Below are 57,671 nucleotides of genomic sequence, written 5' to 3'. Positions count from 1 at the left end.
CGAGGTGATCCCACAGGACGCAGAGCGGTCGGCCCTTGCCGATCCGCGCATCCACCCCCTGGTCGCCCATAGCCGGCCGCTGCACCTCAACGCCCCGCAGGCGCTGGACGCGCATCTTTCCCTCTGGAACGAGCGCATCGCCCTCATGCTGAAAGCGGGCGTCTCCGGCTTCCGATGCCTTGGCCTCGACCGGCTGCCGGCTGACGTCTGGTCGCGCCTCATTGCGACGGCCCGAACGGAAAACCCGGAGGCGCTTTTCCTCGCCTGGACGCCCGGCACCGGTTTCGACATACGCCGTCAGCTGGCGGATCTGGATCCGGAGAGCGGATTCGATGGCTGTTTTTCGTCGCTTGCCTGGTGGGATCTCGAAGAGCGCTGGTTCCTCGAAGAATACGATATCCAGCGGCGCTTTGCCTACCAGATCACCTTTCCGGAAGCCCCGTTTGCAAAGCGCCTCGCGCATGGCATGGACAGCGCCGAGATCCGCAGCCGGCGCGCACGCCAGGCTCTGCAACTGGCGGGTGCGCTCGGCCAGGGGCTGATGATGCCGATGGGTTTCGAGTATGGCGCAACGGCGCCACTCGATCCGACCTATGGCACGGGTAGCGGACTTCGCGCTTTGGCCGAAGGCGGTCTGTACGATCTTTCGCCCGACATCCGGGCCGTCAACGCGCAGAAGAGCACGGCCCGTGGATCGACCGGCAGCCGGCCGCTGCGGCTCATCACGGCCTCGCAGACGCCGGCGATCGGTCTCATTATGCCGGACGCGGAAGATCTGCGCAGCGCCCGGGACCTGCGTCTCGTGGTGGTCAATCGCGACCTTCGACGCGCAGCCCCTGCTCCGCTCAATGCAGTGCGCGAAGCGGCGTCCGGCTTCCTGCCTATTAGGGATGCAGACAGCCAGTCGCCGGTCATGCTCACCGGCCCCTTGCGACTGCAGCCCGGCGAGTTGCGCCTGTTCCAGGGCACGGCGTCTCCGGCCATTGTGAATGCCGTCGCGGTGCCGGACGTGGCCGAGGCCGCCGCCTCGCCCCGCCTTGCCATCGAAAAGGTCAGCCCCAGCGTCGATGACGGCCGGTTCCCGGTCAAGCGCGTGGTGGGCTCGACCGTCGAGGTGGAAGCCGACGTGTTCGGCGACGGGCATGATCCGATTTCGGCAAGCCTGTTTTATCGCGCAGCCGACGAAGCGGACTGGACGGAAGTGCCGATGCGCATGGTCGTCAACGATCGCTGGCGGGCGGAATTTCCGCTGCGACGGCTCGGGCGCTACGAATTTGCCGTGGAGGCCTGGCGCAACCCGTTTGCCATCTTCCGTTACGAGCTTTCCAAGAAGCACGAGGCGCGCCTCGATCTGACGCTCGAAACCATCGAGGGCATCAATCTTGTCGAAGGGGCGAAGGCCAGCGCTTCGGGCGATGTGGCAACGCGGCTGTCAGCGCTTCACGACCGGCTGCTGGCGCTGGGCGCTGCGGAGAAGGTCGAGGTGCTCCTGTCCGCCGACACCTTCCGGCTGATGGCCGAGGCAGACCAGCGACCGCATCGCGTCCGCTCCGCGGCAATGCCCCTCGATGCGGAGCGTCGCGAGGCAGCCTTTGCCAGCTGGTTCCAGATCTTTCCGCGCTCGCAGAGCGGCGATGCGAACCGTCACGGAACCTTCGATGACGTGATTGCCCGCCTGCCCGCCATTCGCGACATGGGCTTTGACGTCCTCTATTTCCCGCCGATCCACCCGATCGGTTCTACAAACCGCAAGGGCCGCAACAACAGCCTGACCGCCGGGCCGAACGATCCCGGCAGCCCCTATGGCATCGGTTCGCCGGATGGCGGTCATGATGCCATCCATCCGCAGCTTGGCACATTCGAGGATTTTCGCAGGCTGGTTACCGCTGCCGCAGAGCATGGGCTGGAAATCGCCCTTGATCTTGCCATCCAGGCCTCGCCCGATCATCCCTGGCTGAAGGACCATGCCGGCTGGTTTGACTGGCGTCCGGATGGCACCGTTCGCTACGCCGAAAATCCGCCGAAGAAATACGAGGACATCGTCAACGTCGATTTCTACGCCAAGGATGCCGTGCCGTCACTCTGGACCGAGCTTCGCGACGTCGTGCAGCTCTGGGTCGACAATGGCGTCAAACTGTTTCGGGTCGATAACCCGCACACCAAGCCGTTTCCGTTCTGGGAGTGGCTGATCGCGGATATCCGCGGGCGCCATCCCGACGTGGTCTTCCTGTCGGAAGCCTTTACCCGCCCGAAGGTGATGTATCGCCTCGCCAAGGTCGGCTTCTCGCAGTCCTATACCTACTTCACCTGGCGCAACACCAAGGCGGAGATCGAAACCTATATGCGGGAGCTGACGACGGAAGAGCCGCGCGAATTCTTCCGCCCGCACTTCTTCGTCAACACGCACGACATCAACCCGGACTTTCTGCAGAACGCTCCGCGCCCGGCTTATCTCATCCGCGCGGCACTTGCGGCCACGCTGTCCGGCCTTTGGGGGGTCTACAACGGCTTTGAGCTGTGCGAAGGCAGGCCGGACGCCAAGCGCAAGGAATATGCGGATTCGGAGAAATACGAGATCCGTGTGTGGGATCATGACCGGCCGGGGCATATCAAGAACGAGATTGCCATGCTGAACCGCATCCGGCGCGATAATCCCGCGCTGCACTCGCATCTCGGCCTGCGTCAGCTCATCGCCTTCAACGACAATGTGATGTTTTACGAGAAGGCGAGCCCCGGCCGCGAAAACGTGCTCCTGATCGGCGTCAGCCTCGATCCGCACCAGCCGCAGGAGGCAGATGTAGAGATACCTCTCTGGTCATGGAACCTCCCGGACCATGGCGCACTTAACATGGAAGACCTGATCAGTGGTCAAAAATTCACGCTGACGGGGAAATGGCAGCGGTTGCGGCTCGAGCCCGGCCTGCCGTTTTCCGTCTGGCGCGTCCGTTAAGGGAGGATATTCATGGATATGATGCAGAACCAGCAGGCCGAGCAGGACCTGCTGTGGTACAAGGACTCCATCATCTACCAGCTGCACGTAAAATCCTTCTTCGATTCGAACGGAGACGGGATCGGCGATTTCGCGGGGCTGACCGAAAAGATCGACCATATCGCCTCCCTCGGGGCGACTGCCATCTGGCTTCTTCCCTTCTTCCCATCGCCCCGTCGCGATGACGGCTATGACATTGCCGATTACGGTGCGGTCAGTCCCGATTACGGCACGATGGATGATTTCCGTGCCTTCGTGGATGCCGCCCATGCGCGCGGCATCCGCGTCATCATCGAGCTTGTCATCAACCACACCTCCGATCAGCACCCCTGGTTCCAGCGGGCTCGCAATGCACCGGCCGGCTCGCCGGAGCGGGATTTTTATGTCTGGTCCGACACCGACCAAAAATTTCCGGAAACCCGCATCATCTTTCTCGATACGGAAAAATCCAACTGGACCTGGGATCCGGTGGCCGGCGCCTATTACTGGCACCGTTTCTATTCCCATCAGCCGGATCTGAATTTCGACAATCCGCAGGTGATGGACGAGCTCTTGAACGTCATGCGCTTCTGGCTGGAAACCGGCATCGACGGCTTCCGCCTCGACGCCATCCCCTACTTGATCGAGCGCGAGGGCACCAACAACGAGAACCTGCCGGAAACCCATGAAATCCTGAAGAAGATCCGCGCGGCTCTCGACGCCACCCATCCCGGCAAGGTGCTGCTGGCCGAAGCGAACCAGTGGCCTGAGGATACCTCGGAATATTTTGGCAACGGCGACGAATGCAACATGGCATTCCACTTCCCGCTGATGCCGCGCATGTACATGGCCATCGCCAAGGAAGACCGCTTTCCCATCACCGACATCATGCGCCAGACGCCGGAAATCCCGGAAAACTGCCAGTGGGCGATTTTCCTGCGCAACCATGACGAATTGACGCTGGAAATGGTGACGGACGAGGAGCGCGACTATCTCTGGAGCATCTATGCCTCGGACCGTCGTGCGCGCATCAACCTCGGCATCCGCCGGCGCCTGGCGCCGCTGATGGAACGCGACCGCCGCCGCGTCGAGCTGATGAACGGCCTGCTCCTCTCCATGCCCGGCACGCCGGTCCTCTATTACGGCGACGAAATCGGCATGGGCGACAATATCTATCTCGGCGACCGCGATGGGGTGCGAACCCCGATGCAGTGGTCGAATGACCGCAATGGCGGCTTTTCGCGCGCCGATCCTGCCCGGCTTGTGCTGCCGCCGGTGATGGACCCGCTCTATGGCTATGAGGCACTGAATGTCGAGGCACAGAGCGTCGACAACCATTCGCTTCTCAACTGGACACGCCGGATGCTCGCGCTGCGCGGCAAGCACCCGGCCTTCGGGCGCGGATCGCTGCGCTTCCTCACCCCCGGCAACCGCAAGATTCTCGCTTACCTGCGCGAATATCAGGGCGAGACGGTGCTCTGCGTGGCAAATCTCTCGCGCCTGCCGCAGGCGGTGGAACTTGATCTTTCCGAGTTCAAGGGACGCGTGCCGATCGAGCTTACCGGCATGTCGCCCTTCCCGCCGATTGGCGAACTGACCTATCTGCTGACGCTGCCGCCGTTTTCCTTCTACTGGTTCCAGCTGGTGGCAGAGGCCGATGGCCCTGCCTGGCGCACCGAGCCGCCGTCGCAACTGGCCGACCTCAACACGCTGGTGGTGCGGCGCGATCTGACCGAACTCATCGATCAGCCGAAGCTTGCAGAAACCCTGTCGCGCGACATCCTGCCGGCCTATCTCGACAAGCGCCGCTGGTTCGGCTCCAAGGGCGAAGCGATGAAGAAGGCAACGCTGGTTGCCGCAACGCCGATGGGGATCACGCACAACATTCTGCTCGGCGAGCTTGCCGTAGAGCTTGAAGACCATACCGAAACCTATCTCCTGCCGCTGACAGCGGCCTGGGACGATACGCAGCCACCGGCGCTTGCCCAGCAGCTGGCGCTGGCACGCATCCGGCAGGGACGCCGCGTCGGCTTCCTCACGGACGGTTTTGCGCTGGAAGCGATGGCGCGTGGGGTGATCCGTGGTCTCTGCGAACGTTCGGTCCTCTCCGGTCGCGGCGGCACGCTGGAATTTTTGGGCTCCGATCAGCTCGACTGCATGAGCATTGCCGATGACATGCCGGTGCGCTGGCTGTCGGCCGAGCAGTCCAACAGCTCGCTGATCATCGCCGACATGGCCATGGTCAAGCTCATCCGCCACATCTTCCCGGGCATCCATCCGGAAGTGGAAATGACGCGGTACCTGACGGAAGTCGGCTACCAGAACACGGCACCGCTTCTCGGCGAAGTGGTGCGCACGGCGCCGGAGGGCGAGCGCTACACGCTGATGATCGTGCAGGGTGCTGTCCGCAACCAGGGAGACGCCTGGAACTGGATGCTCTCCAACCTGCGCCGCGTTCTCGACGATGTCGGGCTATCCGACGCCGACCCGGACACCATCAGCGACCTGATGCGGCCATTGGGCAACTTTGCCGGCACGATCGGCACGCGGCTGGGCGAACTGCATGTGGCGCTTGCGGCAGAGACCGACAACGATGACTTCAGGCCGCTTCCGGCCCTGCCGGAAAACGTCGAACTGTGGCGCAAGGCAGCGGTGGACCAGATCGAAAAGACGCTGTCCATCCTGTCGGAGGCAAACAGTGATCTCGACACCGAGACGGCCGCCATGGTGGAACCGCTTCTGTCACGCCGGGAGGATCTGCTTTCCATTGCCGCGGATCTCGCCCGATCCGCAGAAGGCGCCCTGATGATCCGTAATCACGGTGACTTTCACCTCGGCCAGATCCTGGTGGCCGAAACCGATGCCTACATCATCGACTTCGAGGGCGAGCCGGCAAAGACGCTGGCCGAACGCCGGGCAAAAACCATTCCGCTGCGGGATGTGGCCGGTCTTCTGCGCTCGTTGAGCTATCTTGCCGCCACGGCGGAACTGGATACGGAAGCGGTGGCGGAAACGGAAAATCCGCAGCGCACCGCGATGATCCGCACCTTTGCCGAGCAGGCTGAGACGGCCTTCCTCGACGCCTATTTCGCCATCACCGATCAATCCGATGCATTGCGCGTCAATCCTGACGATCGCCAGCGCATGCTCGACCTCTACCTCCTGCAGAAAGCCGCCTACGAGATCGGCTACGAGGCCCGCAACCGGCCGAAGTGGCTGCCGATCCCGCTCTCAGGCTTTTCTGCCATTGTTCAAAGGCTCTCGGAGAAAATGACATGAACATCGAACGCTCCGAACTCATGAGCGGCATCTCCGATGAGGCGCTTGCCGCACTCGTGGATGGCCGTCACGGCGACCCGTTCTCCATCCTCGGGCCGCATCCCTCGCACGGCGTCACCATCATCCGCGCCTTCCTGCCCGGCGCCGAAGGTGTCGAGATCATCGAGGCTGGCAGCAGCGCGGTGATCGCAAAGATGCACCGGGTGCATGCGAGCGGCGTCTTTGCCGCCGCAGTCGAAAGCGGCGGACGCTACCGTTACCGGATCGCCTGGCCGGAAGCCGTGCAGGAAACCGAAGACCCCTATTCCTTCGGCCTGCTGCTCGGCGAGCTTGACCTGCACCTCATTGGCCAGGGCACCCATTACGACCTTGGCCGTACGCTCGGCGCGCGCGCCATGGAGGTGGAGGGCGTATCAGGCGTGCGTTTTGCCGTCTGGGCACCCAACGCACGGCGCGTCTCCGTCGTGGGTGATTTCAACGCCTGGGACGGACGCCGCCATCCGATGCGGCTTCGCGCGCAGGCCGGCATCTGGGAAATTTTCTTGCCCCGCCTCGGTCCCGGCGATCGCTACAAGTTCGAAATCGTCGATCGCAATGGCACGGTGCTGGCCCAGAAGGCCGATCCCGTCGCGCGCGCCAGCGAAGCAGCGCCCGCCACTGCCTCCATCGTTGCCTCCAGCACGCCCTTTCGCTGGACCGACGATGCCTGGATGCGCAAAGGGGCGGACATCCGCTCCGGCGAAACCGCGCTCTCGGTCTACGAGGTGCATCTCGGTTCGTGGCTGCGGATCGCCGAGGAAAACAACCGGTCGCTCGACTGGGTGGAACTCAGTCAGCGCCTTGTGCCCTATGCGGCAAAGCTCGGGTTTACCCATATCGAGCTGATGCCGATCATGGAGCATCCGTTTGGTGGCTCGTGGGGCTATCAACCACTCGGGCTGTTTGCGCCGACCGGCCGCTACGGCACGCCGGAAGATTTTGCCTATTTCATCGACCGCTGCCATGCCGCCGGCATCGGCGTCATTCTCGACTGGGTGCCGGCGCATTTTCCGACCGATGTCTGGGGTCTGGCGCGCTTCGACGGCACGGCCCTCTACGAGCATGAAGATCCGCGCGAAGGCTTCCACAAGGACTGGAACACGCTCATCTACAATCTCGGCCGCAACGAGGTGAAGGGTTTCCTCCTTGCGTCAGCGCTGGAGTGGCTCGAGCATTTCCACATCGATGCGCTGCGCGTCGATGCGGTCGCCTCCATGCTCTACCGCGACTATTCGCGCAATGCCGGCGAGTGGATCCCCAACAAGTATGGCGGGAGGGAAAATCTCGAATCGGTTGAATTCTTCAAGCACCTGAACAGCATCATCCACCAGCGCTGCCCTCATGCTTTTACGGTGGCAGAAGAATCGACCGCCTGGCCGGGGGTGACGCAGCCTGTGGAAGACGGCGGTCTTGGCTTCGACTTCAAGTGGAACATGGGCTGGATGAACGACACGCTCCACTATATGGAAGAGGAGCCGATCTACCGGAAATACCATCACGGCATGATGACCTTCGGCATGGTCTACGCCTATACCGAGCGCTTCATGCTGCCGCTCAGCCATGACGAAGTGGTGCACGGCAAGGGCTCGCTGCTTGGCAAGATGCCGGGCGACCATTGGCAGAAAATGGCGAACCTGCGCGCCTATTTCGGCTTCATGTGGGCGCATCCCGGCAAGAAGCTGCTGTTCATGGGAGCCGAACTTGCGCAAGCCACCGAATGGAACCACGACGCGTCGCTGATGTGGGACCTGCTCGACCGGCCGGATCATGCGGGCGTACAGCGGCTGATCGGCGATCTCAACCGGATCTATGCGGTCGAACCTGCCCTGCAATACGGCGATGTTCACCCGGAAGGATTTGAGTGGGTAATCGGTGACGACGCGGAAAATTCCGTCTTCGGCATGCTGCGCAAGTCTCAAGATGGCCGTGGGGCCGTGCTGTCGATCTCCAACATGACGCCGGTGCCGCGGGAAGGATATCGTGTGGGCGTGCCGCTGGCCGGACGGTGGCGCGAGATCCTGAACACCGACGCGGCCGTCTATGGCGGCTCCAACCTCGGCAATGTCGAAGTGTGGAGCGAAGAGCAGCCGGCCCATGGCCATGCACAGTCACTCATGCTCACGCTCCCGCCGCTTGCCACCATCTACCTGCGCTTCGAGCACTGAAACGCAGCTGACGCCCATGCTCAAAGGGAGGAGGCGGAAACGCCTCCTCCCTTTGAGCATGGGTCATGATCTCAGCTGTCCTTTTCCAGCCATTCGGCCATGAAAGACAGACTGCTCACGAAGACCGGCCGCCCGGTCTCATCCCGCACATTGAGAAAGATGGACATCTGCCGGCTGCCGCGCATTTCGTCCCGCGCCATGTCGGCCAGGATCCGTCCGGCTTCGCGCACCACATCCTCCCGCGAGGAGAGCTCCATCGGAACCGGCTCATGATCGAGACCGTCATTGTGGATGTCAAAGAGATAGCGGGTCATCGTCATCACCATGCCTTACCGGGACACAATCAGCCATCGCAAAGAATGTTCCCCCAAAAGGGCACAAACAGCGCCCGAGCCCGTTGAACATCTACCCGGACTGACCTGACTTCGGAGACAGACCTTGATAGAGCCCTTGCTGCTGAACCTTGAGCACAGAGATACGCTTGATGAGCGCGAGAAAGCGCGGCTGCGCGCGATTCTGACCCGCGAGCGGCGGGTTGCGACCCATGAGGATATCGTCAAGGAAGGCGAGCAGCCGACGACCAGCTGCCTGCTGCTGGATGGCTTTGCCGCACGCTACACCATCACCGGCGACGGCCAGAGGCAATTGACCTCGCTGCATGTGCCCGGCGAATTCGTCGACCTGCACGCCTTCCTGGTCAAGACCATGGATCACGGCCTCGTGGCTCTGTCCCCCTGCCGCATAGCCGTGGCCGAGCATTCGGCACTGCGCGAGCTTTCCGAAACCGAACCGCACCTGACGCGCCTCCTGTGGCTCGATACGCTGATCCAGAGTGCCATCAGCCGCCAATGGCTGGTGGCGATGGGACGACGGGCGCGGGCCGCGCATCTCGCTCATATCATCTGCGAGCTTTACCTGCGCCTGCGCATCGTCAACCGGGTGGAGGACAACAGCTTTCACTTTCCCCTGTCCCAGATGCAGATGGCCGACGTGATGGGCCTCTCGCTTGTCCATATGAACCGGGTAATCCAGGAACTGCGCAGCGAGCAGTGCATGACCTGGTCGAAGGAGCGCATCACTGTCACCGACTGGAACCGCCTGCAGCGGTTTGCCGGTTTCGACCCGGTCTATCTCAGCTTGCAGCGTCAACCGCGCTGATTCAGCATCTGACTGATTCGGCAAGCTTTTTAATGATGATGACGGTTAAAAAAATACTAAGCATTCGTCAGGTATCCACCTTGCCCGATGAGGGGAGCGAGACTAGTTACGCCTGCTGAAACAGGTGAAGACATGAATATTGAGTCTCTTCTCGAATGGCAGGAGCGCGGGTCCAAGGCCCGCATGCTGGGTGCGACCGCGCAGGAAAACCCGTTCCTGCGCCCGATGGTCCATGATGGGCTTGGCCGCGAAGATGTGCAGCTGATGTGCGATGCCTGGGCCTTCGGCTGGGCCATCGAGCATGCCATGCGCCGCATCGATACCGGATTTTACAGCGCCTTCCTGGAAGAGCGCTCCTTGGACCATAGCCGCGTCGCCTGAATGCGGTAAAGACACCCCGCCGGCAGCAACGGCCGGCGGTCACTCGCCGCTCTTTCAAGCGGACCAGAGTGGCAGAATTTCCCCTTGCGCAACGCCGGCAATCGTCCGCACTCGCCCCTTCTGCCCAGCCCTCCTAAAACATAAGTCCAGCTCTGGAAGCACGGTCAAGCGGGCCGGTGACGCCTGATCGTCGAAGCCCGATTCGGGGCTGCTGTATCACTGCACCGACAGCGGTTGCGACCGCAATCCGATCCTGACCCGTCGCAGGTCGGCGACACGCCCCTGACTGCCGCCTTGCCAGCCAGCCACGCTCCTCACCGCCAGTCGCCTCTCTGACCTTAGCCACGCACGAAAAGACCCCCGGCGGTGACGCCGGAGGTCTTTCTGCAAGCAAATGGCCTGTTGAGCTGGAAGACGCTTATTCAGCGTCGCCTTCGGCAGCCTTCTTCTTCGAAGCGGCCTTCTTCTTCGGAGCCGGAGCTTCTTCGCCCTCGGCAGCCTCGGCTTCAGCCTTGGCAGCCTTCTTCTTCGGAGCGGCCTTCTTGGCTTCGGTCTTTTCTTCGCCTTCGTTTTCGTCTTCGGCGAGAAGCTCTTCCTTCGTCACGGTCTTGTCCGTCACGTCGATTTCGGAGAGCAGCTTGTCGACGACCTTTTCTTCAAAGATCGGAGCGCGCAGCGATGCGGAAGCGCCGGGCGTGTTGCGGAAGAAATCGAGGATTTCCTTCTGCTGGCCGGGGAACTGCTGCAGCTGGGCATAGAGCGCGCGCTGCATTTCTTCCTCGGTCACTTCGACGCCGGCCTTTTCGCCGATTTCGGAGAGAACCAGACCGAGACGGACGCGGCGTTCAGCCAGCTTGCGATATTCGGCGCGGGCTTCTTCTTCCGTGGTGTCCTCATCGGCAAAGGTCTTGCCGGACTGGGCGAGATCGGTGTTGATCTGGCGCCAGATGTTGTCGAACTCGGCGTTGACGAGGCTTTCCGGCGTGTCGAACTTGTACATCTCGTCCAGCTGGTCGAGGATCTGACGCTTGACCTTCTGGCGGGTGACGTTGCCGTACTGGCCTTCGATCTGGCCGCGCACGATTTCCTTCAGCTTGTCGAGCGATTCGACGCCAAGCGTGGTGGCCAGTTCGTCGTTCAGTTCGAGGTTGGCCGGTGCTGCCACTTCCTTGACGGTGATGTCGAAGGTGGCTTCCTTGCCGGCAAGGTTTGCGGCCGGATATTCCGACGGGAAGGTGACGGTGATGACTTTGTCTTCGCCGGCCTTGACGCCGACCAGCTGGTCTTCAAAGCCCGGGATGAAGCGGTTGGAGCCGATGACGAGTTCGGCATCTTCGGCGGCGCCGCCATCGAAGGCCACGCCATCGACCTTGCCGAGATAGTTCATCGTCACGCGGTCGCCGGTTTCGGCAGCAGCATCCTTGGCTTCGAAGGTGCGCGCGCTTTCGGCGATCTTGAGGATCTGCTCGGTGACTTCTTCTTCCGGAACGTCAACCACTTCGCGCACGACCTTGATGCCGGCGGTCGGCTTCAGTTCGATGGCCGGGATGACTTCGTAGGAGAGCGTGAATTCGAAATCGACTTCGGCGTTCAGGATCTTGTCGGCTTCGGCTTCGTCCTCGGTCATCGCAACGGTCGGCTGGGTCGCCGACTTTTCGCCGCGCTCGGACAGGATGGCGCTCGGGCGGTCGCGGACGATCTCGTTGACGAGTTCGGCCATGATCGACTTGCCGTACATCTTCTTCAGATGGCCGACAGGAACCTTGCCGGGACGGAAACCATTGATGCGCACCTTGTCCTTGGCTTCCGCCAGGCGCTCGTTCATGCGCTGTTCCATGTCCTTGGCCGGGATAACGACCTTGATTTCGCGCTTCAGCCCTTCAGCGAGCGTTTCGATAACCTGCATTGTCATACCTTCATATCATGCGGCGGTGCTCAGACAGCCGTGGTTTCGGTGAGCACGACGCCGGAACCTGTCGCCGGTCGTGGCTTCGATGCAATCTCGTGCGCGCTGGGGCTCTGGGCCACCAGCTGGATCAGGCCTGCGGCAGAAGCTGCCGCGGAACTGGTGCGGGTAGAGAGACTTGAACTCCCACGCCTTGCGGCACCAGAACCTAAATCTGGCGTGTCTACCAATTTCACCATACCCGCGCCCCAAAACCGCGTGGAAATTCCTCGCGCAGAGGCCTTCCGGAGCGCGCGTCTCTATAACAACCGTTTTTTCCGCACGCAAAGGAAAAATGACAGTTGCCGCGGCAGCAGACAGGAAACTCTTTATGCTCCGGTTTAGGGGCGAAGCGCTCCGTTGTTTACCAGGCCCTAATATTTGCACAGTACATTCAAAAAGCGCGCGTCAAGGCATGCGCCAGACGAATGGCTCACCCACCTATATTGCAGTGCACAATGAAGCCTGCTCGGGTATAGTCATTTCATCAGCAGGGCTGGCCCTGCAGCGACATGGCTGTCGGCGGTCCATCCGCAAAACGCCTCGGGATGATCCCGGAACGAGATTCGGCGGTTCGCGCTCCTCCTCCCAGCGAACCTCGATAGACTGGCGACCCTCCTCCTCCCATTCGCCGGTCACTTTGCACGACGCCCACCGGTCCTCCCCCGGTGGGCGTTTTTGCTTCAGGGCCTCCTTCACCGCCACGATGAAACTGCCCGGTTCGGGAGTGCCGCTCATCTTTTCGCCACAGGCTTTAACGGATCTTCACCAGCAATGCAGCGGACGCATAGGTGGCATACGGCATCGGCGCTTTTGCTTATACGCAGTGCAGCATATAACCCCATTCAATCGATTTGAGAGGCGCCCGACCCAAGCGGGGCCTCGGCAGGAACCAAAGAAGGACATGACCATGAATATCGCTCGCTCGCTCACCAACTGGCGCAAGTATCGTCAGACCGTTTCGGAACTCGGCCGCATGTCGGACCGCGAACTGAACGACCTCGGCATCGGCCGCGCCGAAATCCGTCGCGTTGCCCGCACGGCTGTCGGCATCTAACGAATAGCATCCGCTGCAGCAGGCTTTCGTCCTGCTTCTCAAAACGCCTCCCGCCTCCGGGGGGCGTTTTTTTTATGCGCATTTTTCCTTCGTTGGGCCGCCGACTGTGGCGCTCATTTTTTACCCAAAGACGCAAATTTGTTCAGCACATTGCACAAACGCATGGCAGTCGCCTGGTTTTTGCACTGCACATTCTAATTATGCGGATGTATAAGACCGTCATCGCCGCTGACGAACCCGTCGACGGACCAACACATTCGAGGAAGATCCCCATGAACCCGATTCGTCTCGCCAAGAGCTGGATCAGCTACCGCCGTACCATGAACGAACTGGGCAACCTGTCCACCCAGGCGCTCAGCGACATCGGCCTGACCCGCTACGACATCCGTTCGATCGCATCGCGCTCTTTCCGTTAATCGGAAACAGCATGCTCCATTCCAGGCGGGCCGCATGAAGCGGCCGCGGAGCGAGCATAGGAAGATCGGCAGAATGATGGCCCCCAGCCAACGGCTTCGGGGGCTTTTTGCTGTCCTGCGGGCCGATGCGGGTAAGGCTACACCAGGAGCGCGGGCACGAAAAACCCGCCAGGACGGCGGGCGCTTGCACTCTTTCCTCTCAGAAGGAGCGTGCAAGGGCAGCAGACTGCCCTTGCCAAAATATCAGCCGTCCGACAGGGCGGTGCGCGACACAAGCGTCAGCGTGTGGTCCGGCTTCACACGGTACAGTTCGCTGTATCGCTCGCCGTTCTCCACAGACACCTGCTGCACGGTGCTTCCGATCGCACCAATGCTGAGGCGACCTTCGCTGGCGTGATGCAGGTCCTCTGCAAAGGCAAGCGTGCCGGCCCCCAAAAGGGCAATGGTGCAGGTAACGAGAATGCGCTTCATGGCTCAAATCCTTTTACGGCGCGTCCAGAACCGGAGTGCCGGACGCCTGTCCACGTCCATATTCGGTGACGCAGGAAGAACATGGGCGCGGATTGCAGAGGCTTCAACCGCCCGATCGGTTGCATCTCCGTCATCAATTCGTGAACGGCGAAGCCGGCAACGCGCGATGCACAAAAAGATCATGGGCGCCAAAGACTTGGCGTATGCTGGATCGTTCGATCAGGCCTGCGAGGGCGCTTTCACAAGGGCTTGATCGCCTCTTGAGCCCGGGCGAGGAACGGATCGGCCCGCGCATCCAGCATGGCGCAGGCGTATTCGCGCGCCAGCCTGTCGCAGAGGTCGGCCGTCGCCGGCACGTCATCAATGCCCGAAACACCCTGCCCGGCCGACCAGACCGTTTTCCAGGCCTTTGCTTCGCTGCCCAGGTCCATCGGTCCGTGGGAGACCAGATTGGCCGGATCAAGGCCGGCGGCCACGATGCTCTTCTTGAGGAAATTGGCGTTTACGCCGGAAATGGCATCGGTGTAGACGATATCACCCGCCCGCGCTTCAAGCGTCATGTGCTTCTGGGCCTCGCTCACCATGGATTCGCGGGTCACCAGGAAGCGGGTGCCGAGATAGGCAAGGTCTGCGCCCATCAGCCGGGCGGCGGCAATCTGCGCGCCGTTGCTGATTGCGCCCGACAGCACAAGCGTTCCGCCGAAGAAGGAGCGGATTTCAGGCAAAAGCGCAAAGGGGCTCAGCGTACCCGCATGGCCGCCGGCGCCGGCACAGACGGCAATAATGCCGTCGACGCCCGCTTCTGCCGCCTTTTCCGCATGACGGCGGCTGATCACATCATGAAACACCAGGCCGCCATAGGACTGTACTGCTTTCACGACCTCCGGCACCGCGCCGAGCGACGTGATGACGAGCGGCACACGGTGCGCGACCACCGCTGCCAGATCAGCCTCCAGTCGCGGGTTGGAACGATGGACGATGAGATTGACCCCAAAGGGTGCTGCATCCGGATGCGGTTGCAGCCGCGCTCGGATCTCGTCCAGCCAGTCGACAAAACCTTGCGTGCTGCGCTGATTGAGCGCCGGAAACGTGCCCAGAATGCCGCCTCGGCAGGTCTCCACAACCAGATCCGGCCCCGAGGCCAGAAACATCGGGGCAGCAATGGCCGGCAGGCGCAAGGTTTTAAGAGTTTTCGGCAATGGCATGATGTCCTCCCCAGGATGCCGTTTACGAAGAGCGCGCGGTGCAGCAGCAGCCGCCGATCTGGGACGCCGGATGGCTAGAGATTTCGCATGCTGTGACAGGCCTGCGTCTCCGACGTGCGCCACTTTTGGATATAAAACGCAGTTTACGTAAACGTCAAGCTGCGCGCGGCGGGCGACAATTGCCCAGGAAACTCCACCTCAGGCTACGCGCTTCGACCGGGTTTCAGGAAGGCCCCCTCAAGGGCCGGAAGCGTCTGGCGGTCGGGGCGACCTCTGCGCATGAAAAAGGCGCGGCCTTGCGGTCCGCGCCTTGTCTGTGGTGGTAGCCGTCTTCCCGAATCCTCAGGAGGACAGCGGCGGTGTCTCAATGATGTCCGCGTGCGGCTGCCACCATGTCGCGCAGCAGGTCTTCCCGGCGCACGCCCTGACGATAGAGTTCCATGGTGATGGCTGCGAGCCGGTTTGTCTCTTCCTGATCATCATCCGGGCAGAGTTCGCTGCGCAACCGTTCGAACACCTGCTGGCATCGCGCCAGATCCTCGGAGTTCAACGGGTCGTCGCTTGGCCTCTTCTCACTTCTGATCATGGGTACTCCTCATCATCGGCATGTTGCGAATCATCGCTGGCGCCCAGGGGCGGGCAGCCTTACGCCTCAACAACACGGCGATAGTCTGTCTGCTTGCGTGGAAAGATGAACAAGGGGCTGTCGTGCGAGCCGCTAGTTCCTGACGGTCGCACGGAGGCTAAACGCCGTGCTGCGGAAAAGGGCTCTACGGGATCGGCCCTCAAGCACAGGACAACAGCTGCCGCTTTCCCGTCGGTTTGAAACACTCTTGATGGCTGGCACGCGCATGACCCTACTCCCGTCGGCCCTCATAACGCCGGGGCCGGCTTCCGGTTCCCAACGTCGGTGCGAATATCTGAGCGCCGGTCACATCCGGTCAGAGATGGAAAACTCCCGATGCCACCTTCACAGCCTGCCCGCCAATGCGCGCGCGCGCAATTGAACTTTCCTTCACATCGATGTGCAGATGAATGAAGGAGGGGCGCCCCATCTCGACGCCCTGCTCGATCAGTACCGGATGGTGGCCGTCCGGAAGCGCATCGAAATGGTGGATTGCGCCCGAGAGCGCTGCCGCCGCAGCCCCGGTTGCCGGATCCTCGGAAATTCCCATATCGGGGGAAAACATGCGGGTGTGAAAGCGCGCCGCATGGTGCACGCCGCCGCGGCAATAGGCATAGACGGAGGCAAGCCGGCCCTCCACCAGCGGCGCCGCGCGCTCCCACAGCATGCCATCGAACTCGATGCCTTCGACGGCGGCAAGATTATGCAACGGCACCATCAGGAATGGCACGCCGGCGCTCCACACCGATGGCACATGGTTTTCAAAGCCGAGATCGCCGGGTTTCACTCCCAGCGCATCGGCAAGCCCCTGCCGGTCGAGACCCAGCTGGATGCGCTGCGGCATGCGCGGCAGATCGAATTCGGCAAAGCTTGCCTCGCCGGAGGCCAGCCGCACGGCGCAGCGCACCGGCCCGACATTTTCCTCCAGCACGCAGACGAGATCGAGGTCCGGGCGCTCATCCGCATGCGTCCGCTCCGCAATCGCAATGGCCGCTCCGACCGTCGGATGGCCGGCAAACGGCAATTCCCGCGTCGGCGTAAAAATACGCAGCTTTGCCGCATGGGCCGGATTGGCCGAGGTCTGGACGAACACGGTTTCCGACAGGTTGGTCTCGCGCGCCAGCGCCTGCATGGCCTCATCCGTCATCGCATCGGCGCCGAAGACAACCGCCAGAGGGTTTCCGGCAAGCCGGGTATCGGTGAAGACGTCATAGACGGCATAAGTGAGAGCCATGAAAACCTCCTGTCCTTCGCAAGCCGATGCGGCACACCGGGACGATGGACGACAAACTGCCCGAGACGGTAAGCACCATCAACCGTTGAATTTTACCGTCCAGAGAAAATCGGGAAAAACCTCAAACAGAGATTTAAGCACCGTCACAGCCGCCAGCCGCTACGCAGCACCACCCGCAGGGCGTCCCCCACCCTCACGGAACGGCGGCTGAAGGCGCGCAGCACCCGTCCGTCACTCAGCAGAAGCTGAAGCGCATGCCGCTCGCCTTCGAACACGCAGGCGCTGACCACCGCGTCCAGCCCCTCATCGGAGATCACCACATCCTGCGGACGCACCAGAATATCGGCCAGCGGGCTTCCGGGCTGCGGATGGAAACAGGCCTGCAGGGCCGGCCAGTCCAGCTGGCGCGGCATCGGCTCGCGCCACGGCAAGGAGAGGATCGCGCCCTGCCCGATCAGTCCGCCGACCAGCCGCCCCTGAGGGCGCGCATAGATTTCGTCGGGGGCAGCCATCTGGAGCAGCCTGCCTTCCGACATCACGGCAACCTCGGTTGCCAGCGCCATGGCTTCCGCCTGGTCATGCGTGACATAGATCATCGTGGCGCGCGAGCGGGCGTGAAACTCGCGAAACGTCTCTTCCATCTCCTGGCGCAGGTGCCGGTCGAGATTGGCAAGCGGCTCGTCCAGCAGCACCACATCCGGTTCTGTCACCAGGCAGCGGGCCAGCGCCACGCGCTGGCGCTGGCCGCCGGAAAGATCGGCCGGACGCCGGTCCGCATAGGTTTCCAGACGCACCGCGGCCAAGGCCTCGCGAATCTTGGCTGTGCGACGTTCGCCGGTGATACCCCGCACTTTGAGCGGATAGCCGACATTCTCCGCCACGCTCATATGCGGCCACAGCGCATAGGACTGAAACACCATCGCCATGTTGCGCCGCTCCGGCGGCACCATGGCGGAGGCATCGGCAAGCACCCGCTCGCCAAGCAGGATCGCGCCGTCCGTCGGCTGCTCGAAACCGGCAATCATGCGCAGCACCGTCGTCTTTCCGCAGCCGGAGGGGCCGAGCAGCGCCAGGAACCCGCCATCGCCAATGGTCAGCGACACATCGTCGACGGCCGGTCGCCCGGTTCCGAAATCCTTCGACAGACGGTTGAGGATCAGCTTCGCCATGGCACCACTCCCTTGGGCAGATTTTTGGCCAGCAGTTCCAGCAGCAGCATCATGACCACCACCAGGGCAACCACCAGGACCGAAAGGGCCGAGGCCAGATTGAAACTGCCGCTGTCATCGAGATTGTAGATGGCGACCCCCAGCGTCTGAGTGCCGGCAGACCAGAGGAGCGCCGAGACGGTGAGTTCGTTGCAGGCAATGAGGAACACGAGAATCACGGCAGCACCGGCAGCAGGCGCCACGAGCGGCACCAGAATATCGCGCAGACGGCGGTAGAAACCCGCTCCCGACAGGCGGGCGGCCTCTTCCAGCGACGGATCGAGCTGGCGAAAGGCGCTGGCAATGGGGCGCAGGCTGACGGCAAGAAAGCTGGAGAGATAGGCGAAGAACAGGATCCAGATCGTGCCATAGATCGACACGCCGAAAAACGGCAGCGGCGCGGCAAACAAGAGAATGCAGGCGACGGCAAGAACGATGCCCGGCAGCGCGTAGGGAATATCGGCAAGCGCAGCGACCAGCGCAGCAACCCGACGGCTGGAGCGGGCAACGAAATAGCCCATCAGCACCGTCACCAGAAGAAGACCGAGCGCTGTTGCAAGCGAGAGCACGATGGAGTTCTGGAAGGCGGTGCGGGTGATCGACTGGCGCAGCAGCACTTCCTCATAGGCATAGAAGGTCGCTGTCTTGAAGGTGAGCGGCACGCCATAGGCCGGGGCAAGCGAGCTTGCGAGCAAGGCGGCAAAGGGCAGGATGAGGATGACGACCAGCAAGAGGACAAGCAGAGCCTCGCAGGGCAGCCGCCAGCCTTTCAACGCAAAGACGGCCGTGCGGCCCGACAGACCGATGATCCGGTAATCCCGGCCCTTCAGCACGCGTTCCTCGACCAGCAGGCCGGCAACCGACAACAGCGCGATGAAGCCCGAGAGGATCGAAATGTCGCCAAAGGTGCTCGGCCCGAAACTCGCAAATTTTGCATAGATCAAGGTGGGCAGCGTATAGATCGAGGCTGGAATTCCAAGGATGGCGGGAATGCCGAAATTGCCGACGTTGGAGACAAACGCCATGGCGGCGCCGGCGGCAAAGCCCGGCAGCGCCAGCGGCAGGATGATGTCCCTCATCACCTGAAAGGCCGAGGCGCCGGCAAGCCGTGCGGCCTCCATGCCATCGCGCGGCAATGCCAGCAGCCCGGCCCGCAGCGCCAGATAGACCAGCGGCGCATTCTGGACGCCAAGCAGCAGGGCAATGCCGCCGATCGAATAGAGCGGCTGCGGCGTGCCGAGCGGCGGTGCAAGTCCCACCGCCTTCAACAGCGTGCTCGAGGGTCCGGTCAGCCCCACCCAGGAGAGCGCCGTCACCTGCGGCGGGATCATCATCGGCAGCATGAAGAGGAAGCCGAGGAGCGTGCGGCCGCGGATATCGAACAGCGTCAGAAGCAGCGCAAAACCGCCGCCGAGGAACACCGCGACCACCATGCCGAGGAAGGAGGTGGTGAGCGTATTCCAGACCGCCTGCCAGAGCGCCGGATCAGACAGCAGTCCATCGCCGCCGCCTCTTGCGAGCGACAGCGCGCCCGTCAAGGCAAGCCGGCCGAGCGGCAGAACGCTCAGCAGGCAAAGGGCGGCAAAGACGAAGACAAACAGCCAGTGGGGCTGGCCGTTTGCCTTGGTTCGTGAGGCACGCATTGCGATCCTGGAAATCAGCCGTTACCGCCGAAGATGCCGGAGAAGGTCTTCAGATCCGTATCGGTGTTCTTCAGCGCGTCGGAGGCTTTGAGCGGCATCACCTTGATCGTGCCGCGGGCCGGAAAGCCGGCCGGAAGCGCCATGCCGTTGCGGGCCGGGATATAGCCGAGCTTCAGAAAACCTTCCTGACCCTTTTCCGACAAGACGTAATCGACGAATTTCTTGGCCGCGTCGGCATGCTTGGTGGCGCTCATGATGGCGACCGGCTCGGTGACGGCAGAGACGCCTTCCGAGGGGAAGACGAACTCGACCGGTGCGCCCTTGGCCTTTTCGCGGATCGGCATGTAATCCACAACGACGCCATAGGCCTTTTCGCCGCTTGCAACCGATTTAAGCACCGCACCGTTGCCGCCGGCGGCAATGGCGCCGTTATCTTTGAGCGCGCGATAATAATCCCAGCCCAGTGCCGGATTTTCGACCAGGGTCTGGGCATGGATGAGGGCAGCGCCGGAGGTGAGCGGGCTGGGCATCGCGACAAGACCCTTGGCTTCCGGCTTTGCCAGGTCCTTCCAGCTTGCGGGCTTCATCGAGGCCTGCGTGTTGTACATGATGCCGGTAGTGATGAGCTTCGTCGAATAGTAGTAGCCATCGGCATCGTAGAGCGAGGCATCATAGGCCTTGGCTTCCGGCGATTGATAGGCCATCAGGCGCTTGTCCTGCTTCAGGCGCTCGAGCGTGACCGTATCGGCAATCAGAAGGACGTCGGCCACGGGATTGCCGGCCTCGATCTCCGACATCAGCTTTGCCATGATCTTGGTGGTCCCGTCGCGGACCCACTGCACATCGACGCCCGGATTGGCCGCCTTGAAACCATCGACGGTTGCCTGCGCATCCTCGTTCGGCTGGCTGGTATAGATGACAAGATCGGCAGCGTTGGCCGACACGGCAAGCGCGCCTAAGGCGACGAGGGCGGAAACGGCAGAGACAAACATCTTCATGGCAGCAATCCTTCTCTATGGCGATTGCTGCCGCTAGATCATGGATGTCTAACAGAGGTGTGACAAAGTCGAATTTCGCGCACTGGAATTATGCGGACGGCACGCGAGGATTTGCGCCGCAAGACCATTACAGGCGGGCGAGAAGCTCGGTCTTCTTGGCGGAAAATTCGGCGTCGGTCAGGATGCCTGCCTCGCGAAGGCTTGCGAGCTTTTCAATGAGACCGATGATCTCGGCGGCACCCTTGGGAGCGGTGGAGCCGGAGGGTGCAGGCGCCGGCGGCGCTTGCCCTGCGGCCTCGCCAGAGGGTGCAGGCGCAACGATAGCCGCGGGCTGCTGCTGGAGCGGCTGGACTTTCGGGGCAGCGGACGGCTGCACGTCCGAAAGCGGCGGCGCCCACGCCTCCTGTGGCTGCACAGGCTCCGCCGGTTCGTCGGCACGCCGCAGGCTCGATACCGAAAACGAGCCATACTGGCTGGAGAAGGTCAGCCCGCTATTGCTGCCCTGCTGCTGGCCGACGCCGGAAATGAAGTGATCGCCGGTATCATAGAGCGTCACGCCGCCCGCATCCTTGATGGCGAGCCGCCGTTGGGCTGGGAAAACCGCATAGGCGCTGTCGTTCTGGGCGCCGGCGCTGGACGGCGAACCGAGGTGCTGCGGCCACCAGACGCTGGCGCCGCCGGTCTCTGTCGGAAAAACGATGCGCCCCGCGGCGAGTGCCTGCGACAGGGCATTGCAGAGACTGTCGACGGTGTTCTTCAGGCCATAGTTGAACATGTCGCCGACCATGGTCATGCCACCCAGCATCCACTGGCCGCTGCCGCCGAGTTCACCGATGTTGAACTGCGCCATGGTGCCCTGCCCGCGCTGCACCGCCATCAGCATGGCAAGAACCGCATCCTCGCTGAGGCCGTACTGGCGGGCGAGATCCGCAATCACCCGGTGCGTTTCCTCTGTCAGGCCCTGCATGCGATCCTATCTCCCAAGAGTGCCCGCAGCCGATCCGGCGATGCGTCCACTTGTCATGACACAGCCACGCCCCGAAAGCGATGACAATCGGGAAATCGCTGCGCGCGCAGCAAAAAGCGCCGGCCCCTCCGCGGAGACGCCGGCGCTTTTTGAAGTCGTCCATGTGCAGTGGCTGCAGCCTAAATCAGGCGGCCTTTGCTTCGGCGTTGCGGATGAGGCGGCCGAGGCGCTGGATGCCCTCCTCGATCATCGTCTCGTTGGCGCAGGAGAAGGAAAGCCGCAGCGTGTTGGCGCCCGAGCGATCGGCAAAGAACGCCTGCCCCGGCACGAAAGCCACCTTTTCCGTCTCGATGGAGCGCGCCAGAAGCTCTGCGCCATCCAGCCCCGCCGGCAGCGTCACCCAGACGAACATGCCGCCTTCCGGCTTCGTCCAGCTGGTGCTGGCCGGCATGTAGCGCGACAGGGCCGATAGCATGGCATCGCGGCGGGCGCTGTAGGCCGCACCGATCTTGGCGACCTGGCTGTCGAAAATGCGCTCGGCGACATGGGCGATGGCGATCTGGTTGATCGTCGAGGAATGCAGGTCGGCCGCCTGCTTCATCAGCACCAGCTTGCGGATGACCGACATGTTGGCGACGACGAAACCGACGCGCAAGCCCGGCGCCAGCGTTTTAGAAAAGCTGCCGGAATAGATGGTGCGGGTGTTTTCGATGCCGCCCTTGGCCGCAATTTCGAGCGCCAGGATCGGCGGAACCGGATCGCCGTTATAGCGCAGCGACTGGTAGGCACCGTCTTCGATGACGGCGATATCCAACTCGTCGGCGAGTTCCAGCACCTTCTTGCGGCCGTCCAGATCCACTGTCTCGCCGGTCGGATTGGAGAAATCCGCCGACAGATACGCAAATTTCACCGCACCGCCATTGGCTGCTGCCGTTTCGCGGTAGGCCGCCGGCGTGCGATTGCCGCCGGGCGTCAGCTGGTCGTAGTTCGGCTCATAGGCGTTGAAGGCCTGCAGGGCACCGAGATAGGTCGGCCAAGTGACGAGCGCCGTATCCTTCGGCGACAGGAATAGTTTTCCGAGATAATCCAGCGCCTGCTGCGAACCCGACGTGATGAAGACGTTATCGACGGTGCAATCGATGCCGATCTTGGCCATCTCGCCAACCAGCCATTCGCGCAGCGGCTTGTAGCCTTCGCTGACCGAATACTGAAGAGCGGCGTTGACCTGCGGGCTCGAAAAGATCTCCGCATAGGCATCCTTGAACGCCACGTCCGGAAACAGCGCCGGGTCCGGAATGCCGCCGGCAAAGGAGATGATGTCGGGCCGCTCCAGAAGTTTCAGCAGTTCCCGGATTTCGGATGCGCGCATGCGCGAGGAGCGCGTGGCGAAGATATGATCCCAATCGAGCACGAATGTTTCCTCTTATTTCAATTCTTCTGGCTTCTGCATTACACAAGTTCCGATAGGTCAGCAATACTGACTTATCGATTTTTGGTACGGCAGAGGCATTTTCATCGCGAAGATTCCCGCGGTGAGATGTAGCGCGCCCTTGGTGAGGCGGCAAAGCAAAACTCCCCCGGACTGTTTAAATCCGGGGGAGCGAAATGAAGTGCAAAGTTTGGGTCCACCCATGCGCGCTCAGAAGCGCAGGTTGAAGCCTGCCTTCACGCCGTGGGCGCTGTTTCCGTCGCCGAACTCACCATCATAGTTGAGGGAGATGGTGCTGGCGGGCGTCGGGGCAAAGGACAGGCCGAGACCGACGACCGCGCTGTCACGGGCGGGCTTGGCGCCGGCGATGGTGAAGGAATCACCACCTGTCACAAAAGCCATCTGCGTATTGGCGGTGCTTTCGCCAATGGCATGACGCCAGCCGGCATGGGCATTGACGGCACCGGTCGTCGCGCCGACGGCCGGCAAGGCCCAGGCGACGCGGGCGCCAAGGGTGGAATACAGCGTGCTGTCCGAAAGGCCCGTGCCGGTCAGGGCTGCCGTGCCGCCCGCTTCGGTGAAGCTGTCGCTATCATAATGCACGAAGGTGAGGTTGCCGAAGGGCTGCCAGCGAAAATCCCCCTGCGACAAAACCGTGCTGACCTCACCGAATGCCTGGAAGGATTGGGAATCGTAATCGGCCGTCAGCCGGTCGTTGACGGTGCCAAGCGCAACGGTGCGGGTGGTATCAATGGTGCGCAGCGTGTAGGCGCCGCCGAAGCTGAAGCGCAGCGCGTCGACAGACGTCGCAGCCGAGAGACCGACGTAATAGCTGTCTGCCTCGGAATACCCCGTGCCGCTATCGGCGCTGACGCGGTCGCTGCCGATGGCTGCGGTGAGCCCAACATCCCAGCCTTCGACCAACGTGCCTTTGGCGCCGATGGCAAGACCGCGGCCCGTATCGGTGAGCGACGAACCAAGGTCTGCGCCATCGCGTTCGGCACGCCGGCCGAAACCGGTCATCCAGAAGGTGCCATCGCCTGCCACAGTCTTGTCAGCAGGCGCAGCCAGGGAACCGGCGCCATTCAGCTGCGACAGCATGAGCGTGCTGAACAGCAGGTCGGATTCCACATGCCCGCCGATCTGCGAGGCATGGATGGCACCACTCAATTGATCCAGCGATGCATCCGCGGACGAGCCGGTGCTCCACAAAAGATCGTCATAGAACGGGGAAGATGTGCCCAGACTGTCGATGGCGCTGCCCACCGAGCGTGCATTGATGCCGGTGGCGGAATTCGTGAAGCTGCCGCCCACCTGCTGATAGCCGAGCGTCACGCTCGACGGGTTATAGTTGACGTCAAGCTCGATGAACGACCAGGGATCGCGTAGCGCCGTGAAGGAACCGTTGACCGTCCCGCTGCCGGTCAGGGTGATCAACTCGTAGACCGTGGTCAGAGGATTGGCGACGCGCAGGTTGGCAACAGCAAGCGTCGTCCCGGCCGCAATGTTCACATCGCCGCTGACCACGATATTGTCGCTTACCCCGGTCGTCGTAAGGTCCGCCACATAGGTCGAGCCGGTAAGGAAGCTCAGGTCGCCGTACACATACATGGTGCCGGGCGAGTGGCCTGGCGCGACGGAGCCGCCATCACCGACCGTCAGGTCACCGACACTGCCGGCTCCGCTCAGCTCAACGCCACGTCCGACGAGAAAATCGGCATAGCGCAGATCACCATCGACCACCACATTCGCGCCCGTCAGCGACACAAGGCCGGAATAGAGGCTGGTGCCGTTGAGGGTCAGCACACCGGTTCCGGTGGCCGCGACGGTGTCAAACCCCTGATACTGGGCCGTATCTCCGAGAACTGATGCGTCCAGCGTGGTGGCATTGGCGAAATCCAGCTGCAGGGTGGCGTCGCCCGATGCCACCACATTGCCGGTGATGCTGGAGCCGTCCCTCAGGATCAACCGGCTGGTGTCGGCTGTCAGCGAAACGGCGTTGCCGCCGCTGGCGGTGATCGCACCGCTGTTGGTCAGCGTTACCGAATCGCCCGTGAGCGCAATGCCGGTTCCGGCTGTGGATGTGATTGTGCCGGAATTGTCGAGGGAGACACTGCCGGCAGCCGTGCTGGCATAGACGCCATTGGCGCCGGAAATGCTGCCGGCATTGGCGGCGGTGATATCGCCATTGATCGTCACCAGATGCAAGCCAGTGTTCGAGATGCCGACCATCTGGCCGGTGACCGTGTTGTCGATAGTGATGTCACCGAAGCCGTCGCCAGTCGTCTCCGTCCCTGACGTCACACGCACGCCATAGGCTTCCGCCTGGGCGAGGCCGGAATTGACGACACTGGCGTCACCATATTCGGATGCGACCCGGATGCCCGCCTTGTTGCCCGTGGAAACCGCAGAGGAAATGACGGAGCCGGAATTGGTGACAGATATCTCTCCGGTCGTGTCGGACCAGGCATAGATCCCCGATTGCGTCTGCGAGGTGAGAGAACCGGAATTGTTCGCTTCGATATCGCCATGATACTGGATCATGCGGATCGCTTCAGCATAGGCCGTGATATCACCGCTATTGGTGACCGAAACCAGCTCGCCGCCCGTCGAATCGTGGCCGCCATCGGCATAAATGCCCCATTCGCTGCTGGAAGAGAGGTCGCCGGAATTGACGATGTCTATACTGCCGGCATTGGTGGAAGCGCTGATGGCGCTCGTTCCGGTGGAGGTGATCTCTGCTCCGCTGTTGATCGTAATGTCACCGCCCAGTTCGGCTCTCACCCATAACCCGCCGAAACCGCCGGTATTGACGATGGTGACGGTCGGATCCAGCGTGATACTGATACTTTCTACAAGCACCTTCGGCGCGACGTTGATTGCACCATAGTCCGGGGTGTTGATGGTGGTATTGCTGACGGAGAGCGTCAGCGTGCCAAAGACATCTGGATCGGTGTCGAAGGGGAAGAAGTCGATCTTGTTGTCGCTCCCCGAAATCGTCAGCCCGTCGACACTCAGCGAGGCGTCTCCCTGTTGCGGCTGAACATAGACCCCGTCGTTACCGCACTTGATCGTGATGACGTCCCCAGTCACCGAACAGCCGGCGAAAGCCGGATCGGCGGTGCCCATCATCGAGCAGAGAACCGTCGTTGCGCCGACAATCCCGACAAAGGCCGCATGGCAGAGCAATCCGCTCCTGCGGCGCTGCAACCTGAAATTTTTCATCATGCCCCCCCGGATTCGCTGTCTTAGCAAGCCTCAGCTTACAAGGGGCCCGCTCTGCCGCAGCACCACAATGACGAAATACTTTGCGACGGACATAAAAAAGCCGGCGCCTGTCACTCAGACGCAACTAAAGCCAGGAGAAAAATCCGATTTTTTGGAGGATAATATGCCTATCCGCAAATCCGTATTTCTAGAAATACTAAACGACGCGTGCCGTATCGTGCATTACTTCAGGATTAAGTGAATAACAACACAATAAATACTGCACTGCAGCAGAAGCGTATGTCAGCCTCTGCCAGAGACGGCTGACACGCACATCGGCAAGACGGGGCCATGCGCGATCCTGGTTCAGCTTCCCGCGTGGAAGGCCCCGAAAACGCCGAGGGGCCGGACGCTTTTCGACGTCCGGCCCCTCATCAGTCAGGATATGCGGCCTGCGTCCTGCCCGAAGGCGGGCCGCGGCATCCAGTGCTTAGTTGACGGCCTTGTCGACCAGCTTGTTCTTGCCGATCCAGGGCATCATGGCGCGCAGCTTGGTGCCGACTTCCTCGATCTGGTGGCTGTCGTTGAGGCGGCGGATGCCCTTGAAGCGGGCGCCGCCGGCGCGGTATTCCTGCATCCAGTCAGAGGTGAACTTGCCGGTCTGGATGTCGGTGAGGACGCGCTTCATTTCGGCCTTGGTTTCTGCCGTGATGATGCGCGGACCGGTGACGTATTCGCCCCATTCCGCCGTGTTCGAGATCGAGTAGTTCATGTTGGCGATGCCGCCTTCATAGATCAGGTCGACGATGAGCTTGACTTCGTGCAGGCACTCGAAATAGGCCATTTCCGGTGCGTAGCCGCCTTCGACCAGCGTTTCGAAGCCGGCGCGGATGAGTTCGACGAGACCGCCGCACAGAACGACCTGCTCACCGAAGAGGTCGGTTTCGCACTCTTCCTTAAACGAGGTTTCGATGATGCCCGAACGGCCGCCGCCGACGCCGCAGGCGTAGGAGAGCGCCAGTTCCAGCGCATTGCCCGAACCGTTCTGGTGGACGGCCACGAGGCAGGGCACGCCGCCGCCCTTCTGGTATTCGCCGCGAACCGTGTGGCCCGGGCCCTTCGGTGCGATCATGACGACGTCGACCGACGCCTTCGGCTCGATGAGGCCGAAGTGAACGTTGAGGCCGTGGGCGAATGCGATGGCTGCGCCGTCGCGGATATTGCCGGCGATTTCGGCCTTGTAGATATCGGCCTGCAGCTCGTCCGGGGTTGCCATCATCAGCAGGTCTGCCCAGGCGGCCGCTTCGGCAACGGTCATGACCTTGAAGCCATCGGCTTCGGCCTTCTTGATGGTCGGCGAACCGGCCTTCAGCGCGATGACGACGTTGTTTGCGCCGGAATCCTTCAGGTTCAGCGCGTGGGCGCGACCCTGGCTGCCATAGCCGACGATGACGACGTTCTTGGACTTGATGAGGTTGAGATCAGCATCCCGATCGTAATAGACGCGCATTGTAGTGTCCTTCCCTATGCGGTGTTGTTTGTGCGGTTAAGTCATCATCCGAAAGCGTCGTTCAGGCGTTTTCGGTATCCGGTCCCACGCCATAGAGCTGCAGGAAGGCATCCACCGCCTTTGCCGCCTGGCGTGCATTGTCCTTGAGGCCCGGTTCGCCCAGAAGCATGCGCACATGCAGATCCGAGACGACGAGGCCGTAAAGCGTGTGATAGGCGCCGTCGGCATCGGCAAATCGCAGGAGCCCTGCCCGACGGCCGGCTTCCATGAGGCCGATGGCGCGCCGGTCAATCTGACGGCGGCCATGTTCGATGAGGAGGCGGCCGAGCTTGGATCCCTCGCGGCTTGCCTGGCCGATGGCCAGCCGGTTGAGCGCCAGCGACACATCCCCCGACAGAACCTCCAGAAGATCGCGCCCGAAGATTTCCAGGTGTTCGCGCAGCAGATCGGCCGTCAGGCGCCCGGCGCCCCGCTCGAAGGTGCGCACCTTGGCCGCCTGAAAGGCAATCATCGCCGCCAGCAATCCGTCGCGATCGCCGAACCACTTGTAGAGGCTTTCCTTGGAACAGTTAGCGGCGCGCGCCAGGCCCGAAGTGGTCAGTGCCTTTTCGCCGCCATCCACCAGAAGCTTCAGCGCCTGTTCCAGAACAGCGTTCTGGCGGGGCGAAAACTCCGGAATTTCTGGCAGTTCAGCAGACACGATCAAGCCCTCCTCAAGTACCGTACGGTACGGTTCGTGATCTACCCGCAGTTTTCTGTGCGGTCAAGAGGGCACGAGAGGCGGCAGCTTGAAATTTTAAAAGATCTGGAAAAGACGGATCAGCGCGCGAGATCGGACCCGTCGAAGGCCAGACGGGCAGCCTTGACCTGCTCGTGATTGTCCTGCGCCCACTGCAGCACCTTCGACAGCGGCGCAAACAGCGAATGGCCAAGCGGGGTCATGCTGTATTCCACGCTCGGCGGCTTGGTGGGGTAGACCGTGCGGGCAATATAGCCGTCGCGTTGCAGGTCCCGCAGGGTCTGCGTCAGCATGCGCTGCGAAATGTCGGGCACGAGCCGGCGCAGTTCCCCGAAGCGATAGGGACGGTCGGAGAGCGCATGCAACAGCAGCGTCGACCACTTGCCGGCAATCTGGCTGATGACATCACGCACCGGGCAGTTGTCGCTGTCCCAGCCGTCGACCTGCGCCATAACGGCAGAGAAACTGGTGACTTCAGCGCGCTGATTCATGGTGGTTCCTTCAAGGTAACGATCTCCCGCAAAACTGCCTCCTTTACAGGGGCGGGTCAATTCCTATTGTAGTGCAACTCTCAAAATGAGAGCATCGCAGCAGACCTTGCAAAGGGACTTTTCAATGACACGGATACTCGTCACAGGCGCTTCGGGCCAGCTCGGTCGCGGCGTTCTCGCCCATCTCCTGGCAGAGGCCAAGATCCCGGCAGACCAGATCGTCGCCGCCAGCCGCGATCCGGCAAAACTTGGAGAATGGGCAGCAAAGGGCATCGAAACGCGCGCGGCCGATTTCAACGACCCCGCTGGCCTTGAAGCCGCCTTTGCCGGCATCGACCGCCTGCTGCTGATCTCGACCGACGAACTGGCCGTCCCCGGCAAGCGTCTGGAGCAGCACAAGGCGGCCGCCGCCGCCGCCGCAAAGGCCGGCGTCAAGCATATCCTCTACACCTCGATGCCGAACCCGGACAAATCGCTGGTTTCGTTTGCGCCGGATCATCTGGGCACCGAGGAGGCAATCAAGGCCAGCGGCCTTTCCTACACGATCCTGCGCAATTCCTGGTATCTCGACAATTACGTCGGCAGCATGGCGCGCAACCTTGCATCCGGCCAGTGGTTCACCGCGATCGGCGCCGGCCGCCAGCCCAATATCTCGCGCGACGATTGCGCCGCGGCTGCAGCAGCTGCCCTTGCCAATCCGCCGGCCGGCAATGTCATCCTGACGCTGACGGGCTCGGAACTGCTCGGTGCAGACGATGTGGCGGCCATCGTGTCCAAGGCCGCCGGAAAGCCGCTGGCGGTTGTACCCGTCAACGACGAGCAGCTCGCCGCCGGTGCCGCGAGCGCCGGCCTGCCGCCCTTCGTCGTTGATCTCATTGTCTCGGCCGATGCCAATACCCGTGCCGGCAATTTCGAGATCCTGACCGACGCCTTTGAACGGCTGACCGGACGCAAGCCGCAATCCGCCGCCGCGTTTTTCGAGGCACACAAGGCAGCGCTCGGCTGAGCAATCAGCGCCCCCTCCACCTATCGGACTTTCAACGCCGGCGAAGTTTCGCCGGCGTTTTTGCGTGAAGCGCGCAAATTTACTTGACTCCGTCAACAAATTTCCCCCCTGAATGCTCGAAAGAGGTTCAGCCCATGATCGATCTCCTCGACAGCATCCGCGATTTCAACCGCTTCTATACGCAGCAGCTCGGCATTCTCGGCCGCAACTATCTCGGCGCCGGCTATACGCTGGCTGAAGCGCGTGTCCTGCATGATATCGGCGCTACTCCAGGCGTTGCGGCCAATATCCTCGCGCGCAGTCTGTCGCTCGATCCGGCCTATCTCAGCCGTATCCTCAAGACTTTTCGCGCCCGCGGGCTGGTGGTGGCAGAAGAGGACCCGAGGGACAGGCGCAGCCAGACGCTGGTGCTGACGCCGCAAGGCGAGGACGAGCGGGCGCGGCTTGCCGACCTGTCACGCCAGCAGATCGCGGCAGCGCTCGAAAGACTGCCCGCCGAGGGCTACCAGCCGCTTGCGCAAGCCATCGCCGTCATGCGCGACAGCTTTGGCGGCGGCGAAGCATCGGCACCAGTCGTGTTCAGAGATCATCGGCCCGGAGACATGGGTTGGGTCATTGCCGCACAGGCCGAATTCTACACACGCACATTCGGATGGAACGACCAGTTCGAGGCGCTTGTGGCCGAGGTCGCCGGCCAGTTTTTGAAAAACTTCAATCCGGCGCGCGAAAAAGCATGGATTGCCGAGCGCGGCGGAAACCGCCTCGGCTCGATCTTCATCATGGATGGCGGATCGGACGTGGCAAAGCTGCGCCTTCTTTACGTCGACCCCGCCGCACGCGGACTGGGGCTTGGCAAGGCCCTGGTTGAAGACGCCATCGGGTTTTCAAGGCGCAGCGGCTACCGCTCGCTCAGCCTCTGGACCAATGACAATCTTGCGGCAGCGCTCGCCCTCTATCAGAAGGCTGGGTTCCGGCTGGTATCGGAGGAGCGGCATAGCATGTTCGGCCCTGAGCTCAACGGCCAGACATGGGTGCTCGATCTCTGAGCGCCGGTGTTCAGACCTTTTCCCCGCAGGCACGGCGAAAGCGCCGCACGGTCTCGGCCATGCCGTATTCCAGCGCATCCGCCGTCAGACCATGGCCGATGGATACCTCGGCAAGATCGGGAATGCGCGCGGCAAGAGCGGGAAGATTGGCCACCGTCAAATCGTGGCCGGCATTCACGCCAAGCCCTTCGACCTTGGCCGCATCGGCGGTGCGCCCCAGAAGCTCGAGCATTTCGCGCGCCTTTTCCGGCTGATCATAGCACCCGCCGTATGGCCCGGTATAAAGCTCGATGCGGTCGGCGCCGGTCGCCTTGGCAAGCTTCACCGCCTCGACATCGCCGTCACCATCGGCAAACAGCGACACCCGCATGCCGGCTGACTTCAGGCGCGCAACGATCGGCTTCAGCATCTCGCCCTGGCGGCGGAAATCGAACCCGTGGTCGGAGGTTGCCTGGGCGGGGTCGTCGGGCACAAGCGTCACCTGCTCCGGCTGCGTCTTCTCGCACAGCGCCAGAAAATCCTCCGAAGGATAGCCTTCGATGTTGAACTCGGCCTTCGGAAACACATCGTCGATCAGCGCCCGCAGCACCGGCAGATCGGAAAAGCGGATATGGCGCTGGTCGGGTCGCGGATGCACCGTCAGCCCGTAGGCGCCCGCTTCAAGCGCCACGCGACCGAGATGCTCGACACTTGGCCACGGCAGATCGCGACGATTGCGCAGCATGGCAACGGCATTCAGATTGACGGAAAGCTTCGCGGGCATCGCACGGGTCCTTGAGCAGGCAATGGCCGCATGTCTAAAGCAAAGGCCGGCGCATCGGCAATGGAATTATCCGCCCGTTTCCACGCAAATTGCTGAAGGATCTATCAATTCTTGTGGCCATAGAATCGCAGTTTCGCATCCGGAATAAACTGTTAACTTTAGAATTGCATAAAATAGGTGCAGCGACCGCCGCACCTTGCACTTTCAGCAGGCAGACGGGCTGGCGGAGCCTGCCTGTGCTGCATGAGGAGGAGACAGTCATGCGGGTACACACATCGAGTGAAACCATGGGGCGCCCAGCCCCCGCCTTCCTGCCTCGGATTGGGCCGGACCTCAGTGGTGACGGTCAGCCCATCGGCATTTCAGACATGGCCGAACTCTTCGGCGTCACCCACCGCACCCTGCATTTCTACGAGGAAAAGGGCCTGATCAGCGCGGAACGGCTGGGCATGATGCGGGTCTATGACCACCGCATGATCCGCAAGATGGCGGTGATCAACGCCTGCCGCGAAATCGGCATGCCGCTTTCTGCCATCCAGGACCTGATGCAGGACCTGAGCGAGGCGGCAAGCCAGCTGGAGGCGGACGCGATTTTCTGCCGGGTGCTCGACAGCCGCAAGCGCGAACTGACCTCCGACATTTCCTCGATCCACCGGCAGATCCAGCAGATCCGCACGCTGGTGAACGAGATCGACATCACACCGACGGTGACGGCGGGTGTCCATGTCGAACCCCTCACCTTTTGCGAGCGCGACCGGCGATGCCTCGTGCTGATGACGGAAGGTTTCAAGGGCGCCGACCTTGCCCGGCAGCTCAACATGACGGAAGAGGAATTGGCAGCACTCGAGGAAAGCCTGATCGTGCGGCTTGGCGTATCCAACCGTTTCCAGGCGGCCGCCAAGGCGATCGTGCTTGGTCTTCTGCCGCACTGATCCAGCAGATTACCGGACGATGGTGATGGTTTCGGCGGCCCGGGTGATCGCCGTATAGAGCCAGCGCTCGCGGCTGTCGCGAAAGGCCCAGCTTTCGTCGAACAAGACGACATTGTTCCACTGCGAGCCTTGCGCCTTGTGGACAGTCAGCGCATAGCCGAAATCGAACTCGTCATAGCGCTTGCGGGTGGTCCAGGGGATCTCCCCCTCCTCCTCGAAAGCCTGTTTCAACAGCTTGATCTTGGCCGCACCGCGGTTCATGTCGTCGTCTTCCGGGCGGATCATCAGGTTGATGCCGGGCTTGACGGTCTCGCGCGACGAACTCATCACCTGCCACAGCGAACCGTTGAGCAGTCCTTTGGCCGGATCGTTGCGCAGGCAGACCAGCTTGTCGCCGGATTGCGGATGCGGCAGGCTGAAACCCTTGAGCTCCCGCAGCCGCTGGTTATAGCGCCGGCGCGTCTTGTTGGTGCCGACAAGCACCTGATCGGCCTCCAGAACCAGCGTCTGGTTGACATCATTGCGCGAGATCACCTGGGCGGTTCCGTAATCGCCATGCATGATCTCGCGGCCTTCGCGCACCTGCATGGCAAGCTGGATGATCGGGTTGTCACGGGCCTGGCGATGAATCTCGGTCAAAAGATAGTCCGGCTCCTGCTCGGTGAAGAAACCGCCGCCGGAAACGGGCGGCAGCTGGCCGGGATCGCCGAGCACCAGGATCGGTGTGCCAAAGCTCATCAGGTCCTTGCCAAGCTGCTCGTCCACCATCGAGCATTCGTCGATGACGATGAGGGCGGCCTTGGCAAGCGGGCTCTGGCGATTGATGGAAAACATCGGCGAGACCGATGTCTTGCCGGTTTCCTCGTCTTCCACCGCTTCCTCGCCGCGCGGGCGGTAGATCAGCGAGTGGATGGTGCGTGCATTGGTGGCGCCGCGCGAGCGCAGCACCTGGGCCGCCTTGCCGGTAAAGGCGGCAAACAGCACCTCGCCATCGACATTTTCGGCAAAATGCTTCGCAAGCGTCGTCTTGCCGGTTCCGGCATAGCCGAACAGGCGGAAGACCTGGCTACGGCCATCCTTCAGCCATTTCGAAACGGCCTTCAGGGCCTCATCCTGTTGCGGTGCGAACTGCATGACCCTTCATTCAAGGATTCGGAACAGAATAGCAACCTGAAACACAGCCCGGGCCGCTACTTCACCTCGAATGTGGCAGGCTTGGACTCCAGCCCGGCATCGCCCGGATTGATGACGGTGACTTGAAGCGTCGCGGGTCCCTGCAGCACATCAGCCGGCAGCGCGATCTTCAGGCGTCCATCACCATCGGCCGCCGCGTCGCAGGCCGTGCCATCGACCTTGACGACGGCCTTGGGATCGAAATAGCGGCCGATGACGACGACCTCTGCCTTCGTGGCGCCTGTCTGCGTCTCGGCGGGATCGAGCTTGTCGATCACCGGCGTCTTGGCATCCATCGCATCCTGCACTTTCGGCGCCTTGAGGATCGTGTCGAACAACTCGTCGAGCTTGGCGATGCCTTTGCGGGCGAACATGCCGGTCAGCCCGGCAATAGCCGCAAGGGCTGCCGGATTAAGCGGAGCCGAGGCCTGTTCACCCGCCTGTGGTGCAAGCGTCAGCAGCCCCGCCTGCAATAGCAGCCCCATCAGCAGGCCCAGCACCATGCCAAAGACGGGATGCATCACATACCACCAGATCCAGTTCTGATTGAACTGGCCGAGCCCTTTGTGAATGGCGAATTTGTAGGCGGAGTTAAGCGCCCCACCCAGCGCGCCGGAGACGGCAACAAGAAGCAGGACGATCACTTCGCTGCTTCTCACCCCAAGGAGATTGGTAACACCGGTCGCCTTTGCGGCGGCAGGCGCAAGCGGCCCAAAAAACATCTGCCAGGCGGACTTTGGTTCAGAAATTGCAATCGGCCAGGCAACGACCAGCAGCCCGGTAAAAAGAAGTGGGGCCAGGATCAGATAGCCCCCAAGGATATAATCAGAATGTCCCGGCTCTTCTGTATTCGCGCTCACCTTGTCCCCCAGGTGCGAATAAATCGAACGTACCCTTTTATCTACATCAACATTCAATCAACGAGAAGTCTATTTGAAATTACAGGATGCAAATCTTCCCGACCACATCCAGCAGGACAAAAATACCGGATATTTACACGCCGCCCCGCCGTCCCGCGTCGGGCAAATGCTGCGGATCATTGCTGAGCACGATCGGACTGCCATGCGGCGTTGCCTCTGCGGCGCGTTGCCAGCTGTGCTGCAGAGCGAGCACCTGCCCCTCCTCGGCCACCCCCTTCTCGGCCAAGAGGTGGGACAGCGCCGCCACCCAGGCGTCGAAATAATCCGCGCCGTCGGCGGCCCGCTCCGGCCGCTTCACCTCGCGCGACAGGTGTTCTGCCCATTCCGCCCAGGAGAAGACGCCACGCTCGTAAAGATGGACGGTCAGTGCAAAGGCCTTGGCCTGCCATGGCTCGGCAAACACCGGTGCGCCCTCGGACGAGACGGGAAGGCCTGGAGAGCCGGCGAGCGGCGACACGGTTTCACACTGGCTCAAGATAGCTCTCCCAGGCATCGATGGAGACGGTGAGCGTCGGGTCGCTTCCCTCGCCCCAGATCTCGCGACCGTCGAACACCACGGTATAGACCCATTGCGGGTTTTCGCCGCGACCATGGGCATTGTCGTCGGGGTAGACGAAAAATCCCTGCACCGCCTCGATGACCCCGGTCTTTGCGCGGGCATAGCGCGGCAGACGGGTATGGCCCAAGGTGTGGATATTGCGCGTGCGCACGCGCTGGCCGACGACGAAGACAGGCGCACCCTCTGCAGGCCGGTCGCAGGGTCCACCCTTCGCCAGCACGGACGGCACCATTGCGGCCTCCAGCACCCGGCGGGGTGTAGCGCCGGGGCCAAGGCTGTGGCCCGCCGCAAGCTCCGCCTCCGTTACGAAGCGGTGACGCTTGAGCAGCACTTCCAGCGCGCGGATCCAGATTTCGTAATAGCTTGCCGACAGGTACGCCGCGGGCGCAATATTTTCCCGTGCGTGCCGGCTCTCATCGATGGTCCAGGCGCCAAAAGCCCCGCAGGCGAGCGTGACGCCCAAGGCGCGCTTTTCCCAGTCGCCGTGAAAATAGGGCTCGTCCGTTTCCGGTCGCACCGGGCCGTGGCCCATCTGGCCACCCAGATCATGCGGGCCGTTCATGCCGCCACCTCGCCGGCGCTGCGGGCAAGACCGGTGCCAATCATACTGTCGCGGGTGACAAGTTCCGCCAGCCGTTCTTCGCTCCAGCCTTCCGTCCCTTCGGGGCGCTGAGGCACCACGAGATAGCGGAGCTCGGCGGTGGAATCCCACACGCGGACCTTCTTGTCCTGCGGCAAGGCGACGCCGAAGTCCGAGAGCACGCCACGCGGATCCATGACCGCCTTGGCGCGGTAGGCCGGCGCCTTGTACCACACCGGCGGAAGCCCAAGCACGGACCAGGGATAGCAGGAGCACAGCGTACAGACGACGAGATTGTGCGTCTCGTTGGTATTGAAGACGGCGCGCATATGTTCGCCCTGGCGACCGGTATAGCCAAGGCTTGCAATGGCGGACGTCGCATCGATGGCGAGCCATTCGGAAAAGGCCCCGTCGGCCCAGGCTTTGGCCACCACCCTCGCGCCGTTGCGCGGTCCGATCTTCGTCTCGTAGGTTTCGACGATCGCATCAAGTGCCAGCGGGTCGATGAGCCCCTTTTCCGTCAGAACCGTTTCCAGCGCCAAAACCCGCGCCTGCATGTCGCTGTAGTGATTGTCGTGATCATGGTCATGATCGTGGTGATCGTGGTCGCTGTGCATCGTCGTGGTCCTTGCATCCGCCTGCCGGTGACCATGGAACAGATTGTGTGCCACGTTCAAGTGCGCGTTTGCATCCGGCAACGAAGAGGCAGGTGATGCCTCCCCATCGATGGCGCCGATCTCTGCGATGTGCCTGGCGCATTCCCTCATCCACAACCGTACCAGCACTCCGGAATACAACCTAAAAAATAAAAAAATCGTTAGTTGAAAACCTAGAATTGTACTCGCAATTTTGCCTCCAGGCACAACCTGGAGATGCAAATGTCACACAATCAGAATTTGATACCGCTCCCTGCCACCGCCTCTGGCATGCCCGCACCCATCCCATTGGGCCGCGCCCTGTCTGACATACCTCGCGCCTGCTCCTGCGAAAGCGGCCTGATGCTTGCCTTTGATTTCCACCGCACCAACAGGCTCCGACCGCGCGAGGAGATGGCGCACGGAACTGCCTATCACGGCGAAGCCTTCCTGCTTCTCGACGAGCATCTCGCCGACGGGCGCTATCGGCGCAGTCAGGAGAAGGCAGAAGTCGACGATATGGATGCCCTCATCGTCTCGGTCCTGGTCCAAGGGCGCGCGGCGCTTTGGCAGGACAGGTGGATGCGGCTGCGCCCGGGGGATGTGATCGTCCTCGACCTTGCCCTGGCGACGGATCTCTGCACGGTGGGCGCGCACATGATCCACATGATCGTGCCGCGCTGCCATCTGCCATCGCTTGACGGCGGCTGGGGAACCCCACGCATCTATCCGGCTCAAGTCACGGCTGCAAAACTTACCGGCAACCTCCTGAAAACGCTGGCAGACACCATGGCCGGCGCCGGACGGCATGAGATCCATCCCATAAGCTCCGCGCTGCTGCGGCTCATCGAAGCCACGCTTGGCCCACCGGCTGTCTCTGCGGTCCGGGGGGCGACGCTTGCCCGGCGGATACGCCGCTACATCGAGGACAACCTGCGGAGCCATACCCTTACCCCCGCCGGCCTGGCGCGGCAGTTCGCCATTTCCCGCAGCCAGCTCTACCGGATCTTTGCGCGCGCCGGCGGCGTGGAAACCTATATCCGCAACCGTCGTCTGCGTCGGTGCATGATTGCGCTCACAGATCCGGCCGAGCAGCACCGGCGGATCGGCGATATCGCCTATGCGCTTGGCTTTTCGGACGAGGCCCATTTCAGCCGGCTGTTCCGCGCCACCTATGGCCGCTCGCCCCGCGCCATACGGCAGGCAGCCCGTGCCGGCACGCTGGAAAGCCTGCAGCCGTCGCGGCCTCCCTCCGAAGGAATAGCCCTGCTCGCCGCCTGGCTCGCCGAAATCTGCTCCCGAGTCAATACATCCCATGATTGAAGTTGAGCTGACACGCAAATACAACTTTTGCGAACGTTAAGACAATGACAACCGTGAAAGTTGCATCTATATCTTGTTGCAACAGAGAGATGGAGGAGCCGGCGACGACCAGAGCGCTGCACCTCCCGAACGAGAGGAGGCCCGCCATGAACGATCAGAGAGCCACCGGCCCACGTGCTTCCGGAGAGGCCCAGGCTATGCCGTTCCCTGCCCTGCGGGCCTCCTCGGCGCAAGCGCTCTGCACACCGAAGGGTCGCCCGCCGCGGCACCCCTGACCCGACGCGCCGCCGGCTTGCCCGGCGGTCCATCCAGATCCCTCTCCGCTGGTTTTTCCGCCCACACCAGACGGAAGGGATGGAGCCGGTGCCTGCCGCACCCCATGGGCACCGGCTCCTCCATCACTTCGAGGCGAACACACAAGAACCGGAAGGTACGTTCATGACCATCTATTCTCTCACTTGCGTCAACAATTCGCAGATCTCCGGCAGCTTTGCCGTCTTCCAGAAGGCGCCGCCGTCCACCATGCCCGGCAATGTCTTTTCGCTGGCCTGGTTTGCACGCCCCACGGCGCCCAGTACCCGCGTCACCTTTTCCTGGGACCTCGCCTACAGCTTCACCTGGTCTGAAACCGGCATCCTGAAGCCCGGCATCAACTTCGACGCCTCGCAGGTCGTGCCGGCCGATCCGAATGCCCAGAACCTGATCCAGCTGAAGCAGGACGCCTATGGCGCAACCACCTTTGCCAACCCGAGTTCGGCCGGCACCCTCGGCTCGCTGACCATCCAGCAGCTGTCCAACGTGGTGCCCAACCAGACCTCGGTCGGCATCGGCATGGCAGGCTCCGGCACCTTTGCCGTCCAGGCTCAGCCGAACATGACGGCCGTCTTCACGCCGCACCCGAATTACTGGGTGATCTTCGGCAATTTCGAAACCGGCGACGTGATCGACATCGAGGATGTGACGGGCGCCATCGAGGTGACGTATGGCGGGGCGCTCACCTCGCGCACCGCCGTCCTCGGCCTTGACAACATCATCACCGTTTCCTGATCCTTCCCTGTCGGCGGGCGCCTTGGCGCCCGTCTTCCAGCAGATCCGCGAGGTTGCCATGACCGACTACCGCCTGACCTGTACCAACATGTCCAAACTGCATGGCAACTTCGCCATCTATCAGGTGCCGCCGCAGAGCGAGGGCAGCCAGCATGTGATCAGCCTTGCCTGGATGGCACGGCCTGCCGCACCCGGCACCAGGCTTGCTTTTTCCTGGGACACCGAGATGAGTTTCATCTGGGGCGAAAGGGGCATCTATCGCAACCGCTCCTACTTCAATGCCTGCCAGCAGGTGGCGGCCAATCCGGATCGGGAAAACCTGATCGACCTGACCTCCGACATCTACGGGGCTCCGACCTTCCAGAACCTTCGCACCGGCGGGCCGCAGGGGACGATGACGATCCGCCAGCTCTCCGCCATCTTCGACTACCCCGTGCATCTCGGCGTCGCGATCGGCGGTGCGCCGGTCTATACGGTCAATTTCAACGCCAATATCACCACCACCTTCATCCCGCACCAGAACCGCTACTGGGTGATGTTCGGTGGATACATGGCCGGCGAAACAATCGATTCGGCAAGCGTGACCAACAGCCTGATGGTCGAGTTCAGCCCAACTAGCCCAAGCCTGGGCGTCGTCATGGGGCCGGACAATATCCTGCGAGCGGCTCCGGCAGCATTGCTGCCCTGACACTCAGCGACGCTTCAACCCTTCTATCAAGAACTGACATCCCGTCGGCGAGAGCCGACGCATGCCCGCACATCGCAATTTTGCCTTCACCATTTCCCCCAAAGGACACTCCGATGCCGACGATCACTTTCAATCTCGCCAATATCTCCGACAGCCAGAACCAGGTCTGGACCGGCGCGCAGCAGACCAATGGACAGGTCGTTGCCCAGCTGATGGTGCCGCTTGCGGGCGGTGCCGCGATCTCGTTCCCGTGGGACATCCCCAGCATGACGGTGATTTTCCCGCTCACCCTCTCCGTCCCAGGCACCAACATCCTTCACCAGACGACGCTGATGTATAACGGCAGCAACTGGGTGCTCACCGATGAGGTGGCGGGGCTGACCCTGATGGGGCTGCTGCTGTCGAACGGGAACTACATCATTCTCCTGGAAGCCGCGCAGTTGGCCTGACGCAGTTCCAAGCCCGCCTGCGGCGCTTCTTGCCACCTCTATGGCGGCGTGGCAGGCGGCAGCATCCGCGACAGCCGCGGGCGACGCGCAAGCCTTTCCTGCAATCCGGTGCAATCTGCATCGCGAGCCCTGGGCACTGACCACTCACCATCAACAAGCACGGAGATTCCGCCGGCAGACGGAATTCCCATGACTTCACTCCTCCCCGTCCAACCTTCATTCAACGAAGAAAGAATCGTCATGATCAACGACCTCACGGATTTGCGGACGCTCGGCCGCTACCTTGCCTTGAAATTTTTCCAGCGGTTTTCGATGCCGGTCTTTGCGACCGCCATCATCGCGTCATTGGGTGCCATGACACCCTATCCTGCAGCGGCTGAATATATCTATCGCGGCCTTCTGACGGACAATCAGGGTGCACTGGATCTTCGCACGGCGCGCATGGCATTTAACCCGACGCTATCGTTCAACAAGACCCTTCAGGCAATCTTCAACGCACCCCAGCAGTTCAAGTGCGCACTTCGCATGGACACACAAGGTCCGATTCCGAATTTAGGAGACACATCGCTCCTGGCCGGTTTCGCCAACTTCCAGGCGACCTATGACGCTCATCCGCCGGCCATTCCCGTAGGTCATGTCAGCGTTGAGCCGGCGCCGGGCATCGTCATGCCGAACCCTGCCCAGGAATTTTCCAATGAGCTGCGGAATGAGGCGCTGCAGCATCCGGCCTTGTTCAATGACCGTTACATCGTTGGCGTGCCCGGCCGCGAAGATGACGAAGACTGCCGCGATCGGCCGAAATCGTTCAACTGATCCGAATCCCACAGCGCCGCCATCGCCCCTTCCCAGCTGGAGGGGGCGACCGGCGCTGCAGCACACCGGACCGACTAGTTTCGATGGATGTGGTTGACCGCCCTCCTCAAGTGCCTATCTGCTTGATGGCGTACTGTGCCAATGTCAGGCGCTATGCCGTCGGGACCAAAGAGAGCCGCCACAGGAGATTGCCATGCTTGCCGAAATGCCGACCGTCACCCTGAAAGGCGGCGCCACCGTTCCGGCGCTTGGCATCGGCACATGGATGATGGGCGAAGACCGACGCAAGCGCGCATCCGAGATCAAAAGCCTGCAGACCGCAATCGACCGCGGCATGACACTCATCGATACGGCGGAAATGTATGGCGACGGCGCGTCCGAAGAGCTTGTCGGCGAAGCGATCGCCGGGCGTCGTGACGAAGTATTTCTCGTCAGCAAGGTCTATCCGCACCATGCAAGCCGTGAGGGCGTGATCGAGGCCTGCACCCGCAGCCTTAAGCGGCTCGCGACCGACAGGCTCGACCTTTACCTCCTTCATTGGCGGGGCCAGCATCCGCTGGCAGACACCGTCGCCGGCCTTCAAGCCTTGCAGGCGGATGGTCGCATCGGCGCCTGGGGCGTCTCCAATTTCGACGTGGACGACATGGAGGAACTGATGGCGGTGCCGGGCGGACAAGACTGCGCGGCAAACCAGGTCCTCTACAACCTGTCCCGGCGCGGCATCGAATATGATCTCCTGCCCTGGTGCCAGGAGCGCGGCGTGGCCGTGATGGCCTATTCGCCCATCGAACAGGGCCGCCTGCTCTCGCATCCCGAGCTGATCCGGATTGCCAAGGCCAATCAGGCGACGCCGGCGCAGGTGGCGCTCGCCTTCGTGCTGGAGCGCGAGCAGATGATCGCCATTCCGAAAACCGGAAATCCCGCCCGTGTCGAGGAAAACCTCGGCGCCATCGATCTCGACATCAGCGACGAGGATTGGGCCGTGCTGGACCGCGCCTTTGCGCCGCCTGCAAAAAAGCAGCCGCTCGACATGCTCTGACGGCTTGAATCACCGTCTGAAGTTCCGGACTCTCTTTACCCGGAAACCCGCGTAACGACTTGAATCCAAAAGGTCTCCGATAGAAAATCGGAGACCTGTTCTTGAACGAAAATCACATGCCCTGCGGACCGCGGTTCATCGCGGCAATGCCGGTGCGGCACACTTCGATGAGACCGAGCGGCTTCATGATCGCCACGAACTGGTCGATCTTGGAGGACTTTCCGGTGATCTCGAAGATGAAGTGCGACACCGTCGCATCGACCACCTTGGCGTGGAAGGCGTCTGCAAGGCGCAGCGTCTCGGCACGGTCCTCGCCGTTGCCGGCAACCTTCACCAGCGCCACTTCCCGCTCGATCGGGCGTTCCTGGCCGAGCTGGCCGGCGCGCACGGTGAGGTCCACGACGCGGTGGACCGGCACGATGCGTTCCAGCTGCGCCTTGATCTGCTCCAGCACGCCGGGCGTACCATTGGTGACGATGGTGATGCGCGATAGATGCGCCTCATGCTCCGTCTCCGACACCGTCAGGCTTTCGATATTGTAGCCGCGGCCGGAAAACAGGCCGATGACGCGCGCCAGCACGCCCGGCTCGTTGGTGACGAGGACGGATAGCGTGTGGCGCTCCTGAAGCGAGGTCTCCGGCGCGATGAAGTAAGCCGAGCCGGTGGGTTGTAGGTGTGCGTTCATGGATGTGATCCTTCTTGTCCCTCTGGCGGCTGATCAGACGAGCTGACGGCCCTTGGCATCGATGGCGGTGGCGACGGCTTCGTCCGTCGCCTCGTCCGGCAGCAACATTTCGTTATGGGCCTTGCCCGAGGGGATCATCGGGAAGCAGTTGGCGAGATTGGCAACGCGGCAATCGAAGATAACCGGGCCGTCCACGGCGATCATCTGGGCAATCTTCTCGTCCAGTTCCTTCGGATCGTCGCAATAGATGCCGGTGGCGCCATAGGCTTCGGCCAGCTTGACGAAGTCAGGCATGGCTTCCGTATAGGAATTGGACAGGCGGTTGCCGTGCAGCAGCTGCTGCCACTGGCGCACCATGCCCATATACTGGTTGTTCAGGATGAAGATCTTGACCGGCAGGTTATGCTGGATGGCGCAGGACATTTCCTGGATGCACATCTGGATGGAGGCGTCACCCGCGATATCAATGACCAGCGCTTCCGGATGCGCGACCTGCGCCCCGATGGCCGCCGGCAGGCCGTAGCCCATCGTGCCGAGACCGCCCGAGGTCAGCCAGTGATTGGGTGCCTCGAAGCCGAAGAACTGCGCTGCCCACATCTGGTGCTGGCCGACTTCCGTGGTGATGTAGGTATCCCGCCCCTTCGACGCCTCGTAGAGACGCTGGATGGCATATTGCGGCATGATGACATCGCTGGAATTGGTGTAGGCGAAGGAATTGCGCGCCCGCCATGCCTTGATGCTGGCACGCCATTCGGCCGTCTGCTCCGGCGCCGGCTTCGTCGGCAGCGCCCGCCACAGGCGAACCATGTCTTCCAGCACGCGCCCGACATCGCCGACGATCGGGATATCGACGCGGACGTTCTTGTTGATCGAGGACGGGTCGATGTCGATATGGACCTTGCGCGAATTCGGCGAGAACGCGTTGAGGCGGCCGGTGATGCGGTCGTCAAAGCGTGCGCCGATGCAGACCATGACGTCGCAATCGTGCATGGCCATGTTGGCCTCGTAGGAGCCGTGCATGCCGAGCATGCCGAGCCAATGTTCACCTGACGCCGGATAGGCGCCGAGCCCCATCAGAGTCGAGGTGATCGGGAAGCCCGACAGCTCGACCAGCTCACGCAGCAGGCGCGACGCTTCCGGACCGGAATTGATGACACCACCGCCGGTATAAAGAACCGGGCGACGGGCGGATGCCATCAGTTCGACGGCGGCGCGAACGGCATTGAGGTCGGCATCGACATGCGGCCGATAGCTCTTCTGCGGCACATGGTTCGTCTTCGGCGTATAGGTGCCGGTGGCAAACTGCACGTCCTTCGGAATATCGACGACAACCGGGCCCGGACGGCCGGTCTGGGCGATGCGGAAGGCTTCATGAATGGTAGCCGCCAGCTCGTTGACGTCCTTGACCAGCCAGTTATGCTTGGTGCAGGGGCGCGTGATGCCAACGGTGTCGCACTCCTGGAAGGCGTCGGAGCCGATCAGCGTGGTCGGAACCTGGCCGGTGAGGCAGACGAGCGGAATGCTGTCCATCAGCGCATCCTGCAGCGGGGTGACCGCATTGGTGGCGCCGGGACCGGAGGTGACGAGCATGACGCCGACCTTGCCGGTGGCACGCGCATAGCCTTCGGCGGCATGGCCGGCCCCCTGCTCATGGCGCACGAGGATGTGCTTGATCTCGTCCTGCTGGAAGATTTCGTCATAGATCGGCAGTACGGCGCCGCCCGGATAGCCGAACAGATGCTCCACGCCGTTATCCTTCAGGGCTTTCAGAACGATTTCCGCCCCTGTCATCCGATTGTCTGCTGTACCCGTCATGTCCTGGTCCGTTATCTTTTGTGTGTGAAACGAGGCCTTGGGGCCTGATTGAAGGCATAAAAAAAGGCCCCCTGGAGGAGCCTTCGGTAGCGCATGGGTGGCTATCGCCGGATGGTTACACCATCCTGCCCATGCGCTTTCCCACCACGATAAGTGCGTTCGATACGATCATGGGCTGAACTGTTAGCCATAAAATTGCCGCCCGTCAACGCAGATGCGCAAGAAAACATCGCCCTTATCCGACATCCGCACGCAAAACCGGCAGGAAACGGGATGGCCGCGCAACCTCCTGTTAAAGCCCCGGCCCCTATCCTGCGCCCGGGAAGGGCCGGACTGCCGCCGGGCGGCCTCCTCCTTCCTCCTTCGCCACGATATGCCCAGGAAGGGTCGCATCCTTGCGCCATGACGATCACCAGAGCCCGCAGGGCGTCCGCCACGCAGACCGCCGTGACGGCCTGACGCCGGGAAATCGATTTCTCGGACGGGTGGTTGCCTGCACGGGCGCCCATGCCACCATTGCCGCCATGGAGGAAGCCGGTTCGACGGAGCTCACCGAGCTCTGGTCGGTTGGGCGCCTGATCTCGATCAGCGTCGGACGCAACCGCGTTGTGGCACTCACCTATTCGATGGCGACGGGTGCCGGCGGATGGGGCGAAAACCGCCGCAACGAGTTCCGTGTCGAGGTGGAGCTTCTGGGCGAAGTGCGCGTGGATGATGATGGCGCGGAGCGCTTTTCCACCGGCATTTCCCGCTACCCCCATCTTGGCGCCATTGCCCACCGGATCCGCGCCAATGATCTTAAGCGCATCTATGATGCCGGAAAGGCTGGCAGTTGCGTAATCGGCACGTTGACGCAGGACGAGGCCATCGACGCCACAATCCATATTCCCTCGATGCTGTCCAAGCACTTCGCCATCGTCGGCTCGACCGGCGTCGGCAAGTCGACCGCCGTCTCGCTTCTCCTCCACAAGGCAATCGAGGCCGACCCGAAGCTTCGGGTGCTGATCCTTGATCCGCACAACGAATTTGCCGCCGCCTTCCCCGACAAGGCCGTGGTCATCGATACCGATACGCTGGACCTGCCTTTCTGGCTGATGCGGCTTGAAGAGTTTGCCGAAGTGGTGTTTCGCGGCCGCCCGCCGGTGCCGGAAGAGCTGGATTTCCTGCGTGATCTCATCCCGGAAGCCAAGCGTGCCTTTCGCGGCAGCCAGACGGGCTCTGCAAGGCGGACCATCGATAAGGGCACGCTCACCTGCGACACGCCGGTGCCCTACCGCATGGCCGATCTGCTGGCTCTGATCGACGAGCGGATGGGCCGGCTCGACGGGCGCGGGGAAAAGCCGGCGCTGCGGGCCCTCAAGGTGCGCCTTCTGTCGGCCATCGGCGATCCGCGCTATCGCTTTCTCTTTTCCACCAACACGATCAACGACACCATCCTCAAGACCATCGCGCATGTGTTCCGCATTCCAGGCGATGGCCGGCCGATCTCCACCTTCCAGCTGGCCGGCATCCCCGCCGAAGTGGTGAATTCGGTTGCCTCCATCCTTTGCCGCATGGCGTTCGAACTCACGCTCTGGGGGGATGGCGGCATTCATATGCTGGTGGTGTGCGAGGAAGCCCATCGCTATGTGCCTGCCGACCGCGAGCTGGGTTTCCTGCCGACGCGCCAGGCCATTGCCCGCATTGCCAAGGAGGGCCGCAAATACGGCGTCTCGCTCGGCATCATCACCCAGCGCCCCGGCGAACTCGACCAGACCATCCTGTCGCAGTGTTCCACCGTCTTTGCCATGCGGCTGGCCAATGAACGGGACCAGGAGATCATCCGTTCGGCGCTTCCGGATTCGGCCACATCGACGACAAGCTTTCTGTCGGCCATCGGCAATGGCGAGGCGATTGCCTTCGGCGAGGCGATCAGCGTGCCGATGCGGATGAAATTTGCCCGGGTGCCCGACCACATCCTGCCGCAGGCCCGCGCGACGGCCGACAGCCACAGCGACAGGACACCCGATACCGTGGACCTTCGCGGCGTCATTGCCCGCATGCGCGCAACAGAATCCGCTACGGATATCGCAGACTTCCAGTCCAGCGTTCTGCAGCGGGAGGAAGAAGACCGCCGGCAGGATAAAGCCGCAGGCTTTGCCCGCATGCCGGAGGGTTCGCTGGACCGCCCGCTCGAACCCTATCACCCGGACATGCTGCCCGGTGCTCGCCCTTCGGCCCCTGCCGCCGATACGCGCCTGGTTCGCCGTGGCCTGCCGGGCTATTACAGCAACGACTGACCCCGCCGCGACGGCCGAGACGGAAACAGCCGGTCCTCGCGCGGATCGAGGCGGCCTTACGCCAGTGGGTCGAACCTTAGCCAGCTGTCGTCCATCTGGTTGCGGAACCAGGTCATCTGGCGCTTGGCATATTGGCGCGTGAGCGCCGAGCCGCGCTCGATCACCTGTTCGCGGCTCATGGTGCCGGCGATGAGGCCCGCGATCTCGGCCACGCCAATCGCCTTCAGAACTGGCGCATCGGCCGGCGGCCGAAGAGCCAGAAGCGCGCGGACTTCATCGACGGCGCCGGTCTCCAGCATGATCTCGAAACGCTGGTTGATGCGCCGGTGCAATGCGCTTCGACCCGGCAGAACAACGATCTTTTCGGCGCGATCGGGATCGATGATGACCGGGCCCTTGCGCTCCTGAAAGGCCGCAATCGACTGGCCGGTTGCGGTCATCACCTCCAGGGCACGCACGATGCGCTGACCGTCGGAGGCGGAAAGCCGAACGGCCATGGCCGGATCGCACCGCTGAAGCTCGCCATGCAAAAGCTCGGGTCCCTCCTCCACGAGACGGGCGCGCAGGCCGTCGCGGATCTCGCCCGGAATGTCTGGCATGTCGGAAAGGCCGCCGGTCAACGCCTTGAAATAAAGCCCGGTGCCGCCGACGAACACCGGAAGGCGCCCTTCCTCGCGCAAGGTGACGAGAAGTGTAGACACATCGCGCAGCCATTCGCCGGTGGAATAGGCGGCGGTTGCCGGCACATGGCCGTAGAGCAGATGCGGCAGGTCCGCCGTTTCCGCAGCAGACGGGCGTGCGGTCAGCACCTGCAGGGTATCGTAGACCTGCATGCTGTCGGCATTGATCACCACCCCGCCATGCCGTGTCGCCAGATCAAGCGCCAGGGCCGACTTGCCGCCCGCCGTCGGCCCGGTTATCAGGATAGCCTCGCAATTGTCCCGAAGGTTTTTCATCATGGCTCTCGTTGCCACGCTCATCGCCCATCCGTCAAACCCCGTTCTCGACGGAGTGCTGGGAGAAAGGGCTGCCGAAGCCGTCAACGCCGCCGGCCTCTACTGGCTGGCGGATGGAATTGCCTGCGACGTGGCGCTGCGGAACGAGGCCGAAGCCCGCGACAGCGAGGCGCGCCTTCGCGCCGCCATCGGCACGCTGCCGGTCGATGTGGTCGTGCAGGATGTCGAAACACGGCGCAAGAAACTGCTGATCGCCGACATGGATTCCACCATGATCGGCCAGGAATGCATCGATGAACTGGCTGATGTCGTGGGCCTGAAGGAGAAGGTTTCGGCGATCACCGCGCGCGCCATGAACGGCGAGATCGCCTTCGAACCGGCCCTTCGCGAACGGGTTGCCCTGTTGAAGGGGCTGCCGATCGGCGTGGTGGACGAGGTGATCGAAAAACGCATCACGCTCACCTCCGGCGGGCCGGCACTGATTGCCACCATGCGCGCCAAGGGATTTTACACCGCGCTCGTCTCCGGCGGCTTTACCGTCTTCACCAGCCGCATTGCAAAGACGCTGGGCTTTGATGAGAACCGCGCGAATATTCTGATCGAGAAGGACGGCGTGCTGACCGGCGAAGTGGCCGAGCCGATTCTCGGCAAGCAGGCCAAGGTGGATGCTCTTCAGGATATCTGCACGACGCTTCAGATCTCGACGGCAGAGGCGATGGCCGTCGGTGACGGTGCAAACGATCTCGGCATGATCGGCCTTGCAGGCGCAGGCGTTGCCCTTCACGCCAAGCCGGCGGTGGCAGCAGAGGCAAAGATCCGCATCGACCATTCGGATCTTTCCGCCCTCCTCTACATCCAGGGCTACCGCAAACACGAATTCGTCACACCATGACCGGCGCGCAGGAGACCATCATCATTCTGGAAACGCCGCGGCTTCGCTTGCGCAACTGGCTGGAGGCCGACCGCGACCTGTTTCGCGAAATCAATTCGGACCCCAAGGTGATGGAATTCTTCCCGTTTCGCCGCAGCCACGCGGAAGCGGACCTGCTGTTTGACCGCGTCAATGCCATGATCCGTGAGGACGGGCTGGGCTTTTACGCCGTGGAACTGAAGGAAACCGGCGAGGCCATGGGCTTTTGCGGCCTGGCGCCGGCCAACATGGCCGGCATCTTCCCGATCGAAACCATCGAGATCGGCTGGCGGCTTGCCACGCGCTTCTGGGGCAATGGCTACATCACCGAGGCGGCAAGGGCCCTCCTTGATTACGGGCTGAACATCAGGGGGCTCGAGACCATCATTTCCTTTGCGGTTGCCGACAATCACCGCTCGACGGCCGTCATGCGGCGTATCGGCATGACGCCTTGCCCAGACCTCGACTTCGACAGCCCGCGCGTGCCCGACACCCACCCGCATCTGAAGCGACATGTCACCTATGCGGTCACAAAGGAGACGGCAGGGCGCTGATCCCTGCCGTTGCTGTCATTCAGCCGCCACTCACTCCAGCGGCAGCGCCACGAAGCGCAGTTCGCCACTGGCGCCGGCCACCATCATATGGGCATTGCGCCGCCCCTCGCCCTTCAACTCCTCGATACGAGACGTCACATCGCCGGGTGTGGCGACAAAATCCTGGCCGACTTCGACAATCACCTCGCCGGCCTTCAGTCCCTTTTCGGCCGCCACCGAGCCGGCGGCGACATCGGTGATGACGACGCCTTCGACACTGTCGGCAATGCCGAAATTCTTGTGGCGCACCTCGTCCAGCATGGTGAGCGTCATGCCAAGCACTTCGGCCGGATCCTCGGGCCGTGCCTGGTCCGGGGTTTCGCCGCCCTTGCCGTCTGCAACAGCCGGCTTGTCATCGTCAGCATCCGCTTCGGGGCTGTCTTCCAGCCGCCCGAGCGTCACCTTCACCGTCTGCTCCTTGCCGTCGCGCAGGACCTGCACGTCGACTTCCTTGCCGACAGGGCTTTCGGCAACCGCCAGCGGCAGGTCGCGCATTTCCTTCACCGGCTTGCCGTCGAAGGTCAGGATCACGTCTCCCGCCTTCAGCACACCCTTGTCGACCGGGCCATCCTTGATGACGCCGGAAATCAGTGCGCCGCGCGCCGTATCGAGGCCAAGGCTTTCCGCAATATCGTCAGTCACCGGCTGGATGCGCACGCCAAGCCAGCCGCGGCGGGTTTCGCCAAAGTCGATCAACTGCTGCACGATGTTCTGGGCAAGCTCCGTCGGAACGGCAAAGCCGATGCCGATGGAGCCGCCGCTCGGGGAGATGATGGCGGTATTGATGCCGATGACCTCGCCCTTCATGTTGAACAGCGGCCCGCCGGAATTGCCCTTGTTGATCGCCGCATCCGTCTGGATGAAGTTGTCGTAGGGCCCGGCATTGATGTTGCGGCCGCGCGCCGAAATGATGCCGACGGTGACCGACCCGCCGAGCCCGAAGGGATTGCCGATCGCCATGACCCAGTCGCCGATGCGCATCGTCTTGGAATCGCCGAAGCGGACGAATTTGAGCGGCGCCTTAGGCTCCACCTTCAGAACGGACAGGTCAGTCTTGGTGTCTGTGCCGACAAGCCGTGCCTTGAGCTTGCTGCCGTTCGGGAAAATCACCTCGATATCATCGGCGCCCTCGATGACGTGGTTGTTGGTCACCACATAGCCCGAGGCATCGATGACGAAGCCGGAGCCCAGCGAATTGACCTTGCGGTTGCCGTCCTTCTTGTCCTTGCCGTCGAAGAAATCGTTGAAGAATTCCTGGAAAGGCGAGCCTTCCGGAATGACCGGCTGCGGGCCGGCACCGGTGCCGTCTCCCTTGACGCTCTGCGAGGTGGATATGTTGACCACCGCATCGAGGAGACCTTGGGCAAGATCCGCCACCGACGCAGGACCGCCCTGCGCCTTGGCGGAAGGCCCCGCCGTGATCGTTGCCTGCGCCATGGCCGGCGCAGCGAAAGAGGGTCCGATGAGCGTCAGCGCCATCACGGCCGCCAGGGATTGTCGCAGCGACGATCGAAGGGAGTTCACCATCAGGCATCCTTGAGGGTTTAAAGGGTGGCACTTCGCCAAAACCATACGGCGGAAAGAGGGCGGTGGGAATTGCCTTTTACGTGAGACTTCCCGCAGAGGTGGATGCAATCGATTGCTCCACGAAAAAGGGGCGGCCGCAGCCACCCCTTATCAAGGTCAGGGACGTAGCGGCCCGATACCGGGCCTGCCACCTCAATTGGCCGGCGCCGCAGGCGTTGCCGGAGCACCTGCAGCCGGGGATGCGGGAACCGCCGGACCTGCGGTCGGCCCGGGCCCGCCCGCCTGCGCGCTGCTCTGGTTGAAATAGCGGAAGAACTGCGTGTTGGGGCTCAGCACCATGGTCGTGCTCTTGTCGCCAAGGGCAGACACATAGGCCCGCATCGAGCGATAGAACTCGAAGAAGCCCGGATCGCGCGAGAAGGCTTCCGCAAAGATGCGGTTGCGTTCGGCATCGCCTTCACCGCGCAGGATCTCCGAGTCGCGTTCCGCTTCCGACACCAGTTCGACGACCTGACGATCGGCGATGGCGCGGCGACGCTGGCCCTGCTCGTTACCCCGGGCACGGATCAGTTCGGCTTCGGCGAGACGCTCAGCCTTCATGCGCTGATAGGTCTGCTGTGACACTTCCCGCGTCAGATCGGTGCGGCGAATGCGCACGTCGCTGACATTGAGACCGAGCGATTCGGCTGCATTCTGCAGGTCGGCCCGCACTTCCTGCATCATCGACGAGCGCTCGTCGGAAAGAGCCGAGGAGAAGTTCCTCAGACCATAGACCCGGCGAAGGGCTGCATCGAGACGGGTGCGCAGGCGCGATTCGGCCGATTCGCGATCCCCGGATACGGTTTCGCGGAAACGGCGGGCATCGGTGATCTTGTAGACCACGAAGGCGTCCACTTCGTAGAAGGCACCGCCGCGCACCTGGACGCGGATATTGTCGAGGTCGAAGCGCAACGCGCGATCCTCGATATACTGGACGCGGTCGGCGTCCATGAAGGCAAGCGGCAGCTTGAAGTAGATGCCGGGCTGCGTCTTTACGTCCTGGATCTGGCCGAAGCGCACGACGATGGCCTGCTGGCGCTCGTTGACGACGAAGACCGAGGAATAGACGAGAAACAGGATCACGCCGAGGCCGATGATGAAGATGGGGAGACGGTTCGAACTCATGGGTTGCCTCCCTGGGCGGGCGTGGCGGCATTGTTCTGGCGCATCAGTTCGGTCAGCGGCAGATAGGGCACGACACCCTGCTTTTCCTCCACGATGATCTTGTTGGCGTTCTTCAGAACGTTCTCCATCGTTTCCAGGAAGATGCGCTCGCGCGTCACTTCCGGGGCGTTCACATATTGGTTGTAGATCGAGATGAAGCGCTGCGCCTCACCGGTCGCCTCGTTGACGACGCGATCCTTGTAGGCGGAGGCCTCTTCACGCACCTGGGCTGCCTGACCACGTGCCTGACCAAGCTTCTGGTTGGCATACTGGTTGGCTTCCTCGACGAAGCGGTCCTCGTCCTGCTCGGCGCGCTGCACCTCTTCGAACGCATCGGCCACTTCGCGCGGCGGCGCCGCATCCTCGATCGGAACCGCGTTGATGGCGATGCCGGAGCCGTAGGTATCCATGGTGCCCTGGATGATGTCACGCACCTGCGTGGAAATTTCCTCGCGGTTATCGCGGAAAATATCCTGGGCGGGACGACGGCCGACCACTTCGCGCATGGCGCTTTCGGCCACCTGCTGCAGCGTTGCCGCCGGGCTTTCAAGATTGAACAGATAGGCGCGTGGATCGTTGACCGTAAAGAGCACCGAGAACTGCACGTTGACGATGTTCTGATCGCCCGACAGCATCAGGCCCTCGGTGGAATTGGCAAGGCCGCGTCCGCCGATATTCTGCTGCTGCTCGGTGACCTTGACGATCTCGACGGTTTCAACCGGCCAGAAATGGAAATGCAGGCCGGGACCGGAGATTTCTTCCTTCGGCTTGCCGAAGCGCAGTTCAACGCCGCGCTCGTCCGGCTGCACCGTATAGATCGACTGGATGCCGACAAAGGCGAGAATGATCAGAAAAACGATCAGAAAGGCGCCGCCATTGAAGCCGCCGGGGATGAGGCCACGCAGGCGATCCTGGCTGCGGCGGATGATGTCCTCCAGATCCGGCGGGCCGCCGTTTCCGCCACCGCCATTGCCGCCGCCGCCACGCGGTCGGCTCGGACCTTGACCCCATGGCCCTTGATTATTGCCGCCGCCGCCCCCCCAGGGACCGCCGCCATTCTGATTGCTCCAGGGCATCAAAACCTCTTTGTTCGTGTCACTCCCGCCCCGCTTGGAAACCGCGTCAAAAATGCGGCAGTCGGGTTATGACCCGTTATAGGGATGCGATGGGTCGCTTTCAACGCACGGCGGGCTCACATCCGGGTGTTAGGTAACGAAATGTTTCAGTTTGCCGCAGTTCGACGATGATAGATGGCAAATCGGGTGGGGAAACTGTCCCTCTCGCCGGCCGGCACAAAGGTTTCCTCCACCTTGTCGAAAGACTGCGGGTCGATCAGCGGAAAGAAGGTGTCGCCGTCTGCGATCACCGTTTCGACATGGGTGATATAGAGGCGGTCGGCCTGGTCGATCGCCTGCGCATAGATTTCACCACCGCCGATCACGCCGATTTCTTCGGCACCGGTTGCCGCGGCAATCGCTCTTGCCTTCTGAAGCCCCGCATCCAGGGAGGTGACCACATCGGCGCCATCGACGAAGAGCGAGGGATTGCGCGTCACCACCACATGCGGGCGGCCCGGCAGAGGTTTTCCGCCGAAACTTTCCAGCGTCTTGCGCCCCAGCACCATCGGCTTGCCGAGCGTCATCGCCTTGAAGCGCTTGAGATCCGTCGACAGTTTCCACGGCATGTCGCCATCGCGCCCGATAACATTGTTTTGAGAGACCGCTGCAAAGATCGCGACCGGGATTTTCCGTTCCGTCATGATGGCACCTGAAGTTTGATCCGGGCGCCGCCACCCGTGTTCGGCGCGGTGACAGGAGGGGTTTTGCCGGTGGAAAGATCTTGCGTTACGCGGGCATACGCCGCTGCTACGGCACGAAGCGCGGACGTCGCACGCTTCAAATTCCGTCTGGGATATGGCGACCCCTGCAGGACTCGAACCTGCGACCTACTGCTTAGAAGGCAGTTGCTCTATCCAGTTGAGCTAAGGGGCCAGAAAGGAAACCCCGGCTCAGTGAGTCCAGGGCTGGATGCGGTTGAAGCGGAAATTGTCGGTGTAGGACACGACCTGACGGGCCGCTTCCTTCGGCGGGATGACGCGATATTCGATGCCGTTGCGCTCGGCATAGGACTGCGCCTGCTCGAGCGTTTCGAATGTCAGGCGCACCTGCTGGTTCATGTCGGACTGGGACGTGTAGCCGAGAACCGGATCGATGCGGCGCGGTTCCTGCTGATCGAATTCGAGAACCCAGAGGTGGGTCTTTGCCTTGCCGGATTGCATCGCGGTCTTGGCGGGACGGAAAATCTTGGCCGTCATTCGTTTCAACGCTCCCTTTCGCGCCTCTTGCTCCGTCCGGAAACGTTCAAGGCTTCGATTGTGTTGCAGCGGTTCGTTCATAATGGAACGAAAAACCCGCGGCAGCAGGTTTGAAGCGGCACGTCTTCGGCGCCGTTGGTCGGAGTGGAGAGATTCGAACTCCCGACCCTCTGGTCCCAAACCAGATGCGCTACCAGGCTGCGCTACACTCCGTTCAACGATGAAAAGCGGGATACACGGTTCGCCCGCAGGCCGCAACAGCTAAATCCGAGGAAGATGAGGATAAGGTACAGACGGTTACGGCCGATTGCCGATCTGTTTGCTCCACACCTTGTCGCCCTTGTGGATTCCAAGCTGAGCCGCCGCACCGCCGTTCAGTTCCAGCACATAATTGACCGGCCCCTGCGACGATATGATGGTTTCCGACAGCGGCTCGGCCCGTTCGTGGATATGGGTGATCGTGCCTTTGGCGTCGATGAACACCATGTCGAGCGGGATCAGCGTGTTGCGCATCCACATCTGGATGGCGCGTGCCTCGAAGAAATCAAACAGCATGCCCTCATTGGCCGCCATCTGCTTGCGATACATCAGCCCCTGCTCCCGCTGGCCGGGATCGAGCGCGAGTTCAACGGAGAACTCATGGCGCGCGCCGGATGCGGTGACGATGGTCAGCGGTTCCTTGTCGAACCTGAGTTGCGCCGAGGCAACCGCTGAAAATGCCAAAAGCGTCATCATGGCGCTCGCAGCAAAGGTGGTCAAAACTGTGCGCATCAATGGGCTCTTGACGACACGACCGGGCCGTCCGGATGGATTTCGGCCGCCATTAGACCCTTGTCACCCGGCCCGAAGCGGACGAGCACCACCTGTCCGGGGCGCAGTTCCGTCAGGCCGTAGCGCCGAAGCGTTTCCATATGAATGAAGATATCCTCGGTGCCCTCACCGCGCGTCAGGAAACCGAACCCCTTGGTGCGGTTGAACCACTTGACCAGAGCCCGCTCAAGGCCGCTCGTTGCCGTCACCTGCACATGGGTGCGCACCGGCGGCATCTGCGACGGGTGAACCGCCGTCGACTGGTCCATGGAAAGGATGCGGAACGCCTGATAGCCGCGATCGCGCCGCTGGATCAGCGCCACGATGCGGGTACCCTCCAGAATCGTCTGGTAGCCGTCGCGGCGCAGGCACGTCACATGCAGAAGCACATCCTGCATGCCGTTGTCGGGCACGATGAAGCCGAATCCCTTTGCCACGTCGAACCATTTCACGACGCCGGTGATTTCGATAAGCTCTACCGGATCGCCGGCCAGCTCCTCAAAAATCGCAACGCCCTTCGATGACATTCTGTCCGCCATTCTGTCAGCCCCTGGGTTACGCGTCACGGTCGCACGGTTAACTGATTCTGAGAGGATATGTTAACATTGCGCCGTTCGTCCAGCGCAAGACCCTGTCCGCATGTTTCCATTTCTTTGTAGGCAAGACTCCTTGTCTGAGGCTGACCTGTGCTTCATATCCCGGCGGTCGCCGCAAACCATCGCCGGCCAATGATCAGGAGGAATTTCCCCCATGCGCTATCTGCACACCATGGTCCGCATCAAGGACCTCGATGCCTCGCTCGATTTCTACACCCGCATCTTCGGCCTCACCGAAGTCCGCCGCATCGAAAACGACAAGGGCCGCTTCACCCTCATCTTCCTTGCCGCCGACGAGGATGTCGAAAGCGGCAATACGAACAAGGCTCCGCTGCTGGAACTCACCTATAACTGGGATACGGAAGATTACACCGGCGGGCGCAATTTCGGCCACCTCGCCTATGAAGTCGACAATATCTATGAGACCTGCCAGCGCGTGATGGATCTCGGCGTCGTCATCAATCGTCCGCCGCGCGACGGCAACATGGCGTTCATCCGCTCCCCCGACGGCATTTCCATCGAACTGCTGCAGAAGGGCCCGGCTCTTCCGCCGGCCGAACCCTGGGCCTCGATGCCCAACACCGGCAGCTGGTAAAAGCTTTGTGAACACGCCGGCGCGGCTCTTTTTTCGCTGCGCCGGCGCCTCTCTCCTGATCCGAGCCCCTTGCAGCCATCCGGCACCAAAAGCCTGACGCAGGCTTCGTGCGCCATTCTGATGTTAAAAGACGAACACCAGAAGCTGGAATGTGTGAATGCTGCACCTGACATCTTGCGCGCCTGCGCTGCGCCCGATCGCGATTGCCGTGCTGATGGGCGCAACGGCCCTGTCGCTCAGCGGTTGCGTTGGCCTGACGGGAAAGGCCAAGCCCGCAGTCGCAAGCCAGCAGCCCAAAACCGCCGCCGAGGCGATGGCGCAGGCCGAATCGGTGAAAGCCCAGACACCCGCAGCCGGAGCCTATGTGGACCCGATGGTCGCCGTTGCCGCTTCGCCGGACAGCCGGCCCAGGAGCCGGGCCTATCGTCCGCCCGCGACGCCTGACGCAACGCCGGCCGCAGCAGCCTCGCCCGCGACCCAGGTGGCCCAGCTTGTGCCGGAACAGCAGTCGCTGAGCGCCGTCATCAACGAGCCGACCGCCGTGCAGGCCGGGAGCAACAGCATCTTTGCGCTGGCAAACGCGCGCGCCGAATCGGCCAATGCCGCCAATGGCGTTGCCGCCTATGCGCCGCTCGGCAGAATCAATCCCATGGCCGGAAGCGTGTTTGCCGCTCGCAGCACAGGCGAAACCGTCCCGGTGCCGGCCGTCACATCGCCTGCCCATTCTCCCGCAACAGAACTGATGGCAAAGTCCACCGGCACGACCGCCAAAGACGGCCTTTGGTAGCGTCGACGCGGATTATTTGCTTTCAGGTCCATTCTGCGCAGGAGCTAACCGTCTGATAAAGATCGGCATTTTCCCAGATCTGTGCGCTTTTCCACCACGCCGATAATTTTGCGGGATTTGTCAAAAAGCCGCTTGCACCCGGCAAACCCGCCCCCTATAAGGACGCCACCACGAAGCGCACGCGCCCTTCGTCTATCGGTTAGGACACCAGATTTTCATTCTGGGAAGAGGGGTTCGACTCCCCTAGGGCGTGCCACTTCTCCTCCCCTTTCGGCTTCATCACGACAGTAAAGACGCAGGTCCGCGCTTGCGGCTTGGTCATTTGTCCGTGCGCGCCCACGGACCGAAAAAAGCTTCATCGCCCGACGATTTTTCACTTGCACGGAAAAAATCTGCGTCTATAAGGGCGCCACCACGAAGCGCACGCGCCCTTCGTCTATCGGTTAGGACACCAGATTTTCATTCTGGGAAGAGGGGTTCGACTCCCCTAGGG

Annotated in this window: 52 protein-coding genes and 4 tRNA genes (1 of these 56 running past the window's edge); 22 read left to right on the top strand and 34 right to left on the bottom strand. The window is 62.1% G+C overall.

Annotation, left to right across the window (positions count from 1 at the left end; all coding sequences use genetic code 11):
• The 3 genes in view from J2858_RS10545 to glgB are tightly spaced (at most 12 nt apart) and all read left to right on the top strand, a layout consistent with a single transcriptional unit that may run on beyond the window.
• Positions 1-2,950: the 3' portion of a maltotransferase domain-containing protein gene (locus tag J2858_RS10545; RefSeq protein WP_210104774.1), read on the top strand. Its footprint begins 323 nt before the window's first position; 2,950 of the gene's 3,273 nt are visible here — the last part of the coding sequence; its start codon lies off the left edge, out of view; the stop codon is at positions 2,948-2,950.
• Between the two features lie 12 nt (positions 2,951-2,962).
• A complete protein-coding gene (treS, locus tag J2858_RS10540) occupies positions 2,963-6,247 on the top strand; it encodes a maltose alpha-D-glucosyltransferase (protein ID WP_210104773.1) in 3,285 nt (1,094 codons plus the stop codon).
• Complete coding sequence (glgB, locus tag J2858_RS10535) at positions 6,244-8,451, top strand: 1,4-alpha-glucan branching protein GlgB (protein WP_210104772.1); 2,208 nt, start codon at positions 6,244-6,246, stop codon at positions 8,449-8,451. Before treS ends, glgB begins: the two co-directional genes overlap by 4 nt.
• 71 nt (positions 8,452-8,522) lie before the next feature.
• Here glgB and J2858_RS10530 read toward each other — a convergent pair whose 3' ends face one another.
• Positions 8,523-8,771 (bottom strand): DUF6894 family protein, encoded by a 249-nt coding sequence (locus tag J2858_RS10530; RefSeq protein ID WP_245365723.1) that lies wholly within the window; start codon positions 8,769-8,771, stop codon positions 8,523-8,525.
• Positions 8,772-8,889: 118 nt separating this feature from the next.
• Here J2858_RS10530 and J2858_RS10525 point away from each other — a divergent pair, with 118 nt between their 5' ends.
• Together J2858_RS10525 and J2858_RS10520 are read left to right on the top strand one after the other, a co-directional pair.
• Positions 8,890-9,609, top strand: a complete 720-nt coding sequence (locus J2858_RS10525) for a Crp/Fnr family transcriptional regulator (protein WP_210104771.1) — start codon at positions 8,890-8,892, stop codon at positions 9,607-9,609.
• 132 nt (positions 9,610-9,741) lie between these two features.
• A complete protein-coding gene (locus J2858_RS10520) occupies positions 9,742-9,990 on the top strand; it encodes a CrpP-related protein (RefSeq protein WP_210104770.1) in 249 nt (82 codons plus the stop codon).
• A gap of 418 nt (positions 9,991-10,408) precedes the next feature.
• Here the strand turns inward: J2858_RS10520 and tig are convergent, their stop codons facing one another.
• On the bottom strand, positions 10,409-11,896 hold the full coding sequence (gene tig / locus J2858_RS10515) for a trigger factor (protein ID WP_210104769.1): 1,488 nt from the start codon (positions 11,894-11,896) through the stop codon (positions 10,409-10,411).
• A gap of 160 nt (positions 11,897-12,056) precedes the next feature.
• Positions 12,057-12,141: transfer RNA gene (locus J2858_RS10510), tRNA-Leu, on the bottom strand.
• 704 nt (positions 12,142-12,845) lie between these two features.
• Here J2858_RS10510 and J2858_RS10505 point away from each other — a divergent pair.
• Together J2858_RS10505 and J2858_RS10500 are read left to right on the top strand one after the other, a co-directional pair.
• On the top strand, positions 12,846-12,992 hold the full coding sequence (locus J2858_RS10505) for a DUF1127 domain-containing protein (RefSeq protein WP_210104768.1): 147 nt from the start codon (positions 12,846-12,848) through the stop codon (positions 12,990-12,992).
• A 272-nt stretch (positions 12,993-13,264) separates the two neighbouring features.
• The gene (locus tag J2858_RS10500; protein ID WP_210104767.1) at positions 13,265-13,408 is read left to right on the top strand and encodes a DUF1127 domain-containing protein; all 144 of its coding nucleotides are present in this window, start codon (positions 13,265-13,267) and stop codon (positions 13,406-13,408) included.
• Positions 13,409-13,651: 243 nt separating this feature from the next.
• On the opposite strand, the gene J2858_RS10495 is transcribed toward J2858_RS10500, so the two are convergent.
• The 13 genes from J2858_RS10495 to J2858_RS10435 all read right to left on the bottom strand — a co-directional run bounded on the left by J2858_RS10495 (position 13,652) and on the right by J2858_RS10435 (position 29,135).
• A complete protein-coding gene (locus J2858_RS10495; protein ID WP_210104766.1) occupies positions 13,652-13,879 on the bottom strand; it encodes a hypothetical protein in 228 nt (75 codons plus the stop codon).
• 239 nt (positions 13,880-14,118) lie between these two features.
• Complete coding sequence (locus tag J2858_RS10490; RefSeq protein WP_210104765.1) at positions 14,119-15,084, bottom strand: NAD(P)H-dependent flavin oxidoreductase; 966 nt, start codon at positions 15,082-15,084, stop codon at positions 14,119-14,121.
• Positions 15,085-15,448: 364 nt separating this feature from the next.
• Positions 15,449-15,670 (bottom strand): hypothetical protein, encoded by a 222-nt coding sequence (locus J2858_RS10485; RefSeq protein WP_210104764.1) that lies wholly within the window; start codon positions 15,668-15,670, stop codon positions 15,449-15,451.
• 355 nt (positions 15,671-16,025) lie between these two features.
• Positions 16,026-16,943: a PhzF family phenazine biosynthesis protein gene (locus J2858_RS10480; protein WP_210104763.1), complete on the bottom strand. Its 918-nt coding sequence runs from the start codon at positions 16,941-16,943 to the stop codon at positions 16,026-16,028.
• A 143-nt stretch (positions 16,944-17,086) separates the two neighbouring features.
• Positions 17,087-18,112, bottom strand: a complete 1,026-nt coding sequence (locus J2858_RS10475) for an ABC transporter ATP-binding protein (RefSeq protein WP_210104762.1) — start codon at positions 18,110-18,112, stop codon at positions 17,087-17,089.
• Complete coding sequence (locus tag J2858_RS10470) at positions 18,100-19,794, bottom strand: ABC transporter permease (protein WP_210104761.1); 1,695 nt, start codon at positions 19,792-19,794, stop codon at positions 18,100-18,102. Before J2858_RS10470 ends, J2858_RS10475 begins: the two co-directional genes overlap by 13 nt.
• Positions 19,795-19,808: 14 nt before the next feature.
• Positions 19,809-20,792, bottom strand: coding sequence for an ABC transporter substrate-binding protein (locus J2858_RS10465; RefSeq protein WP_210104760.1), 984 nt, complete (start codon positions 20,790-20,792; stop codon positions 19,809-19,811).
• 127 nt (positions 20,793-20,919) lie between these two features.
• Positions 20,920-21,759 (bottom strand): SHOCT domain-containing protein, encoded by an 840-nt coding sequence (locus tag J2858_RS10460; protein ID WP_210104759.1) that lies wholly within the window; start codon positions 21,757-21,759, stop codon positions 20,920-20,922.
• Between the two features lie 184 nt (positions 21,760-21,943).
• Complete coding sequence (locus J2858_RS10455) at positions 21,944-23,170, bottom strand: PLP-dependent aminotransferase family protein (RefSeq protein WP_210104758.1); 1,227 nt, start codon at positions 23,168-23,170, stop codon at positions 21,944-21,946.
• 228 nt (positions 23,171-23,398) lie between these two features.
• Positions 23,399-26,416 (bottom strand): autotransporter outer membrane beta-barrel domain-containing protein, encoded by a 3,018-nt coding sequence (locus J2858_RS10450; RefSeq protein ID WP_210104757.1) that lies wholly within the window; start codon positions 26,414-26,416, stop codon positions 23,399-23,401.
• Between the two features lie 469 nt (positions 26,417-26,885).
• The gene (gene ilvC, locus J2858_RS10445; protein WP_210104756.1) at positions 26,886-27,905 is read right to left on the bottom strand and encodes a ketol-acid reductoisomerase; all 1,020 of its coding nucleotides are present in this window, start codon (positions 27,903-27,905) and stop codon (positions 26,886-26,888) included.
• A 61-nt stretch (positions 27,906-27,966) separates the two neighbouring features.
• Positions 27,967-28,605 carry a TetR/AcrR family transcriptional regulator C-terminal domain-containing protein gene (locus J2858_RS10440; protein ID WP_210104755.1) on the bottom strand — a complete coding sequence of 213 codons (639 nt, stop codon included), beginning with the start codon at positions 28,603-28,605 and terminating at the stop codon, positions 27,967-27,969.
• 119 nt (positions 28,606-28,724) lie between these two features.
• A complete protein-coding gene (locus J2858_RS10435) occupies positions 28,725-29,135 on the bottom strand; it encodes a winged helix-turn-helix transcriptional regulator (RefSeq protein ID WP_210104754.1) in 411 nt (136 codons plus the stop codon).
• Between the two features lie 124 nt (positions 29,136-29,259).
• Here J2858_RS10435 and J2858_RS10430 point away from each other — a divergent pair, with 124 nt between their 5' ends.
• On the top strand, positions 29,260-30,141 hold the full coding sequence (locus J2858_RS10430; RefSeq protein WP_210104753.1) for an SDR family oxidoreductase: 882 nt from the start codon (positions 29,260-29,262) through the stop codon (positions 30,139-30,141).
• A gap of 134 nt (positions 30,142-30,275) precedes the next feature.
• A complete protein-coding gene (locus J2858_RS10425) occupies positions 30,276-31,187 on the top strand; it encodes a bifunctional helix-turn-helix transcriptional regulator/GNAT family N-acetyltransferase (protein WP_210104752.1) in 912 nt (303 codons plus the stop codon).
• 10 nt (positions 31,188-31,197) lie between these two features.
• On the opposite strand, the gene J2858_RS10420 is transcribed toward J2858_RS10425, so the two are convergent.
• Complete coding sequence (locus J2858_RS10420) at positions 31,198-31,950, bottom strand: pyridoxine 5'-phosphate synthase (protein ID WP_210104751.1); 753 nt, start codon at positions 31,948-31,950, stop codon at positions 31,198-31,200.
• Positions 31,951-32,210: 260 nt separating this feature from the next.
• Between J2858_RS10420 and J2858_RS10415 the strand changes: the two genes are divergently transcribed.
• Entirely contained in the window at positions 32,211-32,882 is a 672-nt protein-coding gene (locus J2858_RS10415) for a MerR family transcriptional regulator (protein WP_210104750.1), read from the top strand.
• A gap of 9 nt (positions 32,883-32,891) precedes the next feature.
• Here the strand turns inward: J2858_RS10415 and J2858_RS10410 are convergent, their stop codons facing one another.
• The 5 genes from J2858_RS10410 to nthA all read right to left on the bottom strand — a co-directional run bounded on the left by J2858_RS10410 (position 32,892) and on the right by nthA (position 36,731).
• Complete coding sequence (locus tag J2858_RS10410) at positions 32,892-34,016, bottom strand: ATP-dependent DNA helicase (protein ID WP_210104749.1); 1,125 nt, start codon at positions 34,014-34,016, stop codon at positions 32,892-32,894.
• A 56-nt stretch (positions 34,017-34,072) separates the two neighbouring features.
• On the bottom strand, positions 34,073-34,915 hold the full coding sequence (locus tag J2858_RS10405; RefSeq protein WP_210104748.1) for a hypothetical protein: 843 nt from the start codon (positions 34,913-34,915) through the stop codon (positions 34,073-34,075).
• A gap of 133 nt (positions 34,916-35,048) precedes the next feature.
• Complete coding sequence (locus tag J2858_RS10400; RefSeq protein WP_210104747.1) at positions 35,049-35,450, bottom strand: nitrile hydratase accessory protein; 402 nt, start codon at positions 35,448-35,450, stop codon at positions 35,049-35,051.
• Positions 35,437-36,096 carry a nitrile hydratase subunit beta gene (gene nthB / locus J2858_RS10395; protein WP_210104746.1) on the bottom strand — a complete coding sequence of 220 codons (660 nt, stop codon included), beginning with the start codon at positions 36,094-36,096 and terminating at the stop codon, positions 35,437-35,439. Before nthB ends, J2858_RS10400 begins: the two co-directional genes overlap by 14 nt.
• Positions 36,093-36,731, bottom strand: a complete 639-nt coding sequence (gene nthA, locus J2858_RS10390; protein WP_210104745.1) for a nitrile hydratase subunit alpha — start codon at positions 36,729-36,731, stop codon at positions 36,093-36,095. Before nthA ends, nthB begins: the two co-directional genes overlap by 4 nt.
• A gap of 381 nt (positions 36,732-37,112) precedes the next feature.
• Here nthA and J2858_RS10385 point away from each other — a divergent pair, with 381 nt between their 5' ends.
• From J2858_RS10385 to J2858_RS10360, 6 genes are all read left to right on the top strand, one after another.
• On the top strand, positions 37,113-38,072 hold the full coding sequence (locus tag J2858_RS10385; protein WP_210104744.1) for a helix-turn-helix domain-containing protein: 960 nt from the start codon (positions 37,113-37,115) through the stop codon (positions 38,070-38,072).
• Between the two features lie 438 nt (positions 38,073-38,510).
• Positions 38,511-39,119, top strand: a complete 609-nt coding sequence (locus J2858_RS10380) for a protein rhiA (RefSeq protein ID WP_210104743.1) — start codon at positions 38,511-38,513, stop codon at positions 39,117-39,119.
• Positions 39,120-39,141: 22 nt separating this feature from the next.
• A complete protein-coding gene (locus J2858_RS10375) occupies positions 39,142-39,807 on the top strand; it encodes a hypothetical protein (protein ID WP_210104742.1) in 666 nt (221 codons plus the stop codon).
• A gap of 113 nt (positions 39,808-39,920) precedes the next feature.
• Complete coding sequence (locus J2858_RS10370) at positions 39,921-40,256, top strand: hypothetical protein (protein WP_210104741.1); 336 nt, start codon at positions 39,921-39,923, stop codon at positions 40,254-40,256.
• 48 nt (positions 40,257-40,304) lie between these two features.
• The gene (locus J2858_RS10365) at positions 40,305-41,069 is read left to right on the top strand and encodes a hypothetical protein (RefSeq protein ID WP_210104740.1); all 765 of its coding nucleotides are present in this window, start codon (positions 40,305-40,307) and stop codon (positions 41,067-41,069) included.
• Positions 41,070-41,262: 193 nt separating this feature from the next.
• The gene (locus tag J2858_RS10360; protein ID WP_210104739.1) at positions 41,263-42,108 is read left to right on the top strand and encodes an aldo/keto reductase; all 846 of its coding nucleotides are present in this window, start codon (positions 41,263-41,265) and stop codon (positions 42,106-42,108) included.
• Positions 42,109-42,220: 112 nt separating this feature from the next.
• Here the strand turns inward: J2858_RS10360 and ilvN are convergent, their stop codons facing one another.
• The gene (ilvN, locus tag J2858_RS10355; RefSeq protein WP_210104738.1) at positions 42,221-42,793 is read right to left on the bottom strand and encodes an acetolactate synthase small subunit; all 573 of its coding nucleotides are present in this window, start codon (positions 42,791-42,793) and stop codon (positions 42,221-42,223) included.
• 33 nt (positions 42,794-42,826) lie between these two features.
• On the bottom strand, positions 42,827-44,608 hold the full coding sequence (locus tag J2858_RS10350; RefSeq protein WP_281067729.1) for an acetolactate synthase 3 large subunit: 1,782 nt from the start codon (positions 44,606-44,608) through the stop codon (positions 42,827-42,829).
• A gap of 395 nt (positions 44,609-45,003) precedes the next feature.
• Here J2858_RS10350 and J2858_RS10345 point away from each other — a divergent pair, with 395 nt between their 5' ends.
• The gene (locus J2858_RS10345; RefSeq protein ID WP_245365722.1) at positions 45,004-46,887 is read left to right on the top strand and encodes a helicase HerA domain-containing protein; all 1,884 of its coding nucleotides are present in this window, start codon (positions 45,004-45,006) and stop codon (positions 46,885-46,887) included.
• Between the two features lie 56 nt (positions 46,888-46,943).
• Here J2858_RS10345 and miaA read toward each other — a convergent pair whose 3' ends face one another.
• Positions 46,944-47,846: a tRNA (adenosine(37)-N6)-dimethylallyltransferase MiaA gene (miaA, locus tag J2858_RS10340; RefSeq protein WP_210104737.1), complete on the bottom strand. Its 903-nt coding sequence runs from the start codon at positions 47,844-47,846 to the stop codon at positions 46,944-46,946.
• On the opposite strand from miaA, the gene serB reads away from it, so the two are divergent.
• A complete protein-coding gene (gene serB, locus J2858_RS10335; protein WP_210104736.1) occupies positions 47,845-48,735 on the top strand; it encodes a phosphoserine phosphatase SerB in 891 nt (296 codons plus the stop codon). The two genes, miaA and serB, sit on opposite strands and share 2 nt — an antisense overlap.
• A gap of 17 nt (positions 48,736-48,752) precedes the next feature.
• Entirely contained in the window at positions 48,753-49,307 is a 555-nt protein-coding gene (locus J2858_RS10330; RefSeq protein WP_210105213.1) for a GNAT family N-acetyltransferase, read from the top strand.
• A 30-nt stretch (positions 49,308-49,337) separates the two neighbouring features.
• Here the strand turns inward: J2858_RS10330 and J2858_RS10325 are convergent, their stop codons facing one another.
• The 9 genes from J2858_RS10325 to J2858_RS10285 form a co-directional block, all read right to left on the bottom strand.
• Entirely contained in the window at positions 49,338-50,873 is a 1,536-nt protein-coding gene (locus J2858_RS10325) for a DegQ family serine endoprotease (RefSeq protein ID WP_210104735.1), read from the bottom strand.
• Positions 50,874-51,065: 192 nt separating this feature from the next.
• A complete protein-coding gene (gene hflC, locus J2858_RS10320; protein WP_210104734.1) occupies positions 51,066-52,037 on the bottom strand; it encodes a protease modulator HflC in 972 nt (323 codons plus the stop codon).
• Positions 52,034-53,152 carry an FtsH protease activity modulator HflK gene (gene hflK / locus J2858_RS10315; protein WP_210104733.1) on the bottom strand — a complete coding sequence of 373 codons (1,119 nt, stop codon included), beginning with the start codon at positions 53,150-53,152 and terminating at the stop codon, positions 52,034-52,036. Before hflK ends, hflC begins: the two co-directional genes overlap by 4 nt.
• A gap of 146 nt (positions 53,153-53,298) precedes the next feature.
• Positions 53,299-53,835, bottom strand: coding sequence for a dihydrofolate reductase (locus tag J2858_RS10310; protein ID WP_210104732.1), 537 nt, complete (start codon positions 53,833-53,835; stop codon positions 53,299-53,301).
• Between the two features lie 155 nt (positions 53,836-53,990).
• Positions 53,991-54,067 (bottom strand) — tRNA-Arg (locus tag J2858_RS10305).
• A 17-nt stretch (positions 54,068-54,084) separates the two neighbouring features.
• Positions 54,085-54,390: an ETC complex I subunit gene (locus tag J2858_RS10300; RefSeq protein ID WP_210104731.1), complete on the bottom strand. Its 306-nt coding sequence runs from the start codon at positions 54,388-54,390 to the stop codon at positions 54,085-54,087.
• Between the two features lie 136 nt (positions 54,391-54,526).
• Positions 54,527-54,603 (bottom strand) — tRNA-Pro (locus J2858_RS10295).
• 84 nt (positions 54,604-54,687) lie between these two features.
• Entirely contained in the window at positions 54,688-55,161 is a 474-nt protein-coding gene (locus J2858_RS10290; RefSeq protein WP_245365720.1) for a DUF192 domain-containing protein, read from the bottom strand.
• Positions 55,161-55,739 carry a cold-shock protein gene (locus tag J2858_RS10285; protein WP_210104730.1) on the bottom strand — a complete coding sequence of 193 codons (579 nt, stop codon included), beginning with the start codon at positions 55,737-55,739 and terminating at the stop codon, positions 55,161-55,163. Before J2858_RS10285 ends, J2858_RS10290 begins: the two co-directional genes overlap by 1 nt.
• 211 nt (positions 55,740-55,950) lie before the next feature.
• Here J2858_RS10285 and gloA point away from each other — a divergent pair, with 211 nt between their 5' ends.
• The 3 genes from gloA to J2858_RS10270 all read left to right on the top strand — a co-directional run bounded on the left by gloA (position 55,951) and on the right by J2858_RS10270 (position 57,434).
• Positions 55,951-56,391 (top strand): lactoylglutathione lyase, encoded by a 441-nt coding sequence (gene gloA / locus J2858_RS10280; protein ID WP_210104729.1) that lies wholly within the window; start codon positions 55,951-55,953, stop codon positions 56,389-56,391.
• Between the two features lie 157 nt (positions 56,392-56,548).
• Complete coding sequence (locus J2858_RS10275) at positions 56,549-57,178, top strand: hypothetical protein (protein WP_210104728.1); 630 nt, start codon at positions 56,549-56,551, stop codon at positions 57,176-57,178.
• A 181-nt stretch (positions 57,179-57,359) separates the two neighbouring features.
• A tRNA-Glu gene (locus tag J2858_RS10270) sits at positions 57,360-57,434 on the top strand.
• Positions 57,435-57,671 lie beyond the last annotated feature (237 nt).

This window comes from Neorhizobium galegae (genome assembly GCF_017877135.1).
Lineage (GTDB): Bacteria > Pseudomonadota > Alphaproteobacteria > Rhizobiales > Rhizobiaceae > Neorhizobium > Neorhizobium galegae_A.
The sequence above is the reverse complement of the archived record's forward strand: the minus strand, read 5'-3'. Positions and strand labels throughout refer to the sequence as shown.

Excerpts from the sequence above, each read along its gene's own strand:
- treS (WP_210104773.1), top strand. The coding sequence starts at position 2,963 with ATGGATATGATGCAGAACCAGCAGGCCGAGCAGGACCTGCTGTGGTAC.
- glgB (WP_210104772.1), top strand. The coding sequence starts at position 6,244 with ATGAACATCGAACGCTCCGAACTCATGAGCGGCATCTCCGATGAGGCG.
- J2858_RS10530 (WP_245365723.1), bottom strand. The coding sequence starts at position 8,771 with ATGACGATGACCCGCTATCTCTTTGACATCCACAATGACGGTCTCGAT.
- J2858_RS10520 (WP_210104770.1), top strand. The coding sequence starts at position 9,742 with ATGAATATTGAGTCTCTTCTCGAATGGCAGGAGCGCGGGTCCAAGGCC.
- tig (WP_210104769.1), bottom strand. The coding sequence starts at position 11,896 with ATGCAGGTTATCGAAACGCTCGCTGAAGGGCTGAAGCGCGAAATCAAG.
- J2858_RS10505 (WP_210104768.1), top strand. The coding sequence starts at position 12,846 with ATGAATATCGCTCGCTCGCTCACCAACTGGCGCAAGTATCGTCAGACC.
- J2858_RS10500 (WP_210104767.1), top strand. The coding sequence starts at position 13,265 with ATGAACCCGATTCGTCTCGCCAAGAGCTGGATCAGCTACCGCCGTACC.
- J2858_RS10495 (WP_210104766.1), bottom strand. The coding sequence starts at position 13,879 with ATGAAGCGCATTCTCGTTACCTGCACCATTGCCCTTTTGGGGGCCGGC.
- J2858_RS10490 (WP_210104765.1), bottom strand. The coding sequence starts at position 15,084 with ATGCCATTGCCGAAAACTCTTAAAACCTTGCGCCTGCCGGCCATTGCT.
- J2858_RS10485 (WP_210104764.1), bottom strand. The coding sequence starts at position 15,670 with ATGATCAGAAGTGAGAAGAGGCCAAGCGACGACCCGTTGAACTCCGAG.
- J2858_RS10480 (WP_210104763.1), bottom strand. The coding sequence starts at position 16,943 with ATGGCTCTCACTTATGCCGTCTATGACGTCTTCACCGATACCCGGCTT.
- J2858_RS10475 (WP_210104762.1), bottom strand. The coding sequence starts at position 18,112 with ATGGCGAAGCTGATCCTCAACCGTCTGTCGAAGGATTTCGGAACCGGG.
- J2858_RS10470 (WP_210104761.1), bottom strand. The coding sequence starts at position 19,794 with ATGCGTGCCTCACGAACCAAGGCAAACGGCCAGCCCCACTGGCTGTTT.
- J2858_RS10465 (WP_210104760.1), bottom strand. The coding sequence starts at position 20,792 with ATGAAGATGTTTGTCTCTGCCGTTTCCGCCCTCGTCGCCTTAGGCGCG.
- J2858_RS10460 (WP_210104759.1), bottom strand. The coding sequence starts at position 21,759 with ATGCAGGGCCTGACAGAGGAAACGCACCGGGTGATTGCGGATCTCGCC.
- J2858_RS10450 (WP_210104757.1), bottom strand. The coding sequence starts at position 26,416 with ATGATGAAAAATTTCAGGTTGCAGCGCCGCAGGAGCGGATTGCTCTGC.
- ilvC (WP_210104756.1), bottom strand. The coding sequence starts at position 27,905 with ATGCGCGTCTATTACGATCGGGATGCTGATCTCAACCTCATCAAGTCC.
- J2858_RS10435 (WP_210104754.1), bottom strand. The coding sequence starts at position 29,135 with ATGAATCAGCGCGCTGAAGTCACCAGTTTCTCTGCCGTTATGGCGCAG.
- J2858_RS10430 (WP_210104753.1), top strand. The coding sequence starts at position 29,260 with ATGACACGGATACTCGTCACAGGCGCTTCGGGCCAGCTCGGTCGCGGC.
- J2858_RS10425 (WP_210104752.1), top strand. The coding sequence starts at position 30,276 with ATGATCGATCTCCTCGACAGCATCCGCGATTTCAACCGCTTCTATACG.
- J2858_RS10420 (WP_210104751.1), bottom strand. The coding sequence starts at position 31,950 with ATGCCCGCGAAGCTTTCCGTCAATCTGAATGCCGTTGCCATGCTGCGC.
- J2858_RS10415 (WP_210104750.1), top strand. The coding sequence starts at position 32,211 with ATGCGGGTACACACATCGAGTGAAACCATGGGGCGCCCAGCCCCCGCC.
- J2858_RS10410 (WP_210104749.1), bottom strand. The coding sequence starts at position 34,016 with ATGCAGTTCGCACCGCAACAGGATGAGGCCCTGAAGGCCGTTTCGAAA.
- nthB (WP_210104746.1), bottom strand. The coding sequence starts at position 36,096 with ATGAACGGCCCGCATGATCTGGGTGGCCAGATGGGCCACGGCCCGGTG.
- nthA (WP_210104745.1), bottom strand. The coding sequence starts at position 36,731 with ATGCACAGCGACCACGATCACCACGATCATGACCATGATCACGACAAT.
- J2858_RS10385 (WP_210104744.1), top strand. The coding sequence starts at position 37,113 with ATGCTTGCCTTTGATTTCCACCGCACCAACAGGCTCCGACCGCGCGAG.
- J2858_RS10380 (WP_210104743.1), top strand. The coding sequence starts at position 38,511 with ATGACCATCTATTCTCTCACTTGCGTCAACAATTCGCAGATCTCCGGC.
- J2858_RS10370 (WP_210104741.1), top strand. The coding sequence starts at position 39,921 with ATGCCGACGATCACTTTCAATCTCGCCAATATCTCCGACAGCCAGAAC.
- J2858_RS10360 (WP_210104739.1), top strand. The coding sequence starts at position 41,263 with ATGCTTGCCGAAATGCCGACCGTCACCCTGAAAGGCGGCGCCACCGTT.
- ilvN (WP_210104738.1), bottom strand. The coding sequence starts at position 42,793 with ATGAACGCACACCTACAACCCACCGGCTCGGCTTACTTCATCGCGCCG.
- J2858_RS10350 (WP_281067729.1), bottom strand. The coding sequence starts at position 44,608 with ATGACGGGTACAGCAGACAATCGGATGACAGGGGCGGAAATCGTTCTG.
- serB (WP_210104736.1), top strand. The coding sequence starts at position 47,845 with ATGGCTCTCGTTGCCACGCTCATCGCCCATCCGTCAAACCCCGTTCTC.
- miaA (WP_210104737.1), bottom strand. The coding sequence starts at position 47,846 with ATGATGAAAAACCTTCGGGACAATTGCGAGGCTATCCTGATAACCGGG.
- J2858_RS10325 (WP_210104735.1), bottom strand. The coding sequence starts at position 50,873 with ATGGTGAACTCCCTTCGATCGTCGCTGCGACAATCCCTGGCGGCCGTG.
- hflC (WP_210104734.1), bottom strand. The coding sequence starts at position 52,037 with ATGAGTTCGAACCGTCTCCCCATCTTCATCATCGGCCTCGGCGTGATC.
- hflK (WP_210104733.1), bottom strand. The coding sequence starts at position 53,152 with ATGCCCTGGAGCAATCAGAATGGCGGCGGTCCCTGGGGGGGCGGCGGC.
- J2858_RS10310 (WP_210104732.1), bottom strand. The coding sequence starts at position 53,835 with ATGACGGAACGGAAAATCCCGGTCGCGATCTTTGCAGCGGTCTCTCAA.
- J2858_RS10300 (WP_210104731.1), bottom strand. The coding sequence starts at position 54,390 with ATGACGGCCAAGATTTTCCGTCCCGCCAAGACCGCGATGCAATCCGGC.
- J2858_RS10290 (WP_245365720.1), bottom strand. The coding sequence starts at position 55,161 with ATGCGCACAGTTTTGACCACCTTTGCTGCGAGCGCCATGATGACGCTT.
- J2858_RS10285 (WP_210104730.1), bottom strand. The coding sequence starts at position 55,739 with ATGGCGGACAGAATGTCATCGAAGGGCGTTGCGATTTTTGAGGAGCTG.
- gloA (WP_210104729.1), top strand. The coding sequence starts at position 55,951 with ATGCGCTATCTGCACACCATGGTCCGCATCAAGGACCTCGATGCCTCG.
- J2858_RS10275 (WP_210104728.1), top strand. The coding sequence starts at position 56,549 with ATGCTGCACCTGACATCTTGCGCGCCTGCGCTGCGCCCGATCGCGATT.